This window comes from Bacillus sp. FSL K6-3312, assembly GCF_038007485.1.
Lineage (GTDB): Bacteria > Bacillota > Bacilli > Bacillales > Bacillaceae > Bacillus > Bacillus pumilus.
In genome coordinates this window covers 1844079-1898320 of sequence record NZ_JBBOXI010000001.1, presented here as the reverse complement: position 1 = coordinate 1898320, position 54242 = coordinate 1844079, and the positions used below count along the sequence as shown (strand labels likewise).

Genomic DNA, 54242 nt, shown 5'->3' with positions numbered 1-54242 from the left:
AAATCATTTTAGCACTTTGTCAACAATCTGGACTATTCGTCTTTTGGTGTTTCAATGGTTCCCTCGGCATATACATCGGAAATCTGCTCAAGCGTAATTGCCATATCAGCATCTTCGTTATCATGCCAAGCATTTTGTTGATTCTGCTCATCTGTTTGCTTCTTTTTCATCATCATCACCCTTTACTGTTTTTCTTAGTATGAGTGATGATCACCAAAATCATTCAGCAGAAAAGTCTTCGAAATACTCTTTATAATACCCGCCTACTTTACCTGTATTATCAACGACAAACAGGAATTCTTCTGTTTCATTTTTCACTTCATATGTACTTCCAACCGTTAGTGCACGGTCGACCATATATTTTTTCGCATTCGTATGTATACATTTTACTTGTTTTAACGTTTGAGCCGTTTGCCAGTTTTGATGGATCATGATTTAAAAACTCCTTTTTTCATCTATACATTTATTGTAGCCAATTTTTCATGAAATGCAATGAGTGTTATGGATTGCTTTCGTACATGTGGTGTAATATGATGAATGTATACGTTTACATCCATGTGCGTATACTAGATCATTTGCTTCAGGTCCGCTTTTTCACCTAGAACTCGCAGAACAATCCATATCTTTAAGGAGGTTTGTTTATTTATGAGCTCTACAACACTTCAAATTAGTTCAAAACTCGAATATTTTCTCCAAGGGACGAAAAAACTCTACATTAATGGTCAGTTTGTCACAAGTCACGATAACAAAACCTTTTCAACTCCTAACCCAGCCACAGGTGAAACCCTTATTGATGTATATGAAGCAGGTGCAAAAGACATTGATGAGGCAGTAAAAGCAGCCAAAAAAGCCTTTCATGGTCCTTGGCGCTCCATGTCTGCCGCAGAACGCGCCCGGCTCATGTTCAAGCTTGCCGATTTAATGGAAGAAAACCAAGAAGAGCTCGCTCAGCTCGAAACTTTAGATAACGGAAAGCCAATTAATGAAACAACCAATGCAGATATCCCTCTCGCAATCGAGCATATGCGCTATTATGCGGGCTGGACAACCAAAATAAGTGGGCAAACCATTCCTGTCAGCCAAGGATACTTTAATTATACCCGTCATGAGCCTGTTGGCGTTGTTGGACAAATCATACCTTGGAACTTCCCGCTACTTATGGCCATGTGGAAAATGGGTGCTGCACTTGCGACAGGCTGCACCATCGTATTAAAACCAGCAGAACAAACACCCCTCTCTGCGCTTTATTTAGCTGAATTAGTGGATAAAGCCGGCTTCCCAGAAGGTGTGATTAACATCGTACCTGGATTTGGCGAAACAGCCGGGAATGCGTTAACCGATCACCCTGATGTGAATAAGCTTGCCTTCACGGGGTCAACAAGTGTTGGGAAACTCATCATGGAGAAAGCAGCCAAATCCATTAAGAGGGTCACATTAGAACTTGGCGGAAAATCACCAAACATTATTTTACCAGATGCAGATTTAAAGAAAGCCATTCCAGGTGCTTTAAACGGCGTCATGTTTAACCAAGGTCAGGTTTGCTCTGCAGGTTCGAGGGTCTTTGTTCACCGGAGTCAATATGATGAGGTTGTCGATCAAATGGCTGAATATGCGACATCCCTCAAACAAGGAGCCGGTCTTCATCAAGATACGCAAATCGGACCTCTCGTAAGTAAAGAACAGCACGAGCGCGTGTTAGGCTATATTGAAAAAGGTAAATCAGAAGGTGCAACAGCCGTTGTCGGTGGCGATTGCCCTTATGAGGCTGGTTATTTTGTCTCCCCTACTGTTTTTAAAGATGTAGAAGATGACATGACCATCGCAAAAGAAGAAATCTTTGGACCTGTCCTATCTGCGATTCCTTACGATTCCATTGATGAAGTGGTCGAAAGAGCCAACCAGTCTGACTATGGATTAGCCGCAGGACTTTGGACAGAAAACTTAAAGCATGCCCATGATATTGCTGCACGTCTTGAAGCAGGCACGATTTGGGTCAACTGCTATAACGTCTTTGATGCTGCCTCCCCGTTTGGAGGATATAAGCAATCAGGTTTAGGCAGAGAAATGGGTTCGTATGCGTTGAATAATTACACTGAAGTGAAAAGTGTATGGATTAACCTCCAAGATTAATGTACACTCAGCAAAGCCGATGGCAATGTCATCGGCTTTTTTGTGATTGCATGTGGCAAGTAGGCACATGAATACTTTTTTATACGAGCCATTTTCTGAAACCTTTGACCTTTAAATTGTCCCAATATATAACAAGGGATTCAGCGATTTTTGAGAAACCCGAATATCCCGTTCAAATGGTCATACAAGGGTAAAACGGAATATAGCACTGTACTTCCGTCATCTCAATTTAACTCCCTAATTCGATGCGCTGTCACCCGTAAAAAATATGCGGCTTCTTTATAAGCTTTTTAATATGATTCTTAAATCGTTCATTTTTCCATGCACTTAAAACCATTTTATCAATCATTTGGGACAACAGAAAAAATGTGGAGCTTTTGACTGTCCGCCTACATCATATGGTGCTATTTTTTTGTAAGATTATCCTTGGTAGCATCTAGCCCATCATGCCAGGATGACCTGAACGTTTTTTTAACCACCACAATATTCACGTCCGACTGTAAACTGCCTCGCACCGCCCATTCAATAAAGGGGCATATTCAATTTTTCGGTTTTCAGAACAGAATCGGTTAATCCTTCGAGGCTTTCGCTTGCTTGATACGAAAGGAAATCGTAAAGCTCAAGAGAACGAAAAGAAATTGAAGAGACAGAGCCAATATAATTCCCGTCAACATCCCCAAATTTAGTGATTGACTAACAGCAATGAGGGCTCCGCCGACTCCTATGCTTAGCCCCGGACTAAATGCATCTGTAAACTGAAGACTGGCAGATATTTCTCCTTCTTCACCTGTTTTCGTGTGTTGCAGTGCAATCGCTCCAGTCGTAGGATGTGCCAAACCGATACCAAACCCAGTGAAAAGCTGTGAAATCACTGCAAATACGATCCCCCCTTCAGGGAGGCTAACAGCGAGAATGACCGCAGCAACTCCAATGACCATAAATCCAATACCAACGGTTACTCGTTTCTTTCGGCCCATCCCATGGTCTTTAGCATCTAACTTTGACTGAAGCCAGGCTGCCGCTGACCAGCTTAATGCACCCGCAGCTACAATTAACCCCGCCATATCTGCAGGAAGCTTTTTCACATCTGTTAAAGCCAGGACAACATAGCTCTCGGTCGCATTATAACTAGCAACAAAGAATCCTCTTGAAGCAATCGTAGCCGGTAAACCTCTTCTTGCACTTAAGGTACCCTCAGGCAGCAGCTTTCGCAAAGGGTGTATCATGATAAACAAGCCCGCTACCAAAAGTACGATTCCTTTCCAATCGGTTATAAAACTTAGCCCAGCCAGAAACATTCCCGTTCCAATAGTCAGTAGCACTGCAAAACCTTCTTTTCGGTTATTCTTGGAAGGGGTAGTTACTCTAACTGAAAATTTACGAAAAGCAGGAAGCGTCAGCATGACAGCCAAACCAATGAAGGGAAGCACAAGCCAAAAAACAACTCTCCAAGATATTTGCTCCGCTATAAGCCCAGCAATATAAGGACCAATTAGTGCAGGTAAAATATATGCGCCGGAAAACAAAGCAAGTATTTTCGTTCTTAGCTTATCGGGATAACCTAAAGTAATGCTGTAATACACACACGTAATGATGCCGCCGCCACCAAAACCTTGAAACACTCTCCCTATAATTAGGGTAATCATATTCACGGAAGTGGCGGCAATCACGATGCCGATCACAAAAAACAGTATTGATATGCCAAACGATGCAAATACGCCGTTTTTGTTAATCCGTGTTCCTATAATCATCGTTCCAAGGATTTGTGCCAAAAGAAAAGAGCTGAATATCCAGCCGTACAAATGGAGCCCATTCAATTTTTGAGCTAAGCTCGGAGCAATCGTAACAACAGCTAAACTTTCAAACGCAACGGTAGTTACAGCAAGAATAATCCCGATGGTCAAAGCTCTGTATTTGGCGTCGAAAACCCCTATTTCTTTAAGTTTTATTTTCATCTTGTAACTCTCCTTTAGAATAAGGTTTTAGTTGTCGAAGCTATAATTGTTGCAGCAACTATATAGCCTGAAAAGTTAAATATGATGTCCAATTGTGATTCTCCCCTCAATGTGGAGAGAATCACTTCAAGAGAGACTTCTCTTTGGGCTATAGATCTTTTACGTTGTTATACATTACACTAAGAACCCTTCTAAACATTTCAACTTCTTTTTCGGATAACCCCTGTATGGTGTTATTATATGCTTCAATTGAAGGAGCAAGAATTTCATCTTTAATATCTCGTCCTTTAGGAGTTAAATATAAACGCAAAGACCTTCTATCCGTTTCATGAACCACACGATAAATAAATCCCTTCTTTTCAAGCTTAAACAGCATTCGTGCAACATTTGTTTGGTCCTTGTGTAGCCTCTCGGCAAGTTCTTTTTGAGTAATCCCTTCTTTTTCCCATAGGACGATTAGTATTTCCCACTGATCCACTGTGATGTCAAACGGATTGACTACCTTTTGGTAGTAATTATTCAGTTTTAGTGCCGCGCGCTGTACATTAACGCCAATATATTTTTCTAATTTCAAGGTTGCCCTCCTATATAGTAGTTGTGATTATAGTTGTCACGACAATTATAATCACAACTCTTAGTCATGTCAAGTCACGAATATATTATTCGAACTTCAAAAATGATTCGTTTTTCATTAATTCTGGACAGTCAAAAGTTCTACAATACAAAAAAACAGAATTCTTGCTTGGATTTAATTATTTTCGTTATAGATAAGTGAGGATTTTGCACAAACAGGCAGAAATGGATTGGTGTGAACCTTAAGCACAACTTGAGCAAGCGCAACAAGTCAAATGAACACCTTTTTGAGACTTTACTCCATGTAGGCAAATGCTTATGTGGCGCATTTTTTAGTTTACATAATTTTATTATTGTCACCAATCTAAAGAACGGGTTGTTTTTTCAGAAAATTCATTTAAAATAAGAAAGATATGTGAGGAAAGAGAGCTGAAGCAATGAATGAAGATTTTATTAACCATTAGTCACTTTGCAGGAAGAACCTTTGCGATTTGGGTCATTTTATTTGCGTGTCTTGGATTTGCCTTTCCTGCCGAATTTTCTAAGATTGGACCTTATATTCCTTTTTTACTCGGTATTATTATGTTTGGGATGGGGCTTACCCTGTCTGCTGAAGATTTTAAAGAGCTGTTTCGAAAACCTCTCTATGTGCTGATTGGGGTCCTGGCGCAGTACACACTCATGCCGCTTATTGCCTTTCTATTAGCTTACGGATTACAGCTTCCTTCTGAAATTGCAGTAGGCGTTATTCTTGTGGGCTGCTGCCCAGGCGGTACAGCATCCAATGTGATGACCTTTTTGGCGAAAGGAAATACGGCATTATCTGTAGCCGTCACCACCTTATCGACCCTTCTTGCTCCATTTTTAACACCTGTCTTTATTTTATTCTTTGCAAGATCATGGTTACCTGTATCGCCAGAAGCGCTATTTTTGTCAATTGTACAAGTTGTGTTGATCCCAATTATCTTAGGCGTTATCGTTAAATTGTTTTTCAAAAAACAAGTGACCTATGCGGTTCAAGCACTACCGCTTGTGTCTGTCGCCGGAATTGTAGTGATCATTGCAGCGGTTGTCAGTGCAAATAAAGAGCAGATTCTTCAATCTGGGCTGCTGATATTGGCCGTTGTTATCTTACATAATGGACTTGGTCTTTTATTTGGTTACCTTATTGCAAAGTGGTGCAAAATGGATATCCCTTCTCGAAGAGCCATCTCGATTGAAGTAGGCATGCAAAACTCTGGACTTGGTGCAGCTCTAGCGACAGCACACTTCTCGCCACTTGCAGCCGTACCAAGTGCCATTTTTAGTGTGTGGCATAATTTATCTGGTTCCTGGCTTGCGACGTATTGGTCAAAGAGAGGAAATGCTGAAAATGAAAAGAAAAAAAGCTAGCACCTTAATGGGTGCTAGCTTTTCAAATTGAAGATTATCCTTCAAGCAATAGCTGCTCTGGATCTTCAAGTAAGTTTTTAATCGTGACAAGGAATCCAACTGCTTCTTTACCATCGACAATCCGGTGGTCGTAAGAAAGAGCTAAATACATCATCGGTCGGTTCTCAAAACGTTCTTCATCAATTGCCACAGGTCGAAGCTGAATTTTGTGCATCCCTAAAATTCCAACTTGAGGGCTGTTTAAAATTGGTGTCGAAAGCAGTGAACCGAATGTTCCGCCGTTTGTGATCGTGAATGATCCACCTTGCAGCTCATTTAGAGATAATTTATTATCTCGTGCTTTTTTCGCAAGATGACCAATTTCCTTTTCAATCCCTGCAAACGACAATCTGTCTGCATCACGGACAACCGGTACGACAAGTCCTTCGTTAGCAGCAACAGCGATGCCGATGTCATAAAATTTCTTCAAGACGAGCTCATCACCTTGAATTTCTGCGTTAAGCAGCGGATATTTCTTCAGTGCTGCTACAACTGCTTTTGTGAAGAAAGACATGAAGCCAAGCTTTACATCATTTTGTTCAAGGAAGGCATCTTTACGGCGTTTTCTTAAGTCCATCACAGCCGTCATATCTACTTCATTAAATGTCGTCAGCATTGCAGCCGTTTGCTGAACCTCAACTAAACGTTTTGCAATCGTTTGTCTGCGGCGCGACATTCTCTCACGTTCAATTGGCTTTCCTGGTTGTTCATTTTGCACCGCAGCATTTGCTTTTGGCGCGGCTTTTGGTGCACTTGCAGGTGCTTCATTCTTTTGATAAGAAGCGACATCCTGCTTTCGTACCCTGCCCAGCGGATCTACGGTTGGAATTTCAGATAAGTCTAGTCCCTTCTCTCTCGCTAGTTTTCTAGCTGCAGGAGAAGCGATAGTTCTGCCATTACCAGATTTCGGCTCTTCTTTCACTGCTTCTTCTTTTTGAGCAGCTGCCGATTCATCTTTCGGAGCTGGTGCAGACTCTTGCTCAGGTGCTGGAGCTGCGGACTCGCTTCCGCCAGCTTCACCCGCTGCAATTGTTCCGATGACTTCTCCAACTTGTACAGTGTCACCAGAATCTTTCAGCACTTCTTTGAGTACACCAGATTCTTCTGCTGTCAGTTCGACATTGACTTTATCTGTTTCAAGTTCTAACAGGTACTCTCCCTGCTCCACATAATCGCCCGGCTGCTTTAGCCATTGAGCTATCGTTCCTTCCGAGATCGATTCCGCTAATTCAGGTACTTTAATTTCCGCCATTTTTCATTTCCCCCTTAGTTTTTGCGAGTCAAGCTATCAGATACAATTCGTTCTTGTTCTTTTTTATGCACAGTTGGATCACCCTCAGCCGTACTTGAACGTCTTCTTCGGCCGATGTAACGTACTTTTACTTTTTCAGGCGCAATTTCACGTAAATATGGCTCAATGTATCCCCAAGCCCCCATATTTTGTGGCTCTTCTTGCGCCCATACGATTTCTTCTAAGTTTGTTAGTTTTGATAAAATCGCTTTAATGTCTTTGGCTGGGAATGGATATAGTTGTTCCACTCTCGCAATGTGAAGCCAATCTTTCGGCTCTTCCATTTGAGTAAAACGATCACTAATATCGATTGATACCTTCCCGCTAGATAGCACGAGTCGAGTTACTTTTTCGTGATCATGCACAAGGCCTGGTTGTTCAAGAACTGGTTGGAACTGTCCATCCGTTAATTCCTGGACTTCAGACAATGTGTTCGGGTTACGAAGCAAACTCTTCGGTGTCATGATGACAAGCGGACGAATCTCTTCACGAAGCAGCATTTTCGCCTGTCTTCTAAGAATGTGGAAGTATTGCGCTGCACTAGTCAAGTTCGCCACTGTCCAGTTATTCTCAGCAGCTGATTGCAGGAATCGCTCTGTTCTGCCACTTGAATGCTCAGGACCTTGTCCTTCATATCCATGAGGCAAGAGCATCACTAGACCTGATTTTTGTCCCCATTTTGCGCGTCCAGCTGAAATAAATTGATCGAAATACACTTGAGCCGCATTTGCGAAGTCTCCAAATTGAGCCTCCCAAATGACTAACGTTTCAGGAGAATAGACATTATAACCATATTCAAACCCGATGACTGAGCCCTCTGACAGTGGACTATTATGAACAGTAAATGATGCGTTTGCATCACTCAGCTCATGAAGAGCAATAAATTCATCTCCAGTTTGACTGTCGTGAAGAACAAGGTTTCTTTGAGCAAAAGTACCGCGCTCTGAATCCTGTCCAGTCATTCGAATTGGCGTACCGTCTTTTAATATAGATGCAAATGCAAGTGCTTCCCCAAGTGACCATTCTACTTTACGGTCATCTGTAAACACTTTTGCACGTTTTTCAAGGATCCGTTTAAGCTTACCAAATACTTGGAAATCGTCCGGCCAGCTGATCAATTCTTCATTCAGCTTTCGTAATACATCAAACTCTACGGATGTATCCACTGCTGGGAAGCCATTTGATACTGGTTCTGGCAGTTCAATTTCTTGAATCGTATGCTCTTTCTTTGAAGGCACCTTTTGATAGGCTTCTTCTATTCTTGTCGCTACAGCCTGCTCGATTTCTTCTCGTTGTTCTTTTGTCAGAAGACCTTCTGTGACAAGTTTATCTGCAAAGATATTCTTGACCGTTTTATGCTTTCTGACTGCATCATATAGCATTGGCTGAGTTGTAGAAGGCTCATCCATTTCGTTATGACCGTATCTGCGGTAACCAATCAAGTCAATTAAGAAATCCTTCTTAAAGCGTTTGCGGTATTCTACAGCTAATTGAACAGCCGCTAAACATGCTTCCGGATCATCTGCATTGACGTGAACAATTGGAATCTCAAACCCTTTTGCAAGGTCACTTGCATATTTCGTCGAACGAGATTCATTGCTTTCCGTTGTGAACCCGATCATATTGTTTGCAATGATATGGATGGTTCCACCAACTTGATAGCCTACAAGTTGACTTAAATTTAATGTTTCTGCCACAATTCCTTCCCCAGGAAATGCCGCATCACCATGAATTAAGATGGCTAATGCCTTTTCAACGTCTTGTACTGGATAGCCCTTTTGAGTACGTAATTCCTGAGCAGCACGTGTGCTTCCTTCAATGATTGGATCAATGAATTCCAAGTGACTTGGGTTATTAGCAAGCGTGACTCTCGCACTCTTTGTATCTTCGTCTTTAATTTGACGATCTGCTCCAAGATGGTACTTTACATCACCTGTCCACCCGTAGCTGATGCCAATAGAGCCTTCTGATGGAACAAGCTCTTTATTTGGCGCATGCTGGAATTCTGAGAAAATAATCTCATATGGTTTTCCTAACACATGTGCTAATACATTTAAACGGCCTCTGTGTGCCATTCCAATGTTAATATTTGAAGTCCCTTGTGTAACAGACTCTGAAATAATTTCATCAAGTACTGGGACAAGTGCGTCTAAACCTTCTATCGAGAAGCGCTTTTGCCCAACAAATGTTTTATGAAGAAACTGTTCGAACTGCTCAACTTCTGTTAATCTCTTGAATACAGAAACTAGTTTATCGGCTGGTTTTTTCTTAAATAGTTCACCAGACTCGATTGATTTTGAGAGCCAGTTCCGTTCTTCGAAATCATGTACGTGATCAAACTCAAATGAAATGGTACGCTTATACGTATTTCTCAAATGGTTAATGGCTTCTATGCCGTTTGAAATGTGTTTTGGTGCGTCAGGACTAATAATAGAGATTGGAATATTCTTGACGTCATCTTCTGTTAAACCGTATTCCTTTAAAGGAAACAGCTCTTGTAATTCCTTTTCTTTGCGAAGAGGATTGACGGAAGCATTTAAATGGCCATACGTTCTGATGTCTTCTGCCAGTTTAACGACTGATGCTATCTTTTGGATTTGTTCAGAAGTAACTACGCTATTTTCTTTTTTCCCAATTTCCTCCTTCATTTCACTCGGTGGTGCACCAAGTTCATCAAATATGCCTCTTAGATCTTCATCAACACTAGTAGGATCCTGGACATACTGATCGTAGAGCTCGAGCACATAGCCGAGGTTCGGACCATGAAATTCTTCCCAACTCAACGGTTGTTTCACATCATTTTGAAACATTTTGAACACTACCCCCAACTTTGATCATCAAGTGATTGAACACTATCTCGATATAACTTCCAGAACACAATGACCAAATTTATGTAATAAAACGCTTCCAATAATATTCTACCACTGTTTCGGATTACTTTCTACATTCTTTGTTCAATTAAAGATAAAAAATTCACAGAAAAACAAAAAATTTAAATCATTCCGAAAAATATTTTGAAGAAAGGGGCAAAACCTTATGCCCCAATGCTTTTATGCAGTAATTTCTTCAGTAATGGATATAAAACATCTGGCAATGTATCGACATCTGGTACAAAAATGCTGAACTTGCCATACATATCTTGAATGGTTTTCATCTGCGCTTCTTCGATCGGTGAATTGGATAAAAACACATTGATTACCTCAATGCCTTTTTTCCTCGCCTCAAGAACTGCTTCATGTGTATCGACGATCCCATTTTGTTCGTAGCTGAATGCAGCTGGCTCTCCGTCGGAAAAAACAATGAGAAACTTTTGCTCTTCTCTTCGTTTTAATATCATTTTTGTCATTTGGCGAATTGCATAGCCATCCCGGTTATCCTCTTCTGGTTCAAGAGACATAATGGAAGGACCTGCATCAAATAAAGAATCTTTGAACGACACGACTGTGTTGAAATAGTTCGGCTGACTTGTTTCTGATGCATCGTTTGTATCTTCCCAAAACCCCACAATTTGATGTGGGACTTGAACGGACTTTAAGGCTTCATGAAATAGAACAATGCCTTTTTTCGTCTCATCCATCTTGTCAAACATGCTGGCAGAACAATCCACTAATAAAGTGAAAACAGCATCAATCTCCGAAGAAGGTGCCTGTTTTTTATAGAAAAGACGCGGATTCGACTCTGTAAAATAACGAATGAGCTTTTTACTCAGACGTCCTGCATGAAGATCCGTTTTTGGCCATGTTTTTTTATGTTCGAGCGTTTTTTGAATCATCTGTTTTAACCGTTTCTGATAAGGCTCAATCTCCTTGGCGTGCTGCTTGTATACAACAATTTGTTCTGGCGCGGGAGGATCTGGTGAAATCATGACTGGAAACGCGTATTTGTTCTCTTTTCCATTCTCATGAGCATCCGCTCCGCTTTCCTCGCCTTCAGCCTCTTCCAGCGCCTCAAGCTTTGAATAATCTTTTCGGTGAGTCTGCTTGGCAGAGCCTTGGACAGTGCCAAGTGCTTGATCTCCGTCATCGCCTTCTCTTGCTGCATCCTTCCCGAGATCACTTTTCCCGCCGTGCTCTAAATCAAATTGAAGGAAGCTTTTTGACGGCGCTTCTGTTTCTCGATGCCACACTTCCATATACTCTTGGTGGATGTCTTCATCGCCCTCTTTTTCCCGGTCGACTTTGATGTCTTCACTTAATTTAGGTTTTCTTTTTAAGTCATGAAACAGCGGTTCTTTTGCCGCTTTTTCATAGTCCAATTCTGGGAAGAAAAAGTACGTATTCAGCATATCTTTATCAAGAAGCTCATCAAAGCCTTCCATTAATTCTTTGACGATGACTGCGATATCTCCGGTTGAACGCGCTTCATATACACGCTCAAGACTTGATTCAATAAATGGAATCATTGGGTTGATCCGCTCGTGAAGAGGCGGAATTTCTTCTAGCGGTGAATCCGCTGTCAGCTTCACATACATTGCACAATAGAGTGCATCCGTTAAAATGCTCCGCTCTTGGTTAATCGTTAATTGCGTCTTAAAATGACGCCGGTACAGTTCTCTTCTTCGTTTAAATACCTTTTTTGTTCCTGGGCGGTCTCGTTTAATCTGCTCTTCAATCCGGATATCTTCAAAGAGCATAAACAATTGTTTACACAGGTCAGGAATGGACATTGTATGAGCATAGCGAATGATTTCCTGAAAGACAGTCAGATCACTATAAACGGTTCCAACTGCACGGAGGAATACATCACTTTTCAGTCCGGCTGTCATGTCTTCTTGTTTACGGTCATCCCAAAAATGACTGATGAAAATTTTCTTTTCAAAAGGATCATAGTAGGACTGCACCCCGTATTCAAGCTCGACATCATCACTTTTTGCTAACGTTTTGGCTAAATCCGTTAATTCCATAAATAAAAATGAATCGATTCTGCTGTCATTAAATTTGATGAATTTCAAAACTCAGAACCTCACTCGAATAATGTTTGGGCAATATTTCTTACCGCTGCTTTTTCCCGGTCATCTTCTAGCTTTTCAACAATCCCTCGTTCAACTGCACGGAGTGGCGGGATGTATTGCGCAAGATCACATGTGTCTAGAAGTGCGCGAATGGATGCTGCTTCTTCACTTACCTGCCCGTTGTGTGCCTGTGTAATGAGGTCTGATGAGAGCTGCACGAATTGATCGATTAAACGTTCATCCTTTAATACAGATTGAGATTGCAGTACATCCTTTAAGATGCCGCCGCCGATATATGGAACGTCAATGACAACAAAACGGTTTTTTAACGCTTCATTTAGAGGCACTGTGCCGACATAGCCTTCGTTGATTGCCGCTATCACGCCAAAGCCTTCATCTGCTCGAACGACCTCTCCTGTAAATGGATTTGTCATCATTTTTCTGTAGTCGAGTACACCGTTTAAAATAGGCAGAGTTTCTGGCTTTGCCATGTTGATTTCATCAATATATAAAAGATGGCCTTTTTTCATTGCTTTCGTTACGGGTCCTTCAATAAATTCAATAGAAGCAACTTGACCATCATTGTGAATGGTTTTATAGCCAATCAAGCTTTCTGCATCAAGATCAACCGAGCAGTTCACACTGTGCATCGGCTGCTGAAAGAAAGCAGATAAAGTTTCTGCTAGTTTTGTTTTACCTGAACCGGTCGGCCCTTTTAAAAGAACGTTTTTGCCGAGTGCTAGTGCAATCATCGCATCTTGTATGATAGACGTATCCTGTGATTCATAGCCGCCTGTTCCAATAAGCGGACGGAATTCTTCTTCTAGTCCTTTTGCTTTTGCTTCAATCATTGCTTGAATTTCTTCTGGGAGTGATTGTTCGTTAAACATGTGTGATTAATTCCTCTCTTCGATCATTTTCCTCACCAAGTATACTAAAAAAACCTTTATGCACTCAATACATAAAGGCTAGACATCTGTTATTTTACCATTTCTTTTGTGATCGCTCCGCATGCGATGCGTTTCCCTGAGTTTCCAGAAGGGTTGCTTAAGTAATCATCTGCTTCTGCATGAATGATAAAGCTACGCCCATTTTGATCGATTAATTGGTTCGATCCTCCCTTTAACGTCACATCTGGTACATTCACGACAACATCAATTTGTCCATCTGCCCCAACTTCTAAATTAGGCATATCTCCAGCATGGTGGCCTTTTGGGTTATCAAAGCCATGCTCCCGGTGTGTTGGATTAAAGTGAGCCCCTGCCGTTTCAAAATCTGGCGCTTCACATCTTCCTGTTTCGTGAATATGGAAGCCATGAGGACCTGGCGGCAGATTTTTCGCTTTCACATGTAAATCCAGTCCGTTTTCTGAGGAGTCTCTTACTTCGATACTTCCTATTTTTTGGCCGTTTTCATTGATGAGTGACGTGGTAACTGGTGCTTGTTTAGGCGCTGCAACTTCAATGGTTTCTTCTGTCGTCTCTTTTTTCGGCGGTGCATGACATGCTGTTGCGACAAAGACCAGACACATCATGATCAACCACATTGACTTTTTCATATGACTGCCCCCTTTTGATATCAGTATGGACAACCTGATCAATAGGCAAACAAAAAAAGCCGAAAATCGGCTTTTTTAGAAGAAACGTTTTGCACCTAAGTAGGCTTTTTTCCAATATGAGTTGCTTAAGTTCGAGATCCCCACACCGCTGTCACTTGCATGAAGGAAATCTCCTCCGCCAAGGTATAGCCCCATATGAGATGGACCCGCTTTGTACGTTGTGAAATAAACAAAATCGCCAACTTGAGGTGTGCTCACAGGTTTCATCATACTCCAGTAGCCTGCTGTGCTTAATCTGGATACAGACGAAACTTTATTAATGAGGTAATAAACAAAGCCGCTGCAGTCAAATCCAGATGGTGTATTGCCGCCCCATCTGTAAGGAATGCCTGTCAGCTTTTTCCCTTCTTGGATCATCGTCGTGATTTTTGCATTCATCGGCACATCATTTTTGTTATTATTGACCGGCGTTGTCGAACCGTTAGACGTAGAACCATTCGACCCTGAAGCTGCACCATTAATTTTGAGAACTTGTCCAATTCTAAGCACATCACTTTTTAAGCTGTTAGCTGTACGGATGGATTGAACTTGCACTTTAAATTGATTCGCAATTTTCCATAAAGAATCGCCTGATTTTACAGTATAAGATGTCGCTTTCCCATTTGAAGGCGGGTTGCTTGGTTTAGCAGGTGCTTTCGGCTGACTTGGTTTTGATGTAGCCGTCCCTTTTACTTTCAATACTTGATTTGGATAAATCATATCAGATTTTATCCCATTCAATGTTTTGATTTCACCAATCGACATATTGAGCGAATTCGCAATTTTCCAGAGAGAATCCCCTAATTTGACCTTGTATGTACTTGATGATGAACTATTTGAGTTCGTTGTCTTATTGTTTGTGCTGGAATTTGAAGAGGAGTTTGATGACTGGCCCCCGCTTGTCTTCGTGCTTCCAGATACCTTTAGCTTTTGTCCAGGACGAATTAAGTCACTGTTTAAGCTGTTTAGACTTTTCAAACTTGCGACTGACATTTTATGATTTTTTGCAATGAGCCATAAAGAATCTCCAAGCTTTACAGTGTAGCTTGATGTCGTTGAAGCATTTGATTTCGTTGCTTTTGATCCAGTTGACGAGCTAGATTTTTTGCTTTTTGCGCCAGGAATTTTCAAGCTTTGTCCCGCAAAAATCATCGTCGTTTTTAGTTGATTAAGAGATTGAAGCTCCGAAATACTTGTATTGTACTGTTCGGCAATCTTCCAAAGTGAGTCACCGCTTTTCACCTTGATCGTCTGTGCTTCTGCCGGTGCAGCAAACACAGCTGAGCCAGCGATCGCTGAAACTGTGAGGCCGGTTACTACTTTTTTCTTCATAGATGAATCTCCGCCTTTCATGATTTCATTCAATAAGACTTATGTACTAGTTTTAAGTTTGGCATTTAATGATTCTGCTTCTCTTGCACTATTTTATCTTTATTTCTATTATATTACTAGACATGTAGACGTTGGGCAATAACAAATAGGCTAAAGCAGTCAACTCAAAATGCTAAAACAAAGCCATATCGTTTCTATCGACAGTTTGCTTTATTTATAAACATTTTTTAAGGAATTTTTAAGTTGACGTTTAGAAATTTGCTAAAACAAGCACGTTGCTAGTTTCATAGTTCTATTCTACATGACAAATTTTTCTGTATCAAATGACTTTTTACTCAATTGCCTGTTTTTTCTCCTTGAATGAAAAAAGCATTCTTCCGAATGAAGAATGCAGCGATTCATTTTTATTTCCTTATTTCAGGTTCTTTTACAGTGAGCGGATAAAGGGTTCCTTCTTTCGCAAATGACATTTTTCCCGTTTCCTCTGAAACGACGAGAACAAGTGCATCGGTCATACCAGAGAGTCCGATCGCAGCCCTGTGTCTTGTCCCGAGAGAAGGACTGACTTTTTTTGAAGTAAGCGGCAGCACATTTGCCGCAGATACGAGCGTATTTTCTTTGACTAAAAGCGCACCATCATGAAGTGGATTTCCTGGGTAGAAAATGCTTTCAATTAATGAAGCACTAATTTTCGCATGAAGATTTGTCCCTCTTTGAATAAAATCCTCGACCTCATCCCGCCTTTGTATCACAATCAGTGCCCCGTGCTTTTGTTTTGATAAGTTCTCAATGGCTAACGAAAATTGAGCAAATCCAGGTGTGAATTCTTCCATATACGATTGTAAATAAAACGAGGAAGCCTCTGCATGCATTTCATTAAACTCATCATGTAATGACTCGAGATCACAAAGTAGACATTGCTCAATCTCATCAAGGGAATCGATAATGTCACTTGCATCCTTCATAATTTTCATCAAGTGTGTTCTCATGCCCACTTTAAATTGCACTTCTTCATTCGTACGATTGATCATTTGACCTTTTCCCTCCTCCTTTTCGTTGTCATAAAATAACAAGTTATGCGCATTCTATTGTTATGGAGGTGACTAAATATGACCATTCAGAAAGTGATTCAATATGCTTGCAGCATTTTAGGTGTTGTCAGTCTTTCCTTTATTTATGCCCAAATGTTTAAAAAAACGAAGCCAACTAAGAAAAATAATCCGACATAGAATTGATTTTTTTACATAGCATGATATAATCCTCTCGTTATTTCTGTTCAGAGAGGAACTTATGATGAGAGAAACAAATAGCATTCGAGCCAAGGTGACACTATTTTTAACCATTTTAATTCCGATTTTAATCACTCAAGCGGGTCTTTCGCTTATTACGTTTTTAGACACTGTGATGTCTGGAAAAGTGAGTGCAGAAGACCTTGCGGGTGTTGCGATCGGTTCAAGTATTTGGACACCCGTTTATACAGGGCTTGCTGGTATATTAATGGCCGTTACGCCAATTGTCGCTCAACTGATGGGCGCAGGGCATAAAAAGGATGTTCCCAAGGCTGTCTTTCAGGCGCTTTATTTATCCTTTCTTTTAAGTATCTGTGTGATTGCTATTGGAACAATTAGCATCCCTTACGTATTAGGGGGACTTGGACTTGAGCAATCCGTAGAGGATATTGCGAGGCATTTCTTAAGTTTTCTTGCTTTTGGTATCGTCCCGCTGTTTGGTTATTCTGTGCTTAGGTCATTTATTGATGCATTAGGGAAAACACGTGTAACGATGTTCATCACGTTAACAGCACTTCCTATTAATTTTGCTTTAAACTATGTATTTATTTTTGGGAATTTCGGCTTTCCAAAGCTTGGCGGCGCGGGAGCTGGTCTTGCTTCTGCGATGACATATTGGGCGATTTTCATCATGAGTATTTGTATTGTCATGAAAGCAGAACCATTTGCCTCATTTTGTTTGTTTCAAAAACTGCCTCGAATCAACATTTCCCGTATGGGACAAATACTGAAAATCGGTCTTCCTATCGGGTTTGCGATCTTTTTTGAAACGAGTATCTTTGCAGCAGTCACACTATTAATGGGTCACTTTGATACTGTGACGATTGCAAGTCACCAGGCTGCAATGAACTTTGCTTCTATCTTATATATTTTACCGCTCAGTATCTCGATGGCTTTAACGATTGTCGTTGGGTTTGAAGCCGGTGCCAAGCGTTATAAAGACGCGCAAAGCTATAGCTATATCGGAATTGGAACGGCGGTATTATTCTCCTTGTGTACGGCAGCACTCATTTTATTATTTAGACCAGAGATTGCTGGTTTATACACAGCTGAATCGGCTGTTTTACAAATGACACAGCACTTTTTGATTTATGCGATCTTTTTCCAGCTGTCAGATGCCATTGCTGCACCCATTCAAGGGGCACTGCGGGGCTATAAAGATGTGAACTATACGCTCATTGCCGCATTTGTTTCATACTGGGTGATCGGTCTTCCTTCCGGCTATCTGATTGGCACCTATACTTCATTTGGAGCATTTGGCTATTGGATTGGTCTCATTGCCGGACTTGCCGCAGGTGCCATTGTCCTCTTTATCCGTCTCAGATTGATGGTAAAACGATTGCTTCAGCAAGCGCCCAATCATCACTAAATACGACACAAAAAAAGCAGCTGATCGATGTCAGCTGCTTTTTTATTTAGTCATTCCATTGGTACGTCCAGAAAATTTCTTCATCGAACCATTTTTGGACGACAGGTTCTTTGTTTTTCAGCTTCTGTTCAAGCTCTCTCAGCATGCCTTCTGTTTGCGTTCTATGTGCTCTCAGTGCATTTAATTTGATATCTGCTACATCTGTAATGTCGATCGTAATGTCTGCATTACCCAGCACTTCTTCTCTATTTTTCGTAATGGCCATGCAGTATGTGACAGGACGGTCTTCTTTTTTCTTACGGTAAAGAGCGCGAATAACTGCTTCCCCTGTCGCATCATGATCAGGGTGTACACCGTGTCCAGGATAAAACGTCACAATCAGTGTAGGTTTGACTTCATCAATGATGGTTTCCATCACATCAGCTAAATACTCGTCGTCTTCAAATTCCAATGTTTTATCACGAAGTCCAAGCATACGTAAGTCTGTGATATCCATTTCTTTGCAGGCATTGATTAATTCCTGTTTTCTTAACTCAGGAAGTGTTTCGCGATTGGCATATGTTGGGCTGCCCATATTTCTGCCCATTTCCCCAAGTGTCCCGCATGCATACGTGACTGGGATGCCGCGTTTTCTGCTTTGTGCAATGAGACCTGCAACCCCAAACGATTCATCATCTGGGTGAGGCAGCATCACTAGTACATGTTCATTCATGACTCGTCACCCTTTCTTCTACACCTGAAATGGTGTTTCACTAATTTGTAATGAGATCGCTAGTTTCCCGTCTGGCAAGTGCCCTGCTAACAGCAGGCGGCCATGGTCATCAAACTCATAATCGGTTAATCCTTCTGCATAAATCCAGCCATCTTCTGTTTTCATTCCAACACGGTACGGACCTTGTCCTTTTATTTTCGCCTGTGAATAGACGACTTTCGCATTGCGGATATAGGCAACGACCGTCATATTTTGTTCATTTACATGAGCTGAATAAGAACCAGTGGTCGTTTCAAGATGAACGAAGACTGGACGATTTAAAAACGATTCAAGATGTGCTGTGACATCTTCCGTTTGAATTGGTTTCATGAGTGGTTCCTTCCTTCATTTTGAATTAATTCGCGCAGCTTTTTTGTATGTAAGCTGATCAGCTGCAGCTGATGATCATGCCGAAGCCCACTTTCTAATATTCTCTCTACAGCGAGTACATATTTTTGATGAAATGATTTTCTCGCCCTCGGATGAGTGCGCGCATCGCTTAAATCATCACATATTGCCTCGTGTAAAGAAGACATATCATCGACATCAAGCTGACGATTTTTCCATAAAGATTGATAAGCAGCTGTAAGCTCATTGGCTGATGACATGTAATCACCTCTACAGTTTTGGTAACAACTTATTATGACATGATCCGCCTTCAAAAAAAAGCAAACTGCTCGTAGGACTTAATGAGAATTCGCTGTTTTTTTCATGCGTAATTGAGAGGTCGTAAACAATAAAATCGCCACCCAGATACAAAGAAACGTCACGATTTTAGCTGAAGATAAATGCTCGTGATACACAAACAACCCCAAAAACAGCGTAATCGTTGGTGCAATGTATTGCAAAATGCCCACTTGATAAAGAGGAATTCTTTTTGCCCCTTCAGAGAATAAAAGAAGCGGCACCGCAGTAAAGACCCCTGCAAAGAATAAGAGACCAAGCGATCCGAAGCTGTTAGGATTCATTGTCACCACAGGTTCTTTTAAGAAGAACAATAAGTACACAAGAGCTGCCGGGGCTAGAAGCAGCGTTTCAATTGTCAAACCAATGGCACTCGTGAAGCTCATTCTTTTTTTAATCAATCCATAAAAACCGAAGCTAAAGGCAAGTAATATTGCAACGACAGGAAATGAACCATACTGAATCGTAGAAAGAATCACCCCAGCGGCGGCAATTAGAATCGCAACGGTTTGTAATTTATTGAGCCGCTCTTTCAAGAAAATGATCCCTAGTAAAACAGAGACAAGCGGATTAATATAATACCCTAAACTAGCTTCTAGCATAAGATGATGGTTGACTGCCCAAATGTACACATACCAGTTAACCGATATTAAAATAGCAGATAATAGTAATGAAAAAAGTGCTTTACCATCGAGCATGAGACCCTTCACTGTCTGCATCGCCGGCCGGACTTGTTTTAAATACAGAAGAATACCGCACATAAAAACAAATGACCATAAAATTCTGTGCGCTAAAATTTCGCCTGACGAAATATGTTCCATCAGTTTCCAATATAACGGGAATAATCCCCACAATGTAAAAGATGCTGCCGTGTAGAGAACACCTTTTGATTGCTGTTGTTCGTTCAATCTAACCATTCCTTTCTAAACCTATCGTATATTATAGCACGCACTCAAGCGAATGGGCATATACTAATTCAGGGCATTTAGAAAGGATGATTTGCATGTTTGACTGGAACCGATTATTCCCTTTTCAAAAGCAATTTTCAAAAGAAGCCTTAAAGAATTCAGACCCTAAAGACGTCGAGCAGTACGTCAATCAAGTGATGGAAAGTGTATTCGGATCCAATTATCCTGCTCAGTTCCCTTTTCAGGACCCACTCTCTCAACATCAAAAAACGAGAGAAACAGACGTCAAAAAAGAAAAAGAACCCGAAGTGGAAGTGTTTGAAACCACTGATCACGTGTTCGTTAAGATTGAGCTTGCTCGGCCGAGCACAGAAAAAGTAAAAATCAAACATACAGCCAACCTGCTGTTTATTGATCATTTTCCTGAGGAAGGCACGCAGAAGAAAGTCGTCCTCCCTGCTGCTGTCAAAAGAAAAGGAACGAAGGCTTCGTATCAGGACGGTATTTTGGAGATTATGTTTTTAAAGCATGATGATCCGGGGATTTCTGAAATCGATATTCCATTATAAAAAGCCTGCTTTCATATAGAAGCAGGCTTACTCTTTTTTCTTAATAGTATGGTGGATATCCTCCGCCATAAGGTGGTGGAACAGGCGGTGGTGGTGGTGGGTAATAGGGACGGGGATAATTAAAAATCGCACTTCCTAAAAATCCGCCAAGCAGTCCGCCGACTAAAGGAGCGCCAAAACCAAAAAACAAAGGGACTCTGGATTCATATGGCGGAATGCCAGGGGCGCCGCCTCGGAAATACGGAGTATGAGGGTACATGCATTTCTCCTCCTTTGTCATGTGCCTAAGATCAGCATATTCATTAGGAGTCAAAACGTTTGGGCAAACCTGAAACTAGGCTTGTTCCTTTTTTTCAAGAGATTCTGTATATTCCCCTGCCCACCTAGATACCTCATGAAACACATCATTTAGCGCATTTCCTTTTTCAGTTAAACAATAAATGACCTTAACAGGCGTTTCAGGCAATACAGTTCGCTTTATAATCCCTTCTTGCTCAAGTTCCTTTAAACGCTCTGCGAGCATTTTTTGACTGATAGATGGGATAATGTCCGTCATGTCTTTGAATCGCTTTGGACCATCAAGCAATACATGAATAATGAGACCATTCCACCTTTTGCCTAGCAGTAAAAAAGCTTGCTGAATGTGTGGACATAATTGAAATTCCATAAATTTCAGCCTTTCTTTTCATGATTGTTTGACAAACTAACGGTATACAATTTAAAATATCTCTAGTTACAATAAGTAAGTTTCTCACTTTTTTAGTTATTGTACCATACTATTTGCAAAAACGGGAGGAAATATCCATATGGCGACTGATCAAAAAACGATTGACATTTTAAAACAAAGAGCTTCAGTAAAAGAGTATGATACAACTCATGAAATGACAAAAGAAGAGCTAACAGAGCTACTTGATATCACAACAAAAGCACCATCTGCGTGGAACCTTCAGCATTGGCATTTTACTGTTTTCCACAGTGCTGAATCCAAAGCGAAGTTACTTCCAATCGCTTATAACCAAAAGCAAATCTCACAAGCATCAGCTGTTATTGCTGTACTAGGTGATCTTGAAGCCAATCAAAATGGAGAAAAAATCTATGGTGAGTTGGCAGAACAAGGGTTCATTACTGAAGACATCAAAGAAACATTGATGACTCAAATCAATGGCGCATACCAAAGCGAGCAGTATGCACGTGAAGCTGCGTATTCAAATGCTTCATTAGCTGCTATGCAATTAATGATTGCTGCAAAAGCAATGGGCTATGATACATGTGCAATGGGTGGTTTCAGTAAAGAAGCCTTCATCAAAGAATTCAATGTAAGCGGCCGTTATGAGCCAGTCATGCTGATTTCAGTTGGTAAAGCAGCGAAAGAAGCTCATAAAAGCAATCGTTTCGACATCGAAGAAGTATCTGATTTTCTTTAAAAAATAGCAAGGCCTCAGCTTTCATGCTGGGGCTTTTTTTATTTGGTTTAAATATTATTTCTGCATATTTTCTTTTCGCTTTACCCCTTTCCATCTCCATTTTTTCTCCTTTTTAAGAATGAAAGCGTTATATTAGTATGATATTCTCCAAAATGATTGTTTTTTCTGAAAATGGTCTTGTGATCTAATCTGACAACTGCTATTATTATGAAATTACAAAAAACTCAGGAGGAAATCATGAATAAAAAATTGTTACTCGCACTACTTATAGCGATTCCATTCATCGGACAGCTCGCACTGCTGCCCTTTACGAATCGTATCCATCCATTTGTGATAGGCCTGCCTTTTTTTCACTTCTGGCTCTTACTATGGATTGTTCTCACACCAGTCTGTACATTCATCATTTACCGGATGCAACATTCAAATGGAGGAACTGACTAATGCAAGGAAATTTGACAGCTTTATTGATTACAGCAAGTATCATTTTCATCGTCGTGGTCATTGGATTTGCCGCTGGCCGTGATAAATCATCCAGACAGTCAGTAGAGGAATGGTCTGTCGGCGGGAGAAAATTTGGCGGGCTGCTCGTCTGGTTCCTCGTTGGTGCAGATTTATATACAGCTTATACCTTTTTAGGGCTCACTAGTACAGCCTATACAGCTGGAAGTGTCGCTTTTTTCGCTATCCCATATTCAGTTCTAGCGTATTTTATTGCTTATTTCTTCTTACCAAAGCTATGGACGGTGGCGAAAAATCACAATCTCACAACGCTCGCTGATTATGCACGTGAGCGCTTTGACAGCAAGCTGTTATCCAGTCTCATTGCAATTATTGGAGTGCTTATGCTCATTCCTTATATTTGTCTTCAACTGAGCGGGATTCAAGATACGTTAACTGTCGCTGGAACTAGTTATATTAATGTGAATGCAGTTGTTATTATTTCATTTATTTTAGTTGCACTTTATACATTTTTCAGCGGGATTAAAGGCCCTACATATACAGCCATTATTAAGGATATTCTCGTTTGGGTCATCATGCTGTTTATGGTGGTTTCACTGCCAATCATTCATTTTAACGGCTGGACTCCGATGATGAATACGTTAGCTAAGGAAGCGCCACAGCTTCTGACAATTCCTGACGGGGGTCCTAAAGGCATTTTATGGTTCATTACCGCTTCAGGTGTTTCTGCCCTTGCTTTGTTTATGTGGGCACATGCGGCAACAGGCGTATTTACAGCAAAAAGTGCAGATGCTATCCGTAAAAACAGCATGTTTTTGCCTCTTTATAACATCGTATTGATTTTGGTCATCTTCCTTGGATTTATTGCCTTTTTGGTCTTACCAGAAGATACGAATCCAAGATTTGCACTTCTTCATTTAATTCAAACATCATATGGCGGCGTGATGCAGGGTCTTGCTTATTCAACGATTGCACTGGCTTCCCTTATTCCATGCTCGATCATGGCCATTGGTGCATCGAATTTATTTGCCAATAATTTATATCGTGACTTAATTCATCCGAATGTATCACCTAAAAGATTGACCATCATCACTCGTTCAATGGTGTTTATCGTGATCGGACTGGCTCTATTATTCGGAATGCTCTTCCCAACAGCACTTGTGACGCTTCAGCTCATTGGTGTTTCAGGGATGGTTCAAATCTTCCCAGCCATTGCGATCAGCTTGTTCTGGAAAAAACAATCGAGAGAAGCAACGATTGCGGGGTTAGTTGTTGGCATCATTGTCACCTTTACAGCCAATATCTCACAAGTCACGTTCGGTCTTTATGAAGGTTTTCTTGGTTTACTAGCAAACGTTGTGGTCATCCTAATCTTAAATCCATTCTTCCAAAAGAAGGTCACATCCAATTCTGTCATGAATGATCTATTTGAAAAAGATCAAGACAAAACAGAAGCGATTGGAAACAACGCGTAAACATAGAAAGAGCAGTCCCCCTAAGAGGGCTGCTCTTTCTTTATTTCATTTCTTTTTTCAAGACTTCAATGGCTTTTTTCATTTGAGTATCATTGTTCTTTAGCTTATTTTGGATCTTTGTCATCAGTACTGTCGTTGTATCTCCCGTCAGAATTCCGTCTGCTTTCAGATCGTTGTCTGTTTGGAAGCTTTTGACGATCGTCTGGAAGGCTTGATCGTACTCACCATTTGCTTTTGCTTTGTAGTCAAGCGCTTGAAACATTTTTTGAGCCGCTTTGACTTCATCTCCATTGTCATTCAACTGATACGTTTTTTTCGGGCTTAAGTATGGCAGTTTTGCATAACTTGGGAGCGATGCTTTAACCTGTGGTTCAATTCCTTTTTTGTGAATCCACGAACCATCCGGCGTTAGCCACTTGGCAATGGTTAATTTGACACTTGAACCATCATTATAGCTTTGCGCATTTTGAACAGTTCCTTTACCAAATGTCTTTTCACCAATCATTTTGATACCTGAAGATTGGTGCAGAGCCGCCGCCATGATTTCTGCAGCGCTGGCTGAGCCTCCATTTACAAGGACAACTGCCGGCTGATGAACTTTACGTTCTTTTTCAGCCTTGTACTCTTCTTTTTTTCCTTTTTCTTCAACTTGCATGATGACTTTCCCTTTATCGATAAAGTCATTACTCATTTCAATCGCTTCTGTCATAATGCCGCCTGGATTATCTCTCAGGTCAATGACAAACCCTTTTGCCCCTTTTTTCTCGAGGTCATCAATGGCTTTATCTAACTCTTTTGACGTTGTTTCAGCAAAGGACGTAATTTGGATTTCCCCTATTTTGTCTTTTGTGAGTTTTGCATACACTGTTTCAACTGGAATGGTGTCTCTTGTGATGGTCACATCAACATTTCCCACTCCTTGGCGGTTAAGGTGCAGCTTGACATCCGTTCCTTTTTTCCCTCTGATGAGAGAGACTGCTTGATTGACCGACATGCCTTTTGTGCTTTTTCCATCCACCTTTAAAATACGATCATGAGGTTTCAACCCGGCTTTTTCAGCAGGAGAGCCTTTTATCGGTGCGACAATTAAAATTTGTCCATCCTTCTCTTCTACTTGTGCACCAATTCCTTCAAATGATGAAGAAATGGTGTTGTTAAATCCTTCGGCTTCCTCCTGATCCATATATGTAGAGTATGGATCATCAAGTGATGCGATCATTCCTTGAATCGCACCATCTACTAGTTTTTGATCATCCGTTTTTTCGTAATACTCATCTTTTACTTTCGTATACGCAGCCATGAGTTTACTAAACTTCTCATCTCCTGAGACATTGACAGTCCCTTGTTTTGTGATCACAAATGTAATCGCTGAGGACAGTGCCGCTGTCACCAAAATAGCGATGACGATCTTAAATTGTTTTTTCAAAAAAACACCACCTTTATCTCCTTTCATTATTATCAAGGACGATGCATCATCCGTCAACCAAAGGATCGAAGTTCTCTTTGAAAAGATAAGCCATTTGACCTTATATTGCATAATCTTTAAGGAGGAACTTGATAAGGAAAGAAGGGATTTTATGAGTGATTATGTAGAAATGCTTGCCTATTTTGGCGTATCTAGTGCCCATCCTGGTGGAATTGAGTTAACAAAAACGATGCTTGAGCATATAAAATTGACGCCGGATGCGCGCATACTGGATGCGGGATGCGGGACAGGACAAACGGCGGCATATTTAGGCAATATCGGTTATCAGGTGGAGGCAATTGATACACACCCTTTGATGATTGAAAAGGCCAATTTGCGATTTGAGCGAGAAGAACTGCCGATCCGCGCATTGCAAGCATCGATTGAACAGCTGCCATTTCCAGATGAAGCGTTCACTCTTCTGATCAGTGAATCTGTTTTGAGCTTCACCAACCTTCCTGCTGCACTTGCTGAGATCAAACGCGTGCTTTCCCCTGGAAGTCAAATGATTGCTAATGAAGCGGTATTAAAAGCACCCCTTACACCGGAGGAGCTTGCCGCCGTTCGAGATTTTTACGGGTTTCACGCACTCTTTTCACTTGAAGAATGGAAGGAGCAGCTAAAAGCAGCAGGATTTCATGACGTTCGCATTCTCTCATTTGATGAACACATGGTACAAGAGGAGCCGACGGAAATGGAATTATCTGAATATATCCCGCCTTCTCTTTACGAAACGATGCAAACACACTACGATATGATTCAAGCGCACCGAAAGCAGCTAAGCCACATTCTATTTGAATGTACCGTATAAAATGAGCGAATCTCCTATATGTTTTGTCCAAACTCTATGAGGTCTCTCGCATAGGATAAGAGTGAATAGAGTTTGTCATAAGGAGGAAAAATATGGAGCGCTATCAAAAGCTTTGTCAGCAGCATATGGGGAAAGTCGCTAGAATCACAGACCGTAATGGCAGAGTACATGTCGGACGCATTGAGCGGGTGACAAACCGCAAAGTGTATATTCGTCCAGTCGGCGGTTCTCGCGGCGGCTTTGGCTTTGGTTATTACGGAGGGTATTACGGCTGGGGTGCCGCTTATGGCATCGGGCTTGGTTTCATTACAGGTTTCGCATTAGCAGGATTGTTCTTTTTTTAAAAGAAGAATAAAGAAGGCCCCCCCGAATAGCTGGGAGGCCTTTTACTTTGATTAAATTTTCTTCACTTTGTTCATGTACTCTTCAAATGTTAAATCGTGATCATGCATCGCTTTTGCTGCTTCTTTTCCAACATAGCGCAGATGCCACGGTTCATATTCATATTTTGTCATGTCTTCTTTTCCTTTTGGATAACGAATGATAAAACCATATTTATAGGCGTTTTTAGCGACCCATTTGCCATCAGGTGTTTCACCAAACTTTTCAGAGATGTCAAAACCGGCACTTTTTGAGGAAATGTCCATTGCAAGGCCTGTTTGGTGCTCACTTTCGCCTGGTAAAGCTACTGCTTCTTGCGCTTTGTCTTTGCCTTTTAGTTTAACTTCACTATCAAAAATGACCTTTTGACGGTCATAGGAGCGATAGCCAGATACGGCAGCCAGCTCGAAGTTTTTCTTTTTCGCATCATTGAATAATGTCTCAAGTGCTTCCGCTGCTTCTTTACGAATATATCGTTTTTCAATATCCTCTGAAAAAGAGAATTCTACTTTTGGTACAACGAGATCAGAAGGTTTATAGGTTCCTGGTAATGCGTATTCTTTATTGACAAGTGCTAGCACGTTTGCAGGATTTTGAATGGTTTTCAGCCCGCTTACCACTTTGATGTCATTGAAATATTCACTCTTTAACGTCAGCTCTTGATCCGATGAATCTGCTGTATTGTTTGAGTTTTGCTGGGTAGATGAATTTGCTGCGCTCTTTTGTTCGTTTGTTTTGTTCGATTCAGATGTACCGCTTTTTTGATCCAGCAACTGGCAGCCCGATAGTGCGGCTGTCAAACCAAGAATCGATGCGATTGAGAGTATTTTATAGCTTTTCTTCATGACATACCTTCCTTTTGCTCTTCTAAAAAAATAAAGATGCGCTACATCGTAGCACACCCTTTATACTATTATAAAACGGAGTCTAGCGCAATTAAGATCATTTCGTCAAATGTCGTTTGACGCTCTTCAGCCGTTGTTTCTTCTCCTGTGAGAACATGATCACTCACTGTCAGAATGGATAACGCTTTTCGATCAAATTTTGCTGCAAGCGAATATAGAGCGGTTGTTTCCATTTCAATTGCTAGAATTCCGTATTGAGCCATGAGCTCAAGTGGTTTTTCATTGTAAAATTGGTCTGCTGTAAATACATTACCGACACGTACAGCGACATTTTTTGCTTCTGCTGTGTCGTATGCTTTCTTAAGCAGTCCAAAATCAGCGCAAGGTGCGTAATCAATCGGTCCAAACGTCACACGATTCATTTGTGAATCTGTTGAAGATGTCTGAGCTAAAATGACATCACGTACGTTGACATCCCTTTTGATAGCCCCGCAAGATCCGACGCGGATTAAGTTTTGAACATCATAGCTTTGAATGAGTTCATTCACATAAATCGAAATAGAAGGTACGCCCATTCCGGTCCCTTGTACAGAAACGCGCTTTCCTTTGTAGGTCCCAGTATAACCATACATTCCGCGCACTTCGTTATAGCATTCGACATCTTCTAAATATGTATCTGCAATATATTTCGCACGAAGCGGATCGCCTGGCAGCAATACCGTTTCTGCAATTTGTCCTTTTTCTGCTCCAATATGTACACTCATTTTTTTAGCCTCCACTTACGTTTACTATGTGATTTGTCCTATTTAGTATAAACGATTGAGCCCAAAAAAGAAAATACCAGCTGAAGCTCAAGCTGGCATCGAAAATCTCTATTTAACTCATCGTCAACAGTCGCTCACTGCGTTTCCATCCTGCCGGAAAAAGCTGATAATAGCACTTTCCTTTTTTCTTATCATCAATCACAACAATATCGCCTGTTGTCATAAACCGTGCATTGTAATCACTAGGGACTGTATCATGTACATTAAATGTCGAGAATGCTTTTTCCAGAACATCCAGGTGTGTTCTGCCGCCAATCTTTGTCCGGTACACAGGCTGATGCCCGCTTGCAGCGCCATATTCAGGTGTCTGATAAATGGTTAAGTGAAATGCTGAAGGTTTCTTTTGAAAAAATCTCAACGTCAATTGCATTCAAATCCCTCCCCTTTTATATAAAATTGGCTGGGATCTGTCAATTTCCTTCTTCTATTTTTGTCGAATGACAGACAATTTTCCGTCAATCTTTTTACAAATGAGAAATAAAGCAAGTCCTATCGCAAAACCGCCTGCAACATCTGTCAAAAAATGAACGCCGATATACATTCGGCTGATCCCAATCAAAACAACACAGACCCCTGTGATCAAGTAGACGATTTTTTGTCTTTCTTTCAGCCATGGAATCAGTTCAACGAATAGATAAGCTATAAATGGATAGATTGTGGCTGCATTCATCGAATGTCCGCTCGGAAAGCTGTAATACGTTTCATTGACAAGATGATCAAAGGCCGGGCGTTCTCTAGCAAACAGCCCCTTTAGTTCATGATTGATGGTTTTTTCTGTGAGATATAATAGAAAAAGCATCATGATAGAGTAATAGCGCTTATACATGAATAGGACGACACTAAAAATGAGCATGATGGGCACGAGAAGCGCACTAATGCCAAAGTCCGTCAAAGTCAGCATGACATCATTTAAAAAAGGGAGTCTGATGCTCTCAAACCATAAGATGATCTGGTTGTCCAATGCTTGACCCGCTCCAGATACCATGAGCGCAGCTATGGCGCCAAATAAAATCAAAAGAAATAGGATATACACGCGAAAGATTCTCCTCCCTCTCTCTTCAGAATCTCTTCAAAGTATAGTGCCTACCACGCCTCTTCTTCAACTATCATTGTTTTTTTCAGCATATATTCAAACGTAATGTCAGCCAGCTCAAACGTTTCCAGCTCAGCAGGTATGTACCCTCTTTTGACCAGCTCCATGTAGAAGAATTCCGCAATTTCCTCTGTATCGATCACCAAATCTGCTTCTTTCATGACATTCCGCCTCCTTTTTTATGATGTATGAACGACGCCTGTTTTTTATTACAGTTTGTCATAATGGCTCATTCCATACATATAAATGCAATAAACAAAAAGAAAAGGGGTTTGAGGCAATGAAATGGTTCAGCATATTAGATGGAGAAACGTTTGATCAGGTGATGGGCCGTATCTTGAGGGGATGGTTTTATGTGATTGTTTTTTTCTGTGTGCCTTATTTTTTATTCGTGTTAGGACAAGTCTTTCTTTAACCAAAATGCTCGTGTAAACTTTCCAATATAAAATCCATCATGTCCTTGTATTCTGGATCTTCGAAAAATTCGTAGAGAATTTTATAGTCATTATAAATATCAAGAAGCTCATCCACTATAGATACAGCGAGAAATTCTAGTGATGCTTCGCTTTCTTGTTTCTCTTCTAATTGTAATAGAGCCGTTTGCACCATATCTTCTTCCATTTCTTTTGAGGTTTCACCGACGTAATGCACAAAAAGAAGCTGATGCACGAACTGATCCATCTCATATTTCCTCAGGACAAGCGTTAAGTCTTCCTCTTCTGTTTCCAGCCACTCTCCGTCCTTTAGCCTTGTGAGTTCGTAAATGACATCTTCCCAGCCGTCATCAAGGTATCGCCATATTTCAGTCCGATGGCCAATAATTTTAAATAGCTCTTTTCCGTAATCTTTTACATATACAACATCGCCAATGAGGAACTCATATTCAATGTCCAGCTTTTCTGTATCCACAATCACCCCGTCGTACTCATCGTAAAGCTGAAGTGATGTTTCAAAATAAAGCACCTCATTATGATTGACCTCATACAAATAGTGCTGGTCAATTTGATGGACTTTTGTAATCGTTCCGACTGTGCCGTACATGACAACGACGACAATATCCCCTACTTGATATTTTGGTGCTTTCGCCTTCATTCTGTCTCCCCCTTGCCCGACTTTTGGTCTTAACGTATCGTATGCCGGCGCAAGGAATTCTGCATGGGCAACCACACCATGCAAAACGCCATTTTATTTCTCATCAAAAAACCGCTTCTCCCATCAGGAAAAAGCGGTTGTATGTTATTTTTTTTTGACTTCTACATCATATTGCTCAAACGCTTCGTCAAATGTTGTCATTGAGCTTAAATAATCGCCGTTTAATTCTAAATAGGCACACAGCTCATGATAATCAGTGGACGCTTTCGGGAAGCTGTGATCCTCATAAGCAGCATTTGCAAAATGGCTGATTTCATCTTTCGGTTTTGGATGTCTGTACTTCATTAAATAATGGTAAAACGACTTCACCTGTTTTTCCCTCCGCGACACTCTATTTTGTTGTTATATTATACAGCAATTTGATGACTTGTATAGGCGGAGGTACAACTTATGATGAAAAGTCAAAGTAATTTCGCTTTAATAACCGCTCCATGCTCATTAATTCTTCGTATGAAATTTTTTCTGGAAGTTTTGTCTGATCCACTAAAATTAATTGATCCTCTATCTCTTTGACCGTCTCATCCTCTTGATATGTCATACCGCAGTGCATGCAGGAAATGGACGGTGTTTCGATGATTTCAATGGATTGTGTGCCAGTGATCAGTTCCCAATAGACGGTTGTCTGCTCTGCGTTTGCTTTGTTTTCCTCACACCAATCACATGTCAGCAAGGTTATTTCTCCTCCTTTACAGTTTGATCTTTTTTGAGCTGCGCTTGATATTTTTTCTCTTTTAATTCATCTCGTTTTTCACGTTTGTTTTTGAGTGTGTCATGCTCAGGATTTGTCTCATATGCTTCTCTTCGTTTCATTCGGCTTAAATTCTCTGGCGTAAACGATTTCGCTTCATCCTCAAAAAGTGCGCTAATACCAATTGCGGGATCTTGTTTCTCTTCATAAATTTCATTAAAATACGCATCTGCCTGGCCTGCGACGTAATGCTCTGGTTCAGGGTAAGAGGTGATGACACCTTCAAAGTTACGAAGAACGACTTTGTCAGGGCTTTGCGATAATAAATAATTGGGCTGCAGGGCGATCTTTCCTCCGCCTCCTGGTGCATCCACAACAAAGCTTGGCACGGCATAGCCGCTCGTATGCCCTCTTAAGCCTTCAATGATCTCAAGGCCTTTTGATACTGGTGTTCTAAAGTGGCCAATTCCCTCAGATAAATCACACTGATAAATATAATAAGGTCTGACCCGTATCATCACGAGATCGTGCATCAGCTTCTTCATAATCGGCACACTGTCGTTAATACCTGCGAGGATGACGGCCTGATTACCAACAGGAACGCCGGCATTTACAAGTCGTTCGCACGCTTCTTTTGCTTCTTTCGTAATTTCAATGCTTGTATTGAAATGGGTATTCAGCCAAACCGGATGATATTTTTTCAAAATCTCGCACAGCTCATCTGTAATGCGCTGCGGAAAGACGACCGGCGCGCGTGTGCCTATGCGAATGATTTCAACATGCGGAATGTCTCGTAAGTTTTTCAAAATGTATTCAAGCACTTGATCATTGATTAAGAGCCCATCTCCGCCGGAAATTAACACATCCCGCACCTCAGGTGTTTCTCTAATATATCCAATGGCAGCATCTAACTGCTTTTTTGGCACGCCCATACCGATCTGGCCGGAAAAACGTCTTCTCGTACAATAGCGACAGTACATGGAGCACTGATTTGTTACAAGAAAGAGCACACGATCTGGGTACCGATGCGTTAACCCCGGGACAGGTGAGTCTTCATCTTCATGCAGCGGGTCTTCCAGGTCATATTTTGTTTTATGAAGCTCCTCTGCAATTGGCACAGATTGCATACGTACTGGACATCTTGGATCGTCTGGATTCATCAATGAGGCATAGTAGGGTGTAATGTTGAGTGGAATGGTTTTGGTGGAGATCTTCACCCCTTCTCTTTCCTCTTCTGTTAAGTTTACGATTTTCTCTAAATCTTCAAGCGTTTTCACGGTATGCGTCAGCTGCCAAATCCAGTCGTTCCATTTTTCCTCAGGTACATCTTTCCAAAGCTCAATGTCCTTCCAATGACGCGCCGGTTCATATAGTTTTTGATTCATATCCATTCCCCCTATCAGCATTCACCTTATACTATGCAAGTTATGTGCCAACATGGGAAAATGCCCCTATTCTTTATAAAAGGAGCTTTACCCGTGGTATTCAATGGATGGTGATGCCTATATTTCGGCATCTGCATATTTCTTCAGTTTATATTGCAGTGTTTGTCGAGGGATTTTTAAAGCGGCAGCGGTTTTTTTAATATTGCCATGATGCTTGTTTAAAGCTTCTTGAATAAGTGTTTGTTCAAATGAAGAAACCTGACTTTTTAAGGAGGCATCGAGTGTTTCTTCCTCAAGATTCTGCGTACGTAAATGAGCAGGAAGGTATGAAGGTGTGATGGCTTCCGCTTCCTTTGGCATCATCAATACGGCATGCTCAATGGTATGTTTTAATTCTCGAACGTTTCCTGGCCAGTGGTGAGCCATAAACAATTGCTTTGTTTCTTCAGAAAGGCGTTTGACGTTTTTTGAAAACTGCTGATGATAGGTTTGAATGAAATGGCGGGAAAGCAGCGGGATGTCTTGCTTTCTCTCACGAAGCGGCGGGATTTGAAAAGATGATACATGCAGTCTATAAAATAAGTCTTCTCTTAAAATTTGCTTTTTCACCGCTTCAAATGGGTCCATATTGAGTGCCGTAATGAGTCTTACATCTACTTGAATCGCTTTTGCATCCCCAATGCGGCGCACCACGCCATCTTCTAACACACGTAATAATTTCGTCTGCAGCGTGAGCGGCATCGCTTGCAGTTCATCAAGAAAAAGCGTGCCTCCATCAGCCAATTCAAAGAGCCCCTTGCGATCAATTGCGCCTGTATAGCTCCCTTTGACAGATCCGAATAATAGGCTCTCAAGTAGCGATTCTGGGAGTGCTGCACAGTTTTGTGGAATGAACACTTGATTTTTCCGGTCAGATTCATGAACGATGGCTTGAACGAGCACTTCTTTCCCTGTCCCTGTTTCCCCGTAGACAACAACTGATGACGGATAGGCAGCAGCTTTTTTTGCCTTTTCAAGCATTTCTTTTAAGAGTGGATCATTTGTTAAAAATGAAGAAAAATCATGCATTTGTTCAGCCCCAGCCGCATCGTGTATTCGTTTTTTTTGATCTAAACGATTTGAAAGGGCTGACAGCTTCGATACATCTTTTGCGACTTCGACCGCACCTATTAACTGGCTGTCTTCAATAATAGGCAATGTCGTGTTGACGGTCTCAATTCTTTCGCCGTTTTTATTCAAATAGGTTTGCAGTGAATGATAAATGGGCTTCCCTGTTCTCAAAACATGCATGAGTGTACTTGTTTTTTCTGTTAAAGAGGGATACACATCAAGGATGTACTTGCCAATCACCTCTTCTTTTTGTAAACAGTCAAACTTAGCGGCATTATGATTGTAAAAGATCGTCATTCCTTGATCATCTACAACATGGATGGCTTCATCAATGGCTTCTAAAATTAATTCAAACCAGTCCGCTCTTTCGACAACCTTCCCCATTCTTTCCCCCTCACTTTCAGTGCCGAAAAACCGGCATTTATTGCCGGATTTTCAGCAGCTTGATCATCTTCATCACACGTTCTCCTGTCCTTTCATGTTTCGCTTTTTTTCTTGCAACTTCCTGCTTTTTTTGTCAATAGCGTCAAAAAAACACCCCTCTTATGAGGAGTGCTTTCGCCCTGATGTTTGATAAAGAGACATATCGAATTCTTGCAGCGATTCCATATACAGCGGCACGATCGACTTCCCTTCCTCGAATAACGTAAATTGGGAAGGGTATAAATTAATTGGCTGATGATAAAAAGCAAATCGCTTTACAACCTCAGGGTCAATACGGCAAAAAGTATGATGCATCAGTAAATAGACATCTTGTTTCCATTTAAAGAGCCGCCTGTTTGGCGGATTAAATACTGGTGACACTTGAATCATGCCGCCCTCTTCATACATCTGAAGCCGTTCATTTGAAATCGTATAGATATCCTTAGGATGAAACTGAAAATATTGCACGTCACGCTTTGAAGCAAACCGCCTTTTTTTCTGACCTTCAATATAATAGAACGTTTTCCCATGATCTGCCGTGACAACTGTATAATTAGGTACTACCAGCATGTCTTTCATCTCATATTTCATCGCACATAACGACGGAACCCGAATGGCGCGTCTGTTTTTTTCGTTCACCCAGCACCTTTCAATTTCATGAAGATTCCCGCCTGCGATTTGGTAGTAATTCCCTTCCTTTTCAATCACCGTTCCGTCAATGAGATCATACGGCATACTCGAAAACAAATGATGAAAGGAATGAGACGTTTTATACGTTGTATCAAGTACATCTCTTAATGGAAAAAAAGCAGCAAAATCATTCAGCCTCATCCAAAAAACAGAATCTGCATGATGCCAGTATTTAGGCTCATCAGCCCAATATTGTCCGTATTTTTCATGAATGAGCGGAAGCAAACACCTTCTGTGCATGACCGAACAATGGTCCACTTGAAAGGACGCATGCTCCAATATTTGGTCTGCTTCACGCACAAAACTCATCGTCTCTACTAATTGCTTATTAACATGCACGACCCGCTGCGAGGAATACACGATATCGATATGAGGCTTCGACTGAAAAACATCCACCATTTTCTGCAAACGATCTTGATGATACACAGTATCATCTGTTAAATAACAAATGAGCTCACCTGTTATACGGGTTAGCGCTTCATTAATAAGCGTCGCATACCGTACGGTTAACAGCCGTTTTGCAGGATGAACCGTGCGTGAATACAAATGAATGCGCTCATCGTCTAAATAGGGCTGGATCTTTTGGATGGTGCCTTGTTCTGAGCCATCATCCATAATCAGAAGCTCCCAATTTGAATACGTTTGTTCCACCATACTCTTTAGCACACGATCAATGAAATCAGGTTTATTGTAGCTTGTTAAAATCACCGATACTTTCATGATCATTATCCTTTTTAATTAGATTAAAAAGCCCCCCAGCTGACGATGTTCACGTAAGGTACATTCACTCTTAGCTGATTTGTCGCGTTTTTAAAGACCGCTACTGTATCAAAGAGCTGCACAACAACTACGTTTTGAAGGACATCTCCATTGACTAAATGAACGCGTGGCACTGGAATGCCAAGTTCAAGCCACGGACGAAGTAATTCTTTGATGTCTGACACACTCTCTTCCTCACTTTCTTCTAAAAGACGAAGAAGAAGTAAAATCAAGATGACTTCAAGTACTCCTTCTGTTTCTAGTAATTCTTCGTTCCAACCATTTAATAATTGATCAAATTCCATTCATAATCCCTCTCTCTTCGCATTTAATCTTTACTAGAGTATGAGATTCACTTCATTTAGCCTCAGTATTTGAAAACATTTTTAAAAATGTGTGAAGTGATTAAATGATAAAAAGAACAAGGAATCAGCGCTCTGCTTATACCAAAAAAAATGAACGGCATATACATAGGGGTGAGTTTGAATTGATGAAGAAAGGATGGGAAAAAAATGAGCGACAAGCGTACCGAATTAAAAAAAGAACTATTGAAAGTGTTTTTCAAACCGCTTACTCGTACATTAACAGTTAATCTTGAAGAAGGAGGCGTACAAATGGAAGAAAAATTAAATGATTTATTAAGTGAAGTGGCAGCCGAGGCATCACCTTCAGATTCTGCTACAACACTTGATGTATCTCAGGCAGCAAGATGGATTTTTGCAAGACTTGTACCAGGAACCATCATTAGCATTGTCACTGACTCAGGAGACTTAATCGGGCCAGTTCAATTCGTATCATTCGATGCGTCAACGGGTGTTGTATTTGTTACACAAGAAAGCTCAGTTACACCAACAGGCTCTGCAACGACTTTATTAGATGTAGATAAAGTTGAAAGTGTTACGTTCACATCTTAATGTGAGAGGGCCATCATGAAGTTTCTTTATATCAGCTCTGGCTACGGTGGAATCTATCACATGTTTGATCAATGGGTAGAAGAGAGCTTCATTGATTCCCCCTTTTCATGTGTAAAGATTGACCGAGAATCTCTACCCGCTCACATGCACAAAATCCGGACATTTTCTCCGGATTTTGTTTTGATGATGATCGGTGATCATGTTCCGAGCGAAGTGCTTCATCAATTCAAACAAGAAAAGATCCCGATTGTTTTGTGGATGACAGAAGATCCCTTTTATACAGATGTATCGGCTGCTTGCACACGTGATGCGCGGCTCATATTAACGATTGATGAAGGAGCTTTGCCACTTTACAAACGATTGGGCATAGGTCACGCCCACTACTTTCCCATTCCGACAAATACACGTATTTTTCAAAAAAACGAATCGCCTGAAGAGATGTGCAGCTATGACATTACACTCATTGGCTACCCTTATCCCAATCGCATGAAAGCCATCGATACACTCTTACAACAGAACAAATGGCGGATTCTCGTTGCAGGTAAGGAATGGCATCGTCTTTTAAATAAGTCACGAAGACATGAGCGAGGTCTCACATTAGTGACCAATTGGCTGAGCCCTCAGCAAATGGCGGACATCTATCAGCAATCAGCGATTGTTCTTAACCCGCACAGACCGGCACAATTTGCCTATAACAAAAACAAAGCCATGATTCAAAATATAAGTCTGAACAACAGAGCGTTTGATATCGCTGCAGCTGGAAGCTTTCAATTGACGGATCTACAACCACCTCAAATTTTTTCAAGCTTCGCTTTTTATAAAGATGAGGACGATTTGCTAGAAAAGGTTGAATTTTATCGATCAAATGCTGAGAAAAGAAAAGCAATCGCACGAAACAATTACGAACAAGTCGTTTCCTGGAATACATTTGAGTCATTTCCACACAGGCTTTATAAGATCGTAAAAAGCGCCCTATGACTGGGCGCTTTTCTCGTTGAAATTCATCTTATACATAACCCTCCGCATCTCGGCGAGCCAATAAGACTTTCTCCGCTTTCTCAAGGTCTTCCTCCTGTTTCACCACGAGTGATTTTTCGGGATCCATGATATACGCTCCAACAGATCCTTCTAAAAGGGAATGAATGCATTCTTTTGCATATGGAACATGAAAAGCATACACTGCTCCATTTAAACGACCATACGTATATGGCTGCTCATGCTTTGGCATGAAAAAGTAATGATTGTCCTTATATAAAGTGGCTTCATTATTCTCATGCAGTGTCCATGTTTCATTTGGGTTTTCTAGCGCCTCTGTAAAAGATGCCATGCAGTCATAGCTCCCTTCTACTAGAAGCTGCAAGCATTTCTCAATATCTTCCGGCTCTCTTAAAGGAGACGATGGATGCAAATATAGAACAATATCAAAGGTCTTCCCCTCACGCTCTAAATAAGCAAGCGCGTGTTTCACCGCTATGAGTGACGGTGTTTGTTCTGTTACATGACTGTCTGGCAGTTCAATCACACGAGCTCCGTAGTGAGAAGAAATGATTTGTGTATTGACATCCTCTGTAGAGACGATGATTTCGTCTAACTCAATCATTTGCAGTAACGGCTGAATGGTCCAATAGATGAGCGGCCGCTCCGCCAATACGCGAATGTGTTCATCATGCTGATCGCGCCTGCTTCTAAAAGCTGGTATCAAGGCTAAAATACGATTTCCCCTATACATGTATTCCCTTCTCCCCTCGCGCACAGCTCTCTTCATTATCTTCCGAGCTGATCGCAGTACTGAAGTGTTCAGGTCTCTCATTTTTCTACTTATTCTCTTATCTCTCCATATTCTATTAAAACGTCAAGCAGATGGTTATAATGTGTTCACCTAATTTAGATAGAAAGTGGTTCTTTTCCTCAAACGGATACCACTCTTTCACATATGATGCAAAGTAGAGAAATGAGAGTTGGGGGATTAGATATGTCCAAAAAGATAGAAACGAGTTTGAAGGCTTTTTTTCGTGACAAAACGATATTAGTCACAGGTGGTACAGGTTCGATCGGCCGTCAAATTGTAAAAAAATTAACATCATACTCTCCAAAAAAGATTATCGTCTTCAGCAAAGATGACAGCAAACAATACATGATGAAAAATGAGTATGCGGATCACCCAGAAGTCGCCTTCGCTTTAGGCGATGTACGAGATGCAAGCCGCGTGAGACAGCTCGTCAAAGGCGTTGATATCATTTTCCATGCAGCCGCCTTAAAACAAGTACCCACTTGTGAAGACAATCCGTTTGAAGCCGTACAAACAAATATTATCGGCGGGCAGCACATCATTGAAGCCGCAATTGAACATGAAGTCAGTCATGTTGTCAACATCTCCACTGACAAAGCGGTATTTCATGATACTAAGTAATGACCATAAAAAAGAAGCCTACATTCTGGCTTCTTTTATAACGATATTTGCTAATTCTTGATAAAACTGATCTTCTGTAACGACATCACCGTACACTTGAGGAAAGATTGCTATTGAGTAGGGCTTTCCTGGAAAGGTTAATGTTTTTGTTTTGTTTTTCTTTGCGTGCTCAAAGTTTTCTTTCCATTTTCCTCTGTTTGTCTTAGCCATTTTTCATACCTCCATAGCATTTGTTGCTTCCAAGGTATGTTGATTAAGTTTATATGTTACTTTCCTCTTTGAAACTACACTTTCGCACATCTTATTTATGTAATATGTATAATTCACTTTCTTCTTCATCCACCTTACCTCTGTTCCGATTTCTTCACAGATGCCAATAGGTATGCTGGACTTATTCACCTTGCTTATGTATGTATGTGCTAATTGCTTTTCAGCGATATTCTTATATGTAAGAAAGTCTTTAATATGTACAAAGAAAACTCTGTTTTCAGGCTCTCTAAAGTTAAACAGGAAACCTGGTATAACTCCTTCACATTCTGCAGCTTCTTTAAGATGTTTTATTTGCTGTGGCTTGATCATACTCTTTGAAAAGGATACAGACTTACTCTTTGTAGACTTTAATTCCAGAGGAAACAAATGCCCGTTAGCGAATAAAATGCAGTCATATTTATTTTTGGATACTCCAAAATTCTGTTTTAATGCCATTGGATTTACATCTTTAATTCTGTAAAAGAATAAACCTTGATCCTTCGCCGATTGTTGTATATTTGCTTCAAAAACTTTGCCTAAGTTTGTGCTCAATGAACCAATCCTTTCTTTGTGTTTAATAGTTAAATAGGGTATTCTATGATTATCAATATCTAGGAGAGTGTTCCAATTGACCGAACTCATCAGCCAACACAACGAGTTAACTGACTATTTAAAGTCAAAAGGATTTACAGTTAGATTTCATGTAGATATGTCAGAGAATCATTTATTTGAAAAACATTACGTTGTTTACAATGAATCAGAAACTAAAAATGCTGAGCTCGTATTCAAAGCAAACGCTAAAACTAATGAAGTTGAATACTTTTTCGTAGATAACAATCAAAACTCAGATTTAGTTGAAGAAGTACGCACTCTAATTAAAAACTTTAAAGCTTCCTGATGATTGCCCTTGTCATTAGACAGGGGTTTAAAATTTTAATTCGATAGCTTCTCCATTGATAAGCTTCACAAACTTCTTATCAAACTTGTACTCCCCTAAAACAACATTCTCTAAATCAATCAAATCTAACTTGTGCAATTCTTTGCCATCTACATTTTCAATTAGAATGAAATCACTTGAATCAAACTCTGTTTTATACCAAATGACAGTTAAATTTGTTTCGATGTTAAGTTTGTTGGTTAAATACATGTAAGCTGCTTGATCTGTGTCGTCAACTACATCTCTTATTTCTTCATCATCAATATTGTTAATTACGATCAAATTGTTTGATTTCTCATTATAGAAGTAAGTAAAATCACCTCCTTGATTTTTTAATTGATAAGCACCTTTTAAATTATGTAAGTTAATCAAATTAAGCATATGTATTTACGTATCTCCCTTTTTCGTTGTTGGACAAGTCTCTTGCTTCTTGCATTAACTCTTCATTATTATTGCTGAGACTGATGCCTAGTCGATTTACTTTTAAAAAATCTTTGTTATGTATCGCTTCTTCAATTGAATCCACTTGTTTTTTCATTTTATTGTGTAATTTAATCAAACTGTTTTCTTCTATTATTTAACTCCCCTTTCATAAGCACATTGCCTACATGCTGGCTTATAATCGTTGCCAACCTTAACTTGTTGACTTGAGTCATTTGAAACTTCAAGTGATACCCATGCATCCTCTCCACAGAAAGCACAAACTGCATGATGCTTAATAACATGATCTGCTTTGGCCATGAGGTATGGTACGATTCCAAATGGCTTACCGTATCGATCCATATCTAATCCTGCAACAAATACCTTTTTACCTTGTGCAATTAGATGTTCAATGTGACTAATCATTTGCCCTGGGAAAAATTGAACTTCATCAATGCACACAACATCAGCTTCATTCAACAAGTCAAAGGGTAAATCAACCTTGTATTCATTTGTTATTTGTATGTTTAATGCCTCAACCTTCTTCCCGTCATGAGTAATGATTGAGTCATCTGAATATCTATCATCTATGGATGGCTTCAGAAACACCACTTTCTTTCCAGCTAACATAAAACGTTTGCCGTGACGCTGCAATGCTGTTGATTTCTCAGCGAACATACTTCCTACATCAATGGTTAAAGATCCTATTGATATGATTCCTCACCTCCTCCAAGAATAAGTTGTCTATATCTCTTATAGTCTTCTTCACTATTAAACGAGAATACTGGAGTTTTACCCTTTTGAAATGAAATTCTGCCGCCTACTTGAGATAGATATGCTTGTTTTAATGCATCTTGTTCAAATGGAATTCTAATGATCATATGTAATTTCTCCTTTATTTAAATTTATAGATAGTCACATCACACTCACCAAGAATGTCATCAATCATTTGTTTTACAATCTTCCAATCACCGCCTGCCAGTCCGCAGCCGATCCCGTATGGAATTGCAATAGAACAACCTTTATACTTACTGTAATCCGTATTGACTACGCTCTTTAAACTTTTCAAGCAAAGTTCCATAGCATCGTAGTCTGTTTATCTTTTATTCACTCCATAGTTATCTTGTGCGAATAAATTTGCAATTGTTTTATTTCCACTAACATCTACAAACTGAGTGGCACCTAATAGCCCACTTTTGCCGCTTTTAACATTCTGATTTTCACATAACCGTTTATACTCTTTGAACACATTCGGATATTTGCTTTTGATTTGTTTGGCTAATCCTGCTCCCATGACACCCTTACAGTTCACCTGATGACAGATAATGTTTTTTGTTGTGTCTAAGATATTGCGTTCTACTATTCGGATCATTCCAAACCCCCTCTCAATTCGGTTAAAAGTCCGATTTTATTTAGAAATATTTGATGTGTTCAGATTACCATGCAGAATAATCTGTAATGTCTTTATTAACACCACATTCTCTACATTTTACATCTACAGCTATTCCTAATTCAGTTGCTTCAAAAAAGTGATAAATACCCGAATCACATTTCTCACGATGTTCTTTCTTAAATTCAATTTCTTCCTTTCTCTCCTTTTCGCTAAAAACAAACACGCTGTTTTCTCTTAGTTGCTCAATTTCATTTTCAAGCTCTGCGATCTTTTCATTGGAATGATACTTTTTTAATTCAATTCTTAAATTGTCACGTTGATGTTTGATTTTATCGATATAGGATTTAACATTATCAAACATTCGCTCTTCTTCATTTCTTTCTGCAAAATCAAGTACATCTTTAATAACTCTTTCTTGTTCAGTCATAATTACAAATCATCCTCCTTTATATATGTTATTTGTTATTTAAAATCTGAAATTGCATTATGCTTTTTCAATTCACTTATAACCGTTTTCAATTCATTGATTGTCATTTCACTAAAGTACGGCGAATAACCGAGAACCTTGATTAAGAAACATCTTTTTTCCTTTAAATTATTGAATCCCAATCTTTTAAACTGATTATTCATTTCTCTTTTAAGAATGTGAGACAGTCCGAATACGGTGTAAACAATCATACGTCCATCTCTCCTTTATTTTGAATTTGTGATATAATTTAGAAAAACTTGAAAGGAATTAACAATGCCTGCATATTTTAATAACTTAAAAACAACATACTACAAATTTGATTTCCAAGCCTATCTTGAAAGTCCGCCAATAAAGTCTAATGTAGGAAGACTGTCTTTTTATAAATCTTGGGTTAAGTGTTGGTGTGACATATTTATCGAACGTGATAAAGATATTGAAGATTATGCTAGACATAAATCTAATACTACTCCTATTTATGAGATGTCCCAATTAAGGAATAAAGATGTTGAGTTTTTTAGTTTTGATTTCAAGACGAGCGTTGGCACCTACAGATATCACTATGATGTCGATATTCTCAATGAAATAGTAAAACAAAATTCGTTAGTTCCTGAAGATGTCGATTTGAAAGATATATATGTAGACAGTACCACTACATTTGTATCCGATAAGATCAAAGACAATCGACCACCAATCATAGTGTACAACCCTGGAGTACCCGTCCCTTTACTTTGCGTTGACGGCAATAAAAGAATTATGGCTCAGAAGAAATTAAATAATATTAAATCTATAAAAGCAGTTAATATGCCTTTAGAGTTAAGCAAGTATTTCTTCTTTACTTCTCTTGATAATGCTTTCTATTACGCTCATCTTGAGATAGAAATGATAGCCAGATTGTTAGAAATGGGTCAGGACGAAAAAGCAATCTATATGACAACTGCATTGTCTAGAAATTCTCATAACGGATAGGTGATTAAACTCACTTATCCTTTTTCGATTTCTCTTATTCGCTGCTTATTCACTTGGTCAGTAATGACAACACCAGAATCACTTAAAAAGTTGCCTTCATCATCTTGGATGTAAGTACTTCCTCCAAACTCAATACCGTTTGCTTCAATTAATTTAATAAACTCTTCATATGTAAGCTGTGTGCCGTCTTCTTTAAAGAATGTACCTTCTACATGTAATCCTTTCATTTAATCACCTCACCATAAATGTATTTTCTTATCGTTTTTCAGAAGCTTTAAATAATCAATTAACTCATCAAAGTGAATAATACTCGAATCAATTTTTTCTTCAACTGCTAGAGGCTCGAAGTAAGCCAGTGTTCCCATGTTCTCTAACTCTCTAACCTTTAGGTAATTATCATTGATTGAGTAATAAGCTGAACGATTAATCCCTCCAAACTCATCTTCGTTAAAGGATTCAACTATCCTATTCGTTTTTAATGCATAATGGAGCATTGCCCCATGTAAGAAGTGAAAACTTTCGAAGTTTGTGTCATCTTCAGTGCAGACACCCGTTTCTGAAACAATCTCCATGATGCGTCTTACAAATGACTCTCCATTTTCTAATAGAAAGCTAACTCTTTTGTTATGCCTTTCTTTGTATCTGTTAATACGCTCAAGGAATTTTTGATTTTGTTGGACTTTCCTAAGCTTCTTCCTCAGTCTCTTTTTCATCTTGTCGCTCCTTTGTTTTAAATTGGCACAGAAACTTTTTGAGTTTCTTGGATGGATAGTCACACAGAGCATAATCGCCGATTAGTTTCGTGAAAATATCCTCCTGGTGGGTATCAATCATTTTTGTAAGAACATGCTCAGGACTACAAGGACAACCCTCTTTGTTGCAATAACGAAAATCATTAATATATCTTGTTGCATGTACAATTAACTCAAGGAAAACAACTCTAAGTTTATCTTTGTCATCTCCTTGATAGCCGCACATAAAGTCATTTTGATAGATTTGAATTAATGCTTCTAAAATTTTTCTGTCCATTAATATAACATCCTCATTGTTTCTGGCATGTCTTTAATTGCTGAAATCAAAGTACCTCTCATATTCTTGTGTTCATCCTCCCATTCATGTTCATTTTCGATTAGGTATTTATCAAACTCAATAAAGCTAACAAATCTCTCTTCTTGTGACACTCTTTCAATATTTAATTGATGTAGAGATGAAAAACCAATTGCTTTAAACCACTCAACGAAGTAACTATCGTTGCTACTTTCATCTAATAGCTCTTGTAATGTCTCCGATTGACTCACCTGAAAGTATTTATGAAGTTCACTTTTAATTAAATTAAGCCATTCTTCAAACGCATTCTGAATGTTTTTTGAGGAGCTTCTTTTGAAATCTGCGCCGTACCATGAATAGATATTCTTCATACATTTCACCCTTCTATATACTTGTTATTTGTTATTTAATAAGCAACATCGTGGCTATAATAAGGAATACAGGCAATAAGATTAAGTTTGAGTAGAACGCTCCTGAATAGAACCCTTTCACATATTCCGATGGCAACTCTTCTTCTTTTTTAAATTTTGACTTCATTGTTTTAATCATTGATTTAACTCCTCCAATCATCATTGACTTCAATTACAGTGAGACCATTTGCATCTGTTTTTGTATTTTGTTTAGCAATCTGATACATTTTATTGAGCTTATTCAGTCTGTTAATATCTTCATTTAGCCTATTGAAAAAGGTGATTATAGTATCTCTGCTGCTTACAGGATAAATACAGTCGATTTCTGGTTCGTAAACATATAAAGCATACTCCATTCTTAAAATAAACTGCCTGTCACAGACACTGATATTTTTGATTCCTCCTCTAAGTAAGGACAGCTCATCTTTTAGAAATCGAATAATTGGTTTTTCGTAATCTGGAATCACACTTCCCAATTCTTCTATAGCAGAATCAATTGAAGATCGTTTAACATTGTATAGGTTCTCAAATGTTTGCTTAATCGTACTAAATAGTTTTATTAACAAGTCTCTAGAAGATTCATCTTTGATTCTTAAATCAATTCCCCACCATTTCAACTCATCCACCTAATCACTCCTTACTTTTAAACTTCTCTCCCGCTTGCTTTTCCCAGAGTTTAACCGCTTCATTCATCGTGTACTTATCGAATTCTTCGCAGTATAATTCTTCATTACATTCACTACAATAAGCTACCATGCTGTTTTTTACGACCACCGTTTGTCCTTTGAATTTAAGCTGCTCATCTTTCAATCTAGCAAACATCAAAACGTCTTTGTCACAGTTGTTGCAATACTTAGTTACATCTTTCTTAATCTCGTTAAAATATTCATGAACACTTTCCATTAATCAAACTCCTTTCAATAAAATCAACGTTTTAATTCATTTTCAAATTGCTCACCAACTCTTAGCGCATCTTCTGTATCAATTTCGTTAAAAATAATTTGACTGTTGCTTACTAACTCCATAACCACATTTTTTAAGAATTCTTCATACCTAATGTAGCTCATATTTCATCTCCTTTGCATTTTACTAAGGGGCAAAAGCCCCCTATAGTCGTTTAAACCCTTTACTAGCAATATCATCTATTACTCTTTGATGATATTCTGGATCATCCTCTAGGGAGTCATAAACAATCTTAGTATTAATTGATGCAGCCCACGTGAGATCCAATGCATCTTGATTACTTACCAATATGAGTTTCTTAACTTTCACACGATCAAGCAAGTTAGATAAAGCTTCTGTTCTTAACTTTTCAGAACTCATTGGTTTAAGTGGATAGACAACCGCAGTATGAATTGGATCACCATGTTTACCCCATGTTCTTTCTTTCAAGGTGTCTATATAAATGTTATTAAGACCTCCACGATACGCTACACCTGTTTTAAGTTTTTTTGATGCCTTCAAAAATCTTGAAGCATTTTCTAGTGTGTAAGTTCTGAAAAGGATATTCTCAGAAACCAAGTGATCGCATAACACATTCATAACTAGGTCTATCTTTTGATGCATATGAGTACCAGTGACAATTGCAACCCTTTCTTCAGAGTTTAAAAACTCAATAATCTTCTCTTCAGCTTGCTCTCTTCCATTCATAGTATCAGCCTCCATAAATTGCTACATAACCAGTATAGAGTTGATTCATATAAATTTAACAGCTAAATGTTGTTTTGTTCGAATTTAATTCTGACAAACTCTTCATGTAGCCTGTTAAACTCTTCTTTGTTTATGTAAGCTTTGGCATCGCCTTTGAAATCGAATAGCTTTAGAAACTCTTTGTTGATTCTTACTGCCTTCATGGCCATTGATGAAATTACCCACTCAGCTTCCTCTGTCAGCTGCAACACTTCACTTAATTCAAACAGTCGCTCTAGTGCTAACGGATTTTGATTTGTTTTAATATGCAGCAGGTCTCTTTTTTTCTCTAGGATGTCCAATTTAAGTTTGTATTTACTTTTCTCTAATTCAATCAAATTTTCGTTTGATTCAGTCGTTATAATCTACACCTCCATAAGCTTAAGCTCTTTTAGTTTATTTAAAGTGTACTCATCTACATTTCTTTTATTAAAGCAGTGTTTGCATCTTATTTCGTACTCATTTTCAAGATCTAAAGATTCGGAAAAGTAGCTATAGTAATCGACTAAAGAATAACTATGGAAACACTTTCGCTCCTGTTTTTCTTTTTTCTTGAACCAAAACAAGGCGAACCCCTCCTTTTTAATAATAATACACATCCATGCTTGCATTCCCATCAATAATATTAATGGCCTTATTTACATCTTTCATATCTGCCCCACCTAGGAGCTTCACCATTTTCTAAAGGAATTCCATACCCCTCAATGAATTTTGAACCGTTTCTCGCTCTGAATTGAGCGATATGCTCTGCATGTTCTGTTAATGTTGCGAAGTCATAAAACGTTTCTCTAAATTGCTGCATCCATTCTTCATTTAATACACTCTCATCAAATTCAATAGTGTATTGATCATGGGTTTCTACATCACATGTTCCTTTAAAAGTCATTATGTACTCTCCTTTCACTTAAAGTTTTCAATCATATCTTTTAACTCTTCCAATAAGTTTTTTCCATGCTCAAAGATATTTGCTCTATTAACATTGTGACACTTTATAGCTCGTTCTAATATTCTATTTTCTCGTTCAATGAACTTATCTAGCAATAAAAGAAATTCTGCTCTATCGATAATTACATCAGCATTTTTCATTCAATGCCTCCTTTGAAATCTCATTAAAATTCAGATTTTATATAGTTTAGTTTTGCCAATTTTCATTGTTCTTCTGTTAGCAACTCTCGGTCTTCGTAGATGTTGCCTACGACTTCTGGAAGTCTTCTGTTTACGTTTAGTTCCAACCCTGTCCATCCGCCGTTCCGTGCGTTAGCGTGATACAAATCTAAAGGAACGAACTTATATCTCGCTTGATGACAGTCATAGCAAATGACTCCTTTGATATTCTTAATTGGATCAAGAGTAATATCGCCCTCATAAATCTCAACGCCGTTACAGTCCTTCAATCCTGTGTATTGACCCACAGAATCCCAATGAACTGGTACAACTCCGCTATAATCAGTGTTAATATACGCAAGTCGGTCATCTTGGTTTATGTAGATGCCTCCCTCAAACCAATTGAGATCATCATAATCTTCAATCGGACTACCTCTAAACTTGATTTCTCTCATTCTCTTACTACCTCCCTTTAAATAAAAAAGATAAACCTCATAGGCTTATCCTTAATATATATGTTATTTGTTCTTTAGTCAATATAAATTATATGTTATTTGTATTTTTATAATAAGAAAAAGAACGCTTTGACGCGTTCCCCTACTTTGTAATCCCCTCAATTATTACCTTTTTGCCTTTATTATCTGGTGTATCTAGGTTCAAGTTGGTATCAGGTTCATCTGTACGTGTTATTAAAACTGTTTTCGTGCCTACAGTCACTCCTATAAATGTTGTATCGAAGATTGTTCGTTTGATAAAAGAATCAAATATATTTATTGAATATTCATCATTTGCTGGGTTGGTTGTTACACTGTAATCTCCTTTAATTTCATGTTTAATTATATCCGAATTAGCTAGTTGAGCATCAGTGAAAATCTTTTTCTTACCCGACTTAACATCATTAATGTGCTTTTCTCTATTCAGGTTACCATAACCAAATGCACTTAAATGCTCAGTTCTAGTCATTGTTTTTTGATTAACTGTTAATTTCAAACGTTCAGTTGTTTGACCCAATTGATCTAGTATGATACCCAATTTGTATTTACCAACATATTTAAATCCTTCTGCTTTTTCAAATAAATTAATGATTTCTTCATCAGTAAGATTTATTAAATGCTCTATTGTAATATTATTCTGTCGCTGGTCTGGAAGGTATCTTATTAATTTATCCCCCTTGATCACAATGATAGTTTCCACGATACTCGATCTTCCAGGATTTGAACTAGTTCTTAACCATACTTTATGTTTGGTCAGCATATCACTCATTAACACAGTCTTAACTTTTTCTTCTTTTGGTTTAGACTTGCTTTCCTCAGGCTCCTCTTTTGTGCTGCTTGCAGTACCACATCCAGTTAAAAAAACAATAACTATCAAAATGATCATTGACATAATAGCCTTTTTGCTCTTAATATTCATTTCTATTCCTCCACATAATTTAAGCCTCTAAAGTTAAATGTTACCAAGAGCATTATAGACTTTTTTACTATGCATATCAATATTTAATTTAAATTTAGCAACAGGTTTTAATTAAACTGCCACATCCCCTTTGATTAACGGATGATGATTATAATCAACAACTTCAAAGTCTTCTAGAGTATACTCAAAAATTGATACAGGCTTCCGTTTAACATTAAGCTTTGGTGCCTGATATGGAGATCTGGCCAGTTGTTCTTTAACTTGATCCAGATGATTGTGATAAATATGAGCTACACCGATTGTATGTTTCATGATACCTGGCTTTAGATCACATTGTTGTGCAATCATGGTCAATAGTGTTGCATATGAGGCGATGTTAACTGGCACACCTAGAAACATGTCTCCTGAACGTTGATAGTGATACATATGAAGATAATCACCTTCTACATAGAATTGAACAACGGTACTGTGACAACATGGCAAGGCAGTATCTTCCCATTGCATCTCTGGAGCGTTCCATCCAGTGAATAAAATACGTCTGCCTGTTGGGTTGTTTTTAATCTGATCAATCACATACTTAATTTGATTAAAAATGTTTCCTCGGCCATCTTCCCACCTAGTCCACTGCTTACCATAGATATTTGGTAGCTGCCCAGCTTCATCCGCCCATTCCTTCCAAAACTTGATCCCATACTTCTCTTCTAATTCTTTATTTGAAGTTGAACCGCTTAAAAACCATAGCAGCTCACCAAAGACACCTCTAGTAAACATTTTCTTAGTTGTAACCAATGGAAACCCTTCAGACAAATTAAACTCCATTGTCTCTCCGAAAAGGCTTCTCATGCCCGTTTCCGTTCTGTCTCCTGAGTCATGACCAAATGTATAGATTTTTTGTAATAATTTCAAATATTCTTTTTCCAATATAAACCTCCATATTGTATAATTAAAGTAAAAGGGGGCGATTTAGCAGTGTATGCTCAAGTCAATTTTGATAAACAATTTTATCAACATACAATTATTAGCGATAATGTCCAAGTTCAAAGCAACCTATGGAAAAGGAACCTTCTAAGCGTAAGCACACATAAATCAAATGATATTAAGTATACTTTTCTTTTGATGAATCCTAGTGCTGCCGTATATGACAAGTCTGACAGAACAGTAAATAAAGTAATAAAAGATGCACACAATGACGGTGCTGGTATAGTTGATGTTGTAAACATCTTTCCCTTTTATGAAACAGATTCGAAAAAGCTGGGCAAAGTTATGTCTAAAATCAATGAAGCCCAACTAAATACAATTACAGAGGAAAACCTCAGAGTAATTAAAAGGTCAATCGAGTCAAGCGTGAAAAGCGGAGGCAAAGTTATTTGCGGATGGGGGAATCGTCCAACCAAACTAAATAAAAGCAACTTGCGAATATATTGTAGCAACTTAGAGTTTATAAAAAGTATCCTTAGCAGTTATTCAGAAATACTACTTTGCTACAGAACTAATATTACTGGAATGCCTTCTCATCCACTCTACAACTACAATGATTTTAGACGATACACACTCATATAAGAGAGGTCTTCCTCTCTTAGTTTATTTCTGTAAGTTTCTCAATTCTCTCCGCAACATCATCGCTACCTATTTTCTTCAACAAAGCGGTAGCATTTTTAATACCCTCTAATGCCCCATCCCCAATTGAATCAAATTCTTTAATCATGTTATCTAATGTTTTCATTTTCATCTCAGGATCATCCATGAGTTCATATAATTGCTTCTGTTTCTCGATTTTCGCTAATGAATTATATATCGCATCAACTTTTATCAAGCTCCCTCACTCTTTTCCTTAAATATTTCCTTAGACTTAATTCTGCTGCAAAACTCATCAAAATTATTGCAGAAGGGATTGTCAAAGCATAGTGAACAACCTTTAAACAAGGTAGTAGTGCAAAAAACACTGATACTATAATACAAACACATATTGTTCTGTTCTCTAATTTCACTAGTTCCTCTAGTTTGTTTGCCATTAAAACTCTTCCTTTTTATATTCATTTATCACCGATTCTGCCATTCTTTTTTCGATCACACGTCTTCGCTTTTTTATATCTTTTTTAAAGTTTTTCTTACTTTGTTTTTCTCCACGTGTGGCCAGAGTCCATGTTCCTACAGCTTCCATTGATTCAATTTTTGAGATTCTATCAATCATGTATAACATGTCCTTTCATTATAAAAGTCTTCTTTTATTGGAAATCCTGTTGTTCCGATGGATATCATTACCTTTAATTTCGTTCATTTGATATAATCAAATTATTAATACTATTCATAAAAAGGCGGTAGATCAGATGAAAGTTGCAAGAGTTATCACTGAGAAGAACAATATTGAAGGTACTATCTACGAAGCAGGTTTTGACGAGAAAAGTCACTTTAACTATCTCTATGAACCAGAAAAGAAAATACTTCATATATACGATGATAGATCGTACTTTAGTACCAGTGCCGTAAACTCAGTTAATGAAATTGTTGCTGAGATTGACAAAATCATCACAGGAGAGGTCAAGGGATTAAACAAATTCACTCAAAATTTCATCTCTCTTTTTTCTAAGCAGGAGCCTGTAAAAATTATTATCTATACTGAAGCTGGAGACCTTGGAGGATCAGGTACAAATAACTTCGGTGACCCGTTACGCATACAAGCCTATGACCTACAAAATAAAGATTACACAAGATACACGAAAGACGAACTTCATCCCAACTTTGCGTATATTCATTCAGTTGTAGAACCAAACTAAACAAATCACTTGGCTGTGATACCCCACAGTATAAAATCTTCAGAAATCACACCATGCACGCAGCCAAGTGTTACTCTTATTTAGTACCCGTTGATCCATGTCCTCCACGATCATCGTTACCTAGATGATCTACTTCAATTAATTCAACCTCTGGCATTTTCTCAATGATTCTAAATTGACAGATACGCTCACCTTTCTTAATTTCTGTGTCTCGTAGAGCGTAAGCTGGGAAGAACCAGAAATCATTGTCTCCTTTGAATGATTCATCAATAACTCCTTTGGTGTTTGTTTGAATGATCCCAAAGTGTTTAAAAGTGCTTCCCCGTGGGACAACGTTTGCTTCATATCCTTCTGGTAGCTCCATCGCAACTCCTAATGGAATAAGTTTAAATTCTTCTTTTCCCATTACAACATCTTCTGCTGCACGAAGATCAATCCAATCTCCTTTTTCGATTTTGCTGATCCTAGTTTGTGTCTCGTCTAGATATTTGATTTTAATTTGCATTATGTAGCATTTCTCCTAATTGATATTTATTATTTTCTACCGAACTTCACCTTTAGCTCTTCATATTTCTTTCGTTCATTCTCCTCTTCATATTTCTTTTCCATCGCTGTTTTCAAAGAGACAGCAATACCACTAATCAAACCTAGAAACCATCCAAGTAGAAAGATAATAGCTCCTCCCACAACATTTCAACCCCCTCTCATATTTCAATAAAATTACCATTTCATACAGATCGAATACAGCTTTTTTGACCCCAATTAGATTCTTTTATTAATTCAAATTTCCAAAGACAAAATCCTCATCTTTAAGTGATTCGACTGTTGCTTTCTTATACCCATTCCCCTTACCTGAAAAGAAGTCATGTGACTTTGTTTTTGTATCGAGTCCGTTCAATACAATTGGGTTGATCTCTTCCACGTCAAACATTCCATCAAATCCAAGAGTGTTTAATGCTTTATTTCCGTTATACCTAATAAACTTTTTCACATCTGCAGTCAATCCTACTGCATCATATACATCAAAGGTGTACTCAACTTCATTGGCATATAATTCTTGCAATAAATCTACTGCAAAATTATAGAATTCTTTCTGTGTTGTCACATCTTGTTCGTTGTAAATTTCTTGTGCAAGCATACCGATGTATGCACCATGAATCGCTTCGTCTCTAATAATGAGGTTAATAATTTCTCCTGAGTTCATAAGTTTACCTTGACCATAAAAATAGAGTGGGTAATAGAATCCACTATAGAACAAGAAGCTCTCTAGAAATACAGAAGCAACCATTGCTTTAAAGAGGGAAAAGTCATCATCCTTTTTAATGTTGTTGTAGATGTCGACAATGATAAGTGCCTTTTTTTGCAGATGTTTATTATTTTTAACCCATTCGAACACTTCTCTGATTTTTTCTGTTGGTGCTAAAGTTAAGAAAATATTGGAGTATGACTTTGCGTGTACTGCATTCTCCATCATGCCCATGAAACTTAAAACTGCTTTTCTTTGATGACCTTTCACATGTTCTGAAATAGAAGGCATTCCTGTGTTTCCTTGTTCAGTATCAAGTAATGTTAAACCACCTAAAACTTTCATATATGTATCCTGTTCATTAGCTTTAAGCATATTCCACGCTAACAAATCACCTTGTAAGGAGATCTCTTCAGGAAGCCAGAACTGCTTCACATTTTGGTTGTAAAACATTTGTGTAAAATCGTCTTCGTGTTTTGACCAATCTGCAGCTGTGTAATTTGTCAATTTATCGTCCTCCTTATTTGCGTAAAAATCCCCAAAGTTCTATCCAAAAATCACTAAACTCTTGTTTTAGAGCGCCTTTGCTAACTGATATGCCATTCCTAGACATTTCGTCCCAATAAGAGAGAAGATTAAAAACACAAAGTGGAATGCAAAATACTATGAATACAATCTTTAAAAGGACTAGACGCATTTATCTGCCTCCCCCACTATTTCACGCATCTTCTCAACCGTGGTTACTCTGAAAGTTACATCATCTTTTCCATACATTTCGCAATAGACGACCCAATCACGGAAAAGATCGTTCATATATTCAAGGTCGCCTCTTCCGTACAGCTCACCGTTTAGAAAGCACGCATATCTCATTCTGTTACTCCTTTTACGAATAAATGTTAAAGCCAGTAATTGGATCCTTATATTGATTACACAAACAATATGAGGTGATAAAAAATGCTAGATTTATTATTAAATTCAATCGAAGCA

General features: G+C 39.1%; 77 protein-coding genes and 1 pseudogene. 17 read left to right on the top strand and 61 right to left on the bottom strand.

Annotated features, from left to right (window positions below; all coding sequences use genetic code 11):
- Positions 1–32: 32 nt before the first annotated feature.
- Together MHI11_RS10020 and MHI11_RS10015 are read right to left on the bottom strand one after the other, a co-directional pair.
- The gene (locus tag MHI11_RS10020; protein WP_223250615.1) at positions 33–170 is read right to left on the bottom strand and encodes a DUF4025 domain-containing protein; all 138 of its coding nucleotides are present in this window, start codon (positions 168–170) and stop codon (positions 33–35) included.
- A 49-nt stretch (positions 171–219) separates the two neighbouring features.
- Positions 220–432, bottom strand: a complete 213-nt coding sequence (locus MHI11_RS10015; RefSeq protein ID WP_003215772.1) for a DUF6501 family protein — start codon at positions 430–432, stop codon at positions 220–222.
- 213 nt (positions 433–645) lie between these two features.
- Here MHI11_RS10015 and MHI11_RS10010 point away from each other — a divergent pair, with 213 nt between their 5' ends.
- The gene (locus MHI11_RS10010; RefSeq protein ID WP_340960984.1) at positions 646–2130 is read left to right on the top strand and encodes an aldehyde dehydrogenase family protein; all 1485 of its coding nucleotides are present in this window, start codon (positions 646–648) and stop codon (positions 2128–2130) included.
- Positions 2131–2699: 569 nt separating this feature from the next.
- Here MHI11_RS10010 and MHI11_RS10005 read toward each other — a convergent pair.
- Both MHI11_RS10005 and MHI11_RS10000 read right to left on the bottom strand, forming a co-directional pair.
- Positions 2700–4085, bottom strand: a complete 1386-nt coding sequence (locus tag MHI11_RS10005; RefSeq protein WP_340960983.1) for an MFS transporter — start codon at positions 4083–4085, stop codon at positions 2700–2702.
- Positions 4086–4233: 148 nt separating this feature from the next.
- Entirely contained in the window at positions 4234–4659 is a 426-nt protein-coding gene (locus tag MHI11_RS10000) for a MarR family winged helix-turn-helix transcriptional regulator (protein WP_044141302.1), read from the bottom strand.
- Between the two features lie 440 nt (positions 4660–5099).
- Between MHI11_RS10000 and MHI11_RS09995 the strand changes: the two genes are divergently transcribed.
- Positions 5100–6050, top strand: coding sequence for a bile acid:sodium symporter family protein (locus MHI11_RS09995; protein WP_340960981.1), 951 nt, complete (start codon positions 5100–5102; stop codon positions 6048–6050).
- A gap of 34 nt (positions 6051–6084) precedes the next feature.
- Here the strand turns inward: MHI11_RS09995 and odhB are convergent, their stop codons facing one another.
- The 7 genes from odhB to cdaS form a co-directional block, all read right to left on the bottom strand.
- Positions 6085–7341 carry a 2-oxoglutarate dehydrogenase complex dihydrolipoyllysine-residue succinyltransferase gene (gene odhB, locus MHI11_RS09990; protein ID WP_044141304.1) on the bottom strand — a complete coding sequence of 419 codons (1257 nt, stop codon included), beginning with the start codon at positions 7339–7341 and terminating at the stop codon, positions 6085–6087.
- A 14-nt stretch (positions 7342–7355) separates the two neighbouring features.
- Positions 7356–10190, bottom strand: a complete 2835-nt coding sequence (gene sucA, locus MHI11_RS09985; protein ID WP_044141305.1) for a 2-oxoglutarate dehydrogenase E1 component — start codon at positions 10188–10190, stop codon at positions 7356–7358.
- Positions 10191–10414: 224 nt separating this feature from the next.
- A complete protein-coding gene (locus tag MHI11_RS09980) occupies positions 10415–12331 on the bottom strand; it encodes a vWA domain-containing protein (RefSeq protein WP_340960979.1) in 1917 nt (638 codons plus the stop codon).
- Positions 12332–12342: 11 nt separating this feature from the next.
- On the bottom strand, positions 12343–13221 hold the full coding sequence (locus tag MHI11_RS09975; protein WP_003215912.1) for an ATP-binding protein: 879 nt from the start codon (positions 13219–13221) through the stop codon (positions 12343–12345).
- 89 nt (positions 13222–13310) lie between these two features.
- Complete coding sequence (locus tag MHI11_RS09970) at positions 13311–13889, bottom strand: superoxide dismutase family protein (protein ID WP_106065440.1); 579 nt, start codon at positions 13887–13889, stop codon at positions 13311–13313.
- 75 nt (positions 13890–13964) lie between these two features.
- Positions 13965–15260, bottom strand: coding sequence for a C40 family peptidase (locus tag MHI11_RS09965; protein WP_185108864.1), 1296 nt, complete (start codon positions 15258–15260; stop codon positions 13965–13967).
- Between the two features lie 404 nt (positions 15261–15664).
- Positions 15665–16291: a sporulation-specific diadenylate cyclase CdaS gene (gene cdaS / locus MHI11_RS09960; RefSeq protein WP_044141310.1), complete on the bottom strand. Its 627-nt coding sequence runs from the start codon at positions 16289–16291 to the stop codon at positions 15665–15667.
- Between the two features lie 262 nt (positions 16292–16553).
- On the opposite strand from cdaS, the gene MHI11_RS09955 reads away from it, so the two are divergent.
- A complete protein-coding gene (locus tag MHI11_RS09955; protein WP_340960978.1) occupies positions 16554–17918 on the top strand; it encodes an MATE family efflux transporter in 1365 nt (454 codons plus the stop codon).
- Between the two features lie 46 nt (positions 17919–17964).
- Here MHI11_RS09955 and bshB2 read toward each other — a convergent pair whose 3' ends face one another.
- The 4 genes from bshB2 to rarD form a co-directional block, all read right to left on the bottom strand.
- Positions 17965–18630: a bacillithiol biosynthesis deacetylase BshB2 gene (gene bshB2, locus MHI11_RS09950; protein ID WP_012010261.1), complete on the bottom strand. Its 666-nt coding sequence runs from the start codon at positions 18628–18630 to the stop codon at positions 17965–17967.
- 18 nt (positions 18631–18648) lie between these two features.
- Positions 18649–18999 (bottom strand): YojF family protein, encoded by a 351-nt coding sequence (locus MHI11_RS09945; RefSeq protein WP_044141206.1) that lies wholly within the window; start codon positions 18997–18999, stop codon positions 18649–18651.
- On the bottom strand, positions 18996–19277 hold the full coding sequence (locus MHI11_RS09940; protein WP_003215525.1) for a hypothetical protein: 282 nt from the start codon (positions 19275–19277) through the stop codon (positions 18996–18998). Before MHI11_RS09940 ends, MHI11_RS09945 begins: the two co-directional genes overlap by 4 nt.
- A gap of 78 nt (positions 19278–19355) precedes the next feature.
- Positions 19356–20261, bottom strand: coding sequence for an EamA family transporter RarD (gene rarD, locus MHI11_RS09935; RefSeq protein ID WP_080773006.1), 906 nt, complete (start codon positions 20259–20261; stop codon positions 19356–19358).
- 95 nt (positions 20262–20356) lie between these two features.
- Between rarD and MHI11_RS09930 the strand changes: the two genes are divergently transcribed.
- Positions 20357–20830 (top strand): Hsp20/alpha crystallin family protein, encoded by a 474-nt coding sequence (locus MHI11_RS09930; protein ID WP_003216069.1) that lies wholly within the window; start codon positions 20357–20359, stop codon positions 20828–20830.
- Positions 20831–20870: 40 nt separating this feature from the next.
- Here MHI11_RS09930 and MHI11_RS09925 read toward each other — a convergent pair whose 3' ends face one another.
- Both MHI11_RS09925 and MHI11_RS09920 read right to left on the bottom strand, forming a co-directional pair.
- Positions 20871–21089 carry a hypothetical protein gene (locus tag MHI11_RS09925; protein ID WP_003215921.1) on the bottom strand — a complete coding sequence of 73 codons (219 nt, stop codon included), beginning with the start codon at positions 21087–21089 and terminating at the stop codon, positions 20871–20873.
- A 75-nt stretch (positions 21090–21164) separates the two neighbouring features.
- Complete coding sequence (locus MHI11_RS09920; protein ID WP_340960976.1) at positions 21165–21497, bottom strand: winged helix-turn-helix transcriptional regulator; 333 nt, start codon at positions 21495–21497, stop codon at positions 21165–21167.
- Positions 21498–21636: 139 nt separating this feature from the next.
- Here MHI11_RS09920 and MHI11_RS09915 point away from each other — a divergent pair, with 139 nt between their 5' ends.
- From MHI11_RS09915 to MHI11_RS09905, 3 genes are all read left to right on the top strand, one after another.
- Entirely contained in the window at positions 21637–22254 is a 618-nt protein-coding gene (locus tag MHI11_RS09915; RefSeq protein ID WP_058014891.1) for a nitroreductase family protein, read from the top strand.
- Positions 22255–22491: 237 nt separating this feature from the next.
- On the top strand, positions 22492–22695 hold the full coding sequence (locus MHI11_RS09910; protein ID WP_340911205.1) for a DUF3311 domain-containing protein: 204 nt from the start codon (positions 22492–22494) through the stop codon (positions 22693–22695).
- Entirely contained in the window at positions 22695–24188 is a 1494-nt protein-coding gene (locus tag MHI11_RS09905; RefSeq protein WP_044141200.1) for a sodium:solute symporter family protein, read from the top strand. Before MHI11_RS09910 ends, MHI11_RS09905 begins: the two co-directional genes overlap by 1 nt.
- Positions 24189–24228: 40 nt before the next feature.
- Here the strand turns inward: MHI11_RS09905 and MHI11_RS09900 are convergent, their stop codons facing one another.
- On the bottom strand, positions 24229–25614 hold the full coding sequence (locus MHI11_RS09900; RefSeq protein ID WP_340960975.1) for a S41 family peptidase: 1386 nt from the start codon (positions 25612–25614) through the stop codon (positions 24229–24231).
- A gap of 151 nt (positions 25615–25765) precedes the next feature.
- On the opposite strand from MHI11_RS09900, the gene MHI11_RS09895 reads away from it, so the two are divergent.
- Together MHI11_RS09895 and MHI11_RS09890 are read left to right on the top strand one after the other, a co-directional pair.
- Entirely contained in the window at positions 25766–26464 is a 699-nt protein-coding gene (locus MHI11_RS09895) for a class I SAM-dependent methyltransferase (protein ID WP_340960974.1), read from the top strand.
- Between the two features lie 92 nt (positions 26465–26556).
- Positions 26557–26808: a hypothetical protein gene (locus MHI11_RS09890; protein WP_003216113.1), complete on the top strand. Its 252-nt coding sequence runs from the start codon at positions 26557–26559 to the stop codon at positions 26806–26808.
- Positions 26809–26859: 51 nt separating this feature from the next.
- Here MHI11_RS09890 and MHI11_RS09885 read toward each other — a convergent pair whose 3' ends face one another.
- The 5 genes from MHI11_RS09885 to MHI11_RS09865 form a co-directional block, all read right to left on the bottom strand.
- Positions 26860–27690 carry a M15 family metallopeptidase gene (locus MHI11_RS09885; protein WP_340960973.1) on the bottom strand — a complete coding sequence of 277 codons (831 nt, stop codon included), beginning with the start codon at positions 27688–27690 and terminating at the stop codon, positions 26860–26862.
- Positions 27691–27758: 68 nt separating this feature from the next.
- Positions 27759–28454: a purine-nucleoside phosphorylase gene (gene deoD / locus MHI11_RS09880; RefSeq protein WP_340911218.1), complete on the bottom strand. Its 696-nt coding sequence runs from the start codon at positions 28452–28454 to the stop codon at positions 27759–27761.
- Positions 28455–28566: 112 nt separating this feature from the next.
- Positions 28567–28884, bottom strand: coding sequence for a YodL domain-containing protein (locus MHI11_RS09875; RefSeq protein WP_044141196.1), 318 nt, complete (start codon positions 28882–28884; stop codon positions 28567–28569).
- Positions 28885–28938: 54 nt separating this feature from the next.
- A complete protein-coding gene (locus MHI11_RS09870) occupies positions 28939–29547 on the bottom strand; it encodes a phosphatase PAP2 family protein (protein ID WP_340960972.1) in 609 nt (202 codons plus the stop codon).
- A gap of 50 nt (positions 29548–29597) precedes the next feature.
- Positions 29598–29768, bottom strand: coding sequence for a YozD family protein (locus tag MHI11_RS09865; protein WP_003216084.1), 171 nt, complete (start codon positions 29766–29768; stop codon positions 29598–29600).
- Positions 29769–29887: 119 nt separating this feature from the next.
- On the opposite strand from MHI11_RS09865, the gene MHI11_RS09860 reads away from it, so the two are divergent.
- Positions 29888–30022, top strand: a complete 135-nt coding sequence (locus MHI11_RS09860) for a hypothetical protein (protein ID WP_272947504.1) — start codon at positions 29888–29890, stop codon at positions 30020–30022.
- Here MHI11_RS09860 and MHI11_RS09855 read toward each other — a convergent pair.
- The 7 genes from MHI11_RS09855 to cgeC form a co-directional block, all read right to left on the bottom strand.
- Positions 30019–30699 carry a hypothetical protein gene (locus MHI11_RS09855; RefSeq protein ID WP_012010279.1) on the bottom strand — a complete coding sequence of 227 codons (681 nt, stop codon included), beginning with the start codon at positions 30697–30699 and terminating at the stop codon, positions 30019–30021. The two genes, MHI11_RS09860 and MHI11_RS09855, sit on opposite strands and share 4 nt — an antisense overlap.
- Positions 30700–30843: 144 nt before the next feature.
- Entirely contained in the window at positions 30844–31068 is a 225-nt protein-coding gene (locus MHI11_RS09850) for a YozE family protein (protein WP_044141194.1), read from the bottom strand.
- 79 nt (positions 31069–31147) lie between these two features.
- Entirely contained in the window at positions 31148–31429 is a 282-nt protein-coding gene (locus MHI11_RS09845; protein ID WP_340960970.1) for a YokU family protein, read from the bottom strand.
- A gap of 2 nt (positions 31430–31431) precedes the next feature.
- Positions 31432–32832, bottom strand: a complete 1401-nt coding sequence (gene ablA / locus MHI11_RS09840; protein ID WP_111912821.1) for a lysine 2,3-aminomutase — start codon at positions 32830–32832, stop codon at positions 31432–31434.
- A gap of 117 nt (positions 32833–32949) precedes the next feature.
- Complete coding sequence (locus MHI11_RS09835; protein ID WP_340960969.1) at positions 32950–34326, bottom strand: sigma-54 interaction domain-containing protein; 1377 nt, start codon at positions 34324–34326, stop codon at positions 32950–32952.
- Between the two features lie 159 nt (positions 34327–34485).
- Entirely contained in the window at positions 34486–35781 is a 1296-nt protein-coding gene (locus MHI11_RS09830) for a glycosyltransferase family 2 protein (protein WP_340960968.1), read from the bottom strand.
- A 17-nt stretch (positions 35782–35798) separates the two neighbouring features.
- Entirely contained in the window at positions 35799–36119 is a 321-nt protein-coding gene (cgeC, locus tag MHI11_RS09825; RefSeq protein WP_065098202.1) for a spore maturation protein CgeC, read from the bottom strand.
- A gap of 207 nt (positions 36120–36326) precedes the next feature.
- On the opposite strand from cgeC, the gene MHI11_RS09820 reads away from it, so the two are divergent.
- Complete coding sequence (locus MHI11_RS09820; protein ID WP_340960967.1) at positions 36327–36728, top strand: hypothetical protein; 402 nt, start codon at positions 36327–36329, stop codon at positions 36726–36728.
- 15 nt (positions 36729–36743) lie between these two features.
- A complete protein-coding gene (locus MHI11_RS09815; protein ID WP_340960966.1) occupies positions 36744–37706 on the top strand; it encodes a CgeB family protein in 963 nt (320 codons plus the stop codon).
- A gap of 28 nt (positions 37707–37734) precedes the next feature.
- On the opposite strand, the gene MHI11_RS09810 is transcribed toward MHI11_RS09815, so the two are convergent.
- Complete coding sequence (locus MHI11_RS09810) at positions 37735–38457, bottom strand: acylneuraminate cytidylyltransferase family protein (RefSeq protein WP_340960965.1); 723 nt, start codon at positions 38455–38457, stop codon at positions 37735–37737.
- A gap of 243 nt (positions 38458–38700) precedes the next feature.
- Here MHI11_RS09810 and MHI11_RS09805 point away from each other — a divergent pair.
- Positions 38701–39120, top strand: a pseudogene (locus MHI11_RS09805) (SDR family NAD(P)-dependent oxidoreductase); the annotation flags it as partial.
- Positions 39121–39156: 36 nt separating this feature from the next.
- Here the strand turns inward: MHI11_RS09805 and MHI11_RS09800 are convergent.
- Both MHI11_RS09800 and MHI11_RS09795 read right to left on the bottom strand, forming a co-directional pair.
- A complete protein-coding gene (locus tag MHI11_RS09800; protein ID WP_217012457.1) occupies positions 39157–39348 on the bottom strand; it encodes a hypothetical protein in 192 nt (63 codons plus the stop codon).
- Positions 39349–39351: 3 nt separating this feature from the next.
- Positions 39352–39939, bottom strand: coding sequence for a Holliday junction resolvase RecU (locus tag MHI11_RS09795; RefSeq protein WP_254110815.1), 588 nt, complete (start codon positions 39937–39939; stop codon positions 39352–39354).
- A gap of 76 nt (positions 39940–40015) precedes the next feature.
- Here MHI11_RS09795 and MHI11_RS09790 point away from each other — a divergent pair, with 76 nt between their 5' ends.
- On the top strand, positions 40016–40285 hold the full coding sequence (locus tag MHI11_RS09790; protein WP_217012455.1) for a hypothetical protein: 270 nt from the start codon (positions 40016–40018) through the stop codon (positions 40283–40285).
- Between the two features lie 27 nt (positions 40286–40312).
- Here the strand turns inward: MHI11_RS09790 and MHI11_RS09785 are convergent, their stop codons facing one another.
- The 7 genes from MHI11_RS09785 to MHI11_RS09755 form a co-directional block, all read right to left on the bottom strand.
- Complete coding sequence (locus MHI11_RS09785) at positions 40313–40705, bottom strand: hypothetical protein (RefSeq protein ID WP_340960964.1); 393 nt, start codon at positions 40703–40705, stop codon at positions 40313–40315.
- Positions 40698–40883 (bottom strand): hypothetical protein, encoded by a 186-nt coding sequence (locus tag MHI11_RS09780; protein ID WP_044141659.1) that lies wholly within the window; start codon positions 40881–40883, stop codon positions 40698–40700. Before MHI11_RS09780 ends, MHI11_RS09785 begins: the two co-directional genes overlap by 8 nt.
- A gap of 14 nt (positions 40884–40897) precedes the next feature.
- A complete protein-coding gene (locus MHI11_RS09775) occupies positions 40898–41437 on the bottom strand; it encodes a thymidine kinase (RefSeq protein WP_340962308.1) in 540 nt (179 codons plus the stop codon).
- 11 nt (positions 41438–41448) lie between these two features.
- A complete protein-coding gene (locus MHI11_RS09770) occupies positions 41449–41625 on the bottom strand; it encodes a hypothetical protein (protein WP_340960963.1) in 177 nt (58 codons plus the stop codon).
- A gap of 215 nt (positions 41626–41840) precedes the next feature.
- Positions 41841–42116: a macro domain-containing protein gene (locus MHI11_RS09765; protein ID WP_340960962.1), complete on the bottom strand. Its 276-nt coding sequence runs from the start codon at positions 42114–42116 to the stop codon at positions 41841–41843.
- 64 nt (positions 42117–42180) lie between these two features.
- A complete protein-coding gene (locus MHI11_RS09760; RefSeq protein ID WP_340960961.1) occupies positions 42181–42564 on the bottom strand; it encodes a hypothetical protein in 384 nt (127 codons plus the stop codon).
- Between the two features lie 35 nt (positions 42565–42599).
- A complete protein-coding gene (locus MHI11_RS09755; RefSeq protein WP_340960960.1) occupies positions 42600–42815 on the bottom strand; it encodes a hypothetical protein in 216 nt (71 codons plus the stop codon).
- 64 nt (positions 42816–42879) lie between these two features.
- Here MHI11_RS09755 and MHI11_RS09750 point away from each other — a divergent pair, with 64 nt between their 5' ends.
- Positions 42880–43572: a hypothetical protein gene (locus tag MHI11_RS09750; RefSeq protein ID WP_340960959.1), complete on the top strand. Its 693-nt coding sequence runs from the start codon at positions 42880–42882 to the stop codon at positions 43570–43572.
- Positions 43573–43586: 14 nt separating this feature from the next.
- Here MHI11_RS09750 and MHI11_RS09745 read toward each other — a convergent pair whose 3' ends face one another.
- The 14 genes from MHI11_RS09745 to MHI11_RS09680 form a co-directional block, all read right to left on the bottom strand.
- On the bottom strand, positions 43587–43799 hold the full coding sequence (locus tag MHI11_RS09745; protein WP_340960957.1) for a hypothetical protein: 213 nt from the start codon (positions 43797–43799) through the stop codon (positions 43587–43589).
- A 9-nt stretch (positions 43800–43808) separates the two neighbouring features.
- The gene (locus MHI11_RS09740) at positions 43809–44285 is read right to left on the bottom strand and encodes a hypothetical protein (protein WP_340960956.1); all 477 of its coding nucleotides are present in this window, start codon (positions 44283–44285) and stop codon (positions 43809–43811) included.
- Positions 44257–44601: a hypothetical protein gene (locus MHI11_RS09735; RefSeq protein WP_340960955.1), complete on the bottom strand. Its 345-nt coding sequence runs from the start codon at positions 44599–44601 to the stop codon at positions 44257–44259. Before MHI11_RS09735 ends, MHI11_RS09740 begins: the two co-directional genes overlap by 29 nt.
- Positions 44601–44990, bottom strand: a complete 390-nt coding sequence (locus MHI11_RS09730) for a hypothetical protein (protein WP_340960954.1) — start codon at positions 44988–44990, stop codon at positions 44601–44603. Before MHI11_RS09730 ends, MHI11_RS09735 begins: the two co-directional genes overlap by 1 nt.
- 182 nt (positions 44991–45172) lie before the next feature.
- Positions 45173–45655 carry a hypothetical protein gene (locus MHI11_RS09725; RefSeq protein WP_340960953.1) on the bottom strand — a complete coding sequence of 161 codons (483 nt, stop codon included), beginning with the start codon at positions 45653–45655 and terminating at the stop codon, positions 45173–45175.
- Positions 45656–45659: 4 nt separating this feature from the next.
- Positions 45660–45932, bottom strand: coding sequence for a YgiT-type zinc finger protein (locus MHI11_RS09720; RefSeq protein ID WP_340960951.1), 273 nt, complete (start codon positions 45930–45932; stop codon positions 45660–45662).
- A gap of 23 nt (positions 45933–45955) precedes the next feature.
- The gene (locus MHI11_RS09715; RefSeq protein WP_340911319.1) at positions 45956–46096 is read right to left on the bottom strand and encodes a hypothetical protein; all 141 of its coding nucleotides are present in this window, start codon (positions 46094–46096) and stop codon (positions 45956–45958) included.
- Positions 46097–46136: 40 nt separating this feature from the next.
- Positions 46137–46679, bottom strand: coding sequence for a hypothetical protein (locus MHI11_RS09710; protein ID WP_340911321.1), 543 nt, complete (start codon positions 46677–46679; stop codon positions 46137–46139).
- 62 nt (positions 46680–46741) lie between these two features.
- Positions 46742–47056, bottom strand: coding sequence for a hypothetical protein (locus MHI11_RS09705; RefSeq protein WP_340911323.1), 315 nt, complete (start codon positions 47054–47056; stop codon positions 46742–46744).
- A gap of 296 nt (positions 47057–47352) precedes the next feature.
- A complete protein-coding gene (locus MHI11_RS09700) occupies positions 47353–47604 on the bottom strand; it encodes a hypothetical protein (protein ID WP_340911325.1) in 252 nt (83 codons plus the stop codon).
- A 14-nt stretch (positions 47605–47618) separates the two neighbouring features.
- A complete protein-coding gene (locus MHI11_RS09695) occupies positions 47619–47804 on the bottom strand; it encodes a hypothetical protein (protein ID WP_340911328.1) in 186 nt (61 codons plus the stop codon).
- A gap of 62 nt (positions 47805–47866) precedes the next feature.
- The gene (locus MHI11_RS09690) at positions 47867–48277 is read right to left on the bottom strand and encodes a YopX family protein (protein WP_340911330.1); all 411 of its coding nucleotides are present in this window, start codon (positions 48275–48277) and stop codon (positions 47867–47869) included.
- Between the two features lie 142 nt (positions 48278–48419).
- Positions 48420–49235: a hypothetical protein gene (locus MHI11_RS09685; protein ID WP_340911332.1), complete on the bottom strand. Its 816-nt coding sequence runs from the start codon at positions 49233–49235 to the stop codon at positions 48420–48422.
- 111 nt (positions 49236–49346) lie between these two features.
- Positions 49347–50159 (bottom strand): thymidylate synthase, encoded by an 813-nt coding sequence (locus MHI11_RS09680; protein ID WP_438498467.1) that lies wholly within the window; start codon positions 50157–50159, stop codon positions 49347–49349.
- Between the two features lie 45 nt (positions 50160–50204).
- Here MHI11_RS09680 and MHI11_RS09675 point away from each other — a divergent pair, with 45 nt between their 5' ends.
- Complete coding sequence (locus tag MHI11_RS09675) at positions 50205–50795, top strand: DUF1643 domain-containing protein (RefSeq protein WP_335374477.1); 591 nt, start codon at positions 50205–50207, stop codon at positions 50793–50795.
- 16 nt (positions 50796–50811) lie between these two features.
- Here MHI11_RS09675 and MHI11_RS09670 read toward each other — a convergent pair whose 3' ends face one another.
- The 3 genes from MHI11_RS09670 to MHI11_RS09660 are packed head-to-tail and all read right to left on the bottom strand — an operon-like array spanning position 50812 to position 51426.
- Positions 50812–51048 carry a hypothetical protein gene (locus MHI11_RS09670; protein WP_340911342.1) on the bottom strand — a complete coding sequence of 79 codons (237 nt, stop codon included), beginning with the start codon at positions 51046–51048 and terminating at the stop codon, positions 50812–50814.
- The gene (locus MHI11_RS09665; RefSeq protein WP_340911345.1) at positions 51035–51247 is read right to left on the bottom strand and encodes a hypothetical protein; all 213 of its coding nucleotides are present in this window, start codon (positions 51245–51247) and stop codon (positions 51035–51037) included. Before MHI11_RS09665 ends, MHI11_RS09670 begins: the two co-directional genes overlap by 14 nt.
- The gene (locus MHI11_RS09660) at positions 51247–51426 is read right to left on the bottom strand and encodes a hypothetical protein (RefSeq protein ID WP_044141675.1); all 180 of its coding nucleotides are present in this window, start codon (positions 51424–51426) and stop codon (positions 51247–51249) included. The genes MHI11_RS09665 and MHI11_RS09660 overlap by 1 nt, the downstream gene beginning before the upstream one ends.
- Positions 51427–51562: 136 nt before the next feature.
- Here MHI11_RS09660 and MHI11_RS09655 point away from each other — a divergent pair, with 136 nt between their 5' ends.
- Positions 51563–52009 carry a hypothetical protein gene (locus MHI11_RS09655; protein ID WP_340960950.1) on the top strand — a complete coding sequence of 149 codons (447 nt, stop codon included), beginning with the start codon at positions 51563–51565 and terminating at the stop codon, positions 52007–52009.
- A 76-nt stretch (positions 52010–52085) separates the two neighbouring features.
- Here MHI11_RS09655 and MHI11_RS09650 read toward each other — a convergent pair whose 3' ends face one another.
- The 4 genes from MHI11_RS09650 to MHI11_RS09635 form a co-directional block, all read right to left on the bottom strand.
- Entirely contained in the window at positions 52086–52514 is a 429-nt protein-coding gene (locus MHI11_RS09650; protein WP_340960948.1) for a dUTP diphosphatase, read from the bottom strand.
- 29 nt (positions 52515–52543) lie between these two features.
- Positions 52544–52696, bottom strand: coding sequence for a hypothetical protein (locus MHI11_RS09645; protein WP_340960947.1), 153 nt, complete (start codon positions 52694–52696; stop codon positions 52544–52546).
- 88 nt (positions 52697–52784) lie between these two features.
- Positions 52785–53762 (bottom strand): class 1b ribonucleoside-diphosphate reductase subunit beta, encoded by a 978-nt coding sequence (gene nrdF / locus MHI11_RS09640; protein WP_340911358.1) that lies wholly within the window; start codon positions 53760–53762, stop codon positions 52785–52787.
- 180 nt (positions 53763–53942) lie between these two features.
- Entirely contained in the window at positions 53943–54125 is a 183-nt protein-coding gene (locus MHI11_RS09635) for a hypothetical protein (protein WP_340911360.1), read from the bottom strand.
- Positions 54126–54242: the final 117 nt, after the last annotated feature.

Coding starts and splice junctions, on each gene's coding strand:
- MHI11_RS10020 (WP_223250615.1), bottom strand. CDS start 170: ATGAAAAAGAAGCAAACAGATGAGCAGAATCAACAAAATGCTTGGCAT.
- MHI11_RS10015 (WP_003215772.1), bottom strand. CDS start 432: ATGATCCATCAAAACTGGCAAACGGCTCAAACGTTAAAACAAGTAAAA.
- MHI11_RS10010 (WP_340960984.1), top strand. CDS start 646: ATGAGCTCTACAACACTTCAAATTAGTTCAAAACTCGAATATTTTCTC.
- MHI11_RS10005 (WP_340960983.1), bottom strand. CDS start 4,085: ATGAAAATAAAACTTAAAGAAATAGGGGTTTTCGACGCCAAATACAGA.
- MHI11_RS09995 (WP_340960981.1), top strand. CDS start 5,100: ATGAAGATTTTATTAACCATTAGTCACTTTGCAGGAAGAACCTTTGCG.
- odhB (WP_044141304.1), bottom strand. CDS start 7,341: ATGGCGGAAATTAAAGTACCTGAATTAGCGGAATCGATCTCGGAAGGA.
- sucA (WP_044141305.1), bottom strand. CDS start 10,190: ATGTTTCAAAATGATGTGAAACAACCGTTGAGTTGGGAAGAATTTCAT.
- MHI11_RS09975 (WP_003215912.1), bottom strand. CDS start 13,221: ATGTTTAACGAACAATCACTCCCAGAAGAAATTCAAGCAATGATTGAA.
- MHI11_RS09970 (WP_106065440.1), bottom strand. CDS start 13,889: ATGAAAAAGTCAATGTGGTTGATCATGATGTGTCTGGTCTTTGTCGCA.
- MHI11_RS09965 (WP_185108864.1), bottom strand. CDS start 15,260: ATGAAGAAAAAAGTAGTAACCGGCCTCACAGTTTCAGCGATCGCTGGC.
- cdaS (WP_044141310.1), bottom strand. CDS start 16,291: ATGATCAATCGTACGAATGAAGAAGTGCAATTTAAAGTGGGCATGAGA.
- MHI11_RS09955 (WP_340960978.1), top strand. CDS start 16,554: ATGAGAGAAACAAATAGCATTCGAGCCAAGGTGACACTATTTTTAACC.
- bshB2 (WP_012010261.1), bottom strand. CDS start 18,630: ATGAATGAACATGTACTAGTGATGCTGCCTCACCCAGATGATGAATCG.
- MHI11_RS09945 (WP_044141206.1), bottom strand. CDS start 18,999: ATGAAACCAATTCAAACGGAAGATGTCACAGCACATCTTGAATCGTTT.
- MHI11_RS09940 (WP_003215525.1), bottom strand. CDS start 19,277: ATGTCATCAGCCAATGAGCTTACAGCTGCTTATCAATCTTTATGGAAA.
- MHI11_RS09930 (WP_003216069.1), top strand. CDS start 20,357: ATGTTTGACTGGAACCGATTATTCCCTTTTCAAAAGCAATTTTCAAAA.
- MHI11_RS09925 (WP_003215921.1), bottom strand. CDS start 21,089: ATGTACCCTCATACTCCGTATTTCCGAGGCGGCGCCCCTGGCATTCCG.
- MHI11_RS09920 (WP_340960976.1), bottom strand. CDS start 21,497: ATGGAATTTCAATTATGTCCACACATTCAGCAAGCTTTTTTACTGCTA.
- MHI11_RS09915 (WP_058014891.1), top strand. CDS start 21,637: ATGGCGACTGATCAAAAAACGATTGACATTTTAAAACAAAGAGCTTCA.
- MHI11_RS09910 (WP_340911205.1), top strand. CDS start 22,492: ATGAATAAAAAATTGTTACTCGCACTACTTATAGCGATTCCATTCATC.
- MHI11_RS09905 (WP_044141200.1), top strand. CDS start 22,695: ATGCAAGGAAATTTGACAGCTTTATTGATTACAGCAAGTATCATTTTC.
- MHI11_RS09895 (WP_340960974.1), top strand. CDS start 25,766: ATGAGTGATTATGTAGAAATGCTTGCCTATTTTGGCGTATCTAGTGCC.
- MHI11_RS09890 (WP_003216113.1), top strand. CDS start 26,557: ATGGAGCGCTATCAAAAGCTTTGTCAGCAGCATATGGGGAAAGTCGCT.
- MHI11_RS09885 (WP_340960973.1), bottom strand. CDS start 27,690: ATGAAGAAAAGCTATAAAATACTCTCAATCGCATCGATTCTTGGTTTG.
- deoD (WP_340911218.1), bottom strand. CDS start 28,454: ATGAGTGTACATATTGGAGCAGAAAAAGGACAAATTGCAGAAACGGTA.
- MHI11_RS09875 (WP_044141196.1), bottom strand. CDS start 28,884: ATGCAATTGACGTTGAGATTTTTTCAAAAGAAACCTTCAGCATTTCAC.
- MHI11_RS09865 (WP_003216084.1), bottom strand. CDS start 29,768: ATGAAAGAAGCAGATTTGGTGATCGATACAGAGGAAATTGCGGAATTC.
- MHI11_RS09860 (WP_272947504.1), top strand. CDS start 29,888: ATGAAATGGTTCAGCATATTAGATGGAGAAACGTTTGATCAGGTGATG.
- MHI11_RS09855 (WP_012010279.1), bottom strand. CDS start 30,699: ATGAAGGCGAAAGCACCAAAATATCAAGTAGGGGATATTGTCGTCGTT.
- ablA (WP_111912821.1), bottom strand. CDS start 32,832: ATGAATCAAAAACTATATGAACCGGCGCGTCATTGGAAGGACATTGAG.
- MHI11_RS09835 (WP_340960969.1), bottom strand. CDS start 34,326: ATGGGGAAGGTTGTCGAAAGAGCGGACTGGTTTGAATTAATTTTAGAA.
- MHI11_RS09830 (WP_340960968.1), bottom strand. CDS start 35,781: ATGATCATGAAAGTATCGGTGATTTTAACAAGCTACAATAAACCTGAT.
- cgeC (WP_065098202.1), bottom strand. CDS start 36,119: ATGGAATTTGATCAATTATTAAATGGTTGGAACGAAGAATTACTAGAA.
- MHI11_RS09820 (WP_340960967.1), top strand. CDS start 36,327: ATGAGCGACAAGCGTACCGAATTAAAAAAAGAACTATTGAAAGTGTTT.
- MHI11_RS09815 (WP_340960966.1), top strand. CDS start 36,744: ATGAAGTTTCTTTATATCAGCTCTGGCTACGGTGGAATCTATCACATG.
- MHI11_RS09810 (WP_340960965.1), bottom strand. CDS start 38,457: ATGTATAGGGGAAATCGTATTTTAGCCTTGATACCAGCTTTTAGAAGC.
- MHI11_RS09800 (WP_217012457.1), bottom strand. CDS start 39,348: ATGGCTAAGACAAACAGAGGAAAATGGAAAGAAAACTTTGAGCACGCA.
- MHI11_RS09785 (WP_340960964.1), bottom strand. CDS start 40,705: ATGCTTAATTTGATTAACTTACATAATTTAAAAGGTGCTTATCAATTA.
- MHI11_RS09770 (WP_340960963.1), bottom strand. CDS start 41,625: ATGATCATTAGAATTCCATTTGAACAAGATGCATTAAAACAAGCATAT.
- MHI11_RS09765 (WP_340960962.1), bottom strand. CDS start 42,116: ATGATCCGAATAGTAGAACGCAATATCTTAGACACAACAAAAAACATT.
- MHI11_RS09760 (WP_340960961.1), bottom strand. CDS start 42,564: ATGACTGAACAAGAAAGAGTTATTAAAGATGTACTTGATTTTGCAGAA.
- MHI11_RS09755 (WP_340960960.1), bottom strand. CDS start 42,815: ATGATTGTTTACACCGTATTCGGACTGTCTCACATTCTTAAAAGAGAA.
- MHI11_RS09750 (WP_340960959.1), top strand. CDS start 42,880: ATGCCTGCATATTTTAATAACTTAAAAACAACATACTACAAATTTGAT.
- MHI11_RS09745 (WP_340960957.1), bottom strand. CDS start 43,799: ATGAAAGGATTACATGTAGAAGGTACATTCTTTAAAGAAGACGGCACA.
- MHI11_RS09740 (WP_340960956.1), bottom strand. CDS start 44,285: ATGAAAAAGAGACTGAGGAAGAAGCTTAGGAAAGTCCAACAAAATCAA.
- MHI11_RS09735 (WP_340960955.1), bottom strand. CDS start 44,601: ATGGACAGAAAAATTTTAGAAGCATTAATTCAAATCTATCAAAATGAC.
- MHI11_RS09730 (WP_340960954.1), bottom strand. CDS start 44,990: ATGAAGAATATCTATTCATGGTACGGCGCAGATTTCAAAAGAAGCTCC.
- MHI11_RS09720 (WP_340960951.1), bottom strand. CDS start 45,932: ATGGAAAGTGTTCATGAATATTTTAACGAGATTAAGAAAGATGTAACT.
- MHI11_RS09715 (WP_340911319.1), bottom strand. CDS start 46,096: ATGAGCTACATTAGGTATGAAGAATTCTTAAAAAATGTGGTTATGGAG.
- MHI11_RS09710 (WP_340911321.1), bottom strand. CDS start 46,679: ATGAATGGAAGAGAGCAAGCTGAAGAGAAGATTATTGAGTTTTTAAAC.
- MHI11_RS09700 (WP_340911325.1), bottom strand. CDS start 47,604: ATGACTTTTAAAGGAACATGTGATGTAGAAACCCATGATCAATACACT.
- MHI11_RS09695 (WP_340911328.1), bottom strand. CDS start 47,804: ATGAAAAATGCTGATGTAATTATCGATAGAGCAGAATTTCTTTTATTG.
- MHI11_RS09690 (WP_340911330.1), bottom strand. CDS start 48,277: ATGAGAGAAATCAAGTTTAGAGGTAGTCCGATTGAAGATTATGATGAT.
- MHI11_RS09685 (WP_340911332.1), bottom strand. CDS start 49,235: ATGAATATTAAGAGCAAAAAGGCTATTATGTCAATGATCATTTTGATA.
- MHI11_RS09665 (WP_340911345.1), bottom strand. CDS start 51,247: ATGGCAAACAAACTAGAGGAACTAGTGAAATTAGAGAACAGAACAATA.
- MHI11_RS09660 (WP_044141675.1), bottom strand. CDS start 51,426: ATGATTGATAGAATCTCAAAAATTGAATCAATGGAAGCTGTAGGAACA.
- MHI11_RS09655 (WP_340960950.1), top strand. CDS start 51,563: ATGAAAGTTGCAAGAGTTATCACTGAGAAGAACAATATTGAAGGTACT.
- MHI11_RS09650 (WP_340960948.1), bottom strand. CDS start 52,514: ATGCAAATTAAAATCAAATATCTAGACGAGACACAAACTAGGATCAGC.
- MHI11_RS09635 (WP_340911360.1), bottom strand. CDS start 54,125: ATGAGATATGCGTGCTTTCTAAACGGTGAGCTGTACGGAAGAGGCGAC.